This window comes from Salinivibrio sp. IB872, assembly GCF_001995345.1.
Taxonomy (GTDB): domain Bacteria; phylum Pseudomonadota; class Gammaproteobacteria; order Enterobacterales; family Vibrionaceae; genus Salinivibrio; species Salinivibrio proteolyticus.
In genome coordinates this window covers 1-57671 of the sequence record NZ_MUFO01000011.1, presented here as the reverse complement: position 1 = coordinate 57671, position 57671 = coordinate 1, and the positions used below count along the sequence as shown (strand labels likewise).

Sequence of the window (57671 nt, the reverse complement as noted above, 5' to 3'; positions counted from 1 at the left end):
ACCGAGCAGCCAGGCGAAGCGCCGCTGCTGTATATCGACCGTCATTTGGTGCACGAAGTGACCTCACCACAAGCCTTTGATGGCCTGCGTGAAAAAGGGCGTCCGGTACGCCAAGTGAGCAAAACCTTCGCCACCATGGATCACAATGTCTCCACCGAAACCAAAGACATTAACGCGTCAGGGGAAATGGCGCGCATCCAAATGGAAACCTTGGCCAAAAACTGCGAAGAGTTCGGTGTCACCCTGTACGACTTAAACCATCCTTACCAAGGCATTGTGCATGTAATGGGCCCCGAGCTTGGCATTACCCTGCCCGGCACTACCATCGTCTGTGGTGATTCGCACACCGCAACCCACGGTGCCTTCGGCTCCCTCGCCTTTGGTATTGGCACCTCAGAAGTCGAACACGTACTGGCCACCCAAACACTCAAGCAATCCCGCGCCCGCACAATGAAAATTGAAGTCACGGGCAAAACTGCCCCCGGGATCACCGCCAAAGATATTGTCCTAGCGATTATCGGCCAAGTCGGTCATGCCGGCGGCACCGGACACGTGGTGGAATTTTGCGGTGACGCCATTACCGACTTGTCGATGGAAGGGCGAATGACGGTCTGCAACATGGCCATCGAATTAGGCGCAAAAGCTGGCCTGATCGCGCCAGATGACACCACCTTTGCCTACCTAAAAGACAAGAAGTTTGCCCCTAAAGGCGAGCAATGGCAGCAAGCCGTTGCGTATTGGCAAACCTTGCACTCGGATGCCGATGCGCACTTTGATCGCGTGGTCACTCTCGATGGCAGTCAAATCCATCATCAAGTCACATGGGGCACCAACCCCGGCCAAGTGGTCAGTGTGCATGATAGCGTGCCTGCTCCAGAGAGCATGACCGACCCAATAGAGCGTCACTCGGCTGAGCGAGCCTTAAAGTACATGGGACTGACGGCAGGCCAAGCCATTACAGATATCCACATCGATAAAGTCTTTATTGGCTCTTGCACCAACTCACGGATTGAAGACATGCGCGCAGCCGCCGCGGTCGCCAAAGGACGGCGCGTGGCAAAGGGTGTACATGCCATGGTGGTGCCAGGCTCCGAGCAGGTGCGCGCCCAAGCAGAGCAAGAAGGGCTGGACGTCATTTTCCGCGAAGCGGGCTTTGAGTGGCGCTTGCCCGGCTGCTCAATGTGTTTGGCAATGAACAACGATCGCTTAGGCCCCAAAGAGCGCTGTGCGTCCACCAGCAACCGTAACTTTGAAGGCCGCCAAGGCCGTGAAGGCCGCACCCACTTGGTCAGCCCTGCGATGGCCGCCGCCGCTGCTATTGCCGGTCATTTTATTGACGTTAACCAATTATAAGGAGGCCTTATGTCAGGCATACACACTCATACCGGCATTGTTGCCCCATTGGATGCGGCGAACGTCGATACCGATGCGATCATCCCTAAACAGTTTTTGCAAAAAGTCACCCGCACTGGCTTTGGTCAGCACCTGTTTCACGATTGGCGCTTTTTAGACGATGCGGGTAAACAGCCGAACCCCGAGTTTGTGCTCAATCAAGCGCGCTACCAAGGGGCGAGCGTGTTACTCACCCGCGAAAACTTTGGCTGTGGCTCGTCACGCGAACATGCTCCTTGGGCGCTGGATGATTACGGTTTTAAAGTGATTATCGCCCCCAGTTTTGCCGATATTTTCTATGGCAACTGCATTAATAACCAAATGGTGCCAGTGACCCTTGAAGAAGGCCAAATCGATGCTCTATTTACGTATGTGGCCGAAAATGAAGGCGCGACGGTAACGCTAGATTTGCCCGCCCAAACCATCCGTGCCGGTGAACACTGCTTTAGCTTCCAGATGGATGATTTTCGCCGTCATTGCTTGTTGGAAGGATTAGATAGCATTGGCCTCACGCTTCAGCACGACGCTGAGATCTCGCGCTTTGAGCAAAACATTCCCGCCTTTTTGGCATAAGAAAACACTTTAACCACTAAAACGCTGCTCAAGCAGCGTTTTTTTATGGCCATGAAAGCAAACATGGCGCAAGCTGGTCTAGGATATAAACAAGATACGCTCGCGATTGAGGAAGCGGTATGCGAACACGGATCACGCTCATTTTTTGGTTACTCGTTGCTTTTCCAGCTTTGGCCGCCCCGAAAGCCGATTATTGGGCAATGTGGGATACGCACAACCCCGCCAGCCAAGCCACATTTACTCATCACAGCTGGCAAGTATTACTCGATAAGTATTTACAGCCTCAAGGACAGCACACCTTATTTAACTACGCAGCCGTCACCGAGGCCGATAAAGCGACCCTCGATCATTACATTGGCATGCTCACCGCGCGCGACCCGCGTACCCTGACCAAAGACGAACAATACGCGTATTGGGTTAATCTCTACAACTCAGTCACCGTAAAGCTAATTTTGGACGCATATCCAGTCCGTTCAATCACCAAACTCGGTGGCCTGTTTAGCTTTGGACCTTGGGATGATGAGGTGATCACGGTGGCAGGTGAACCCCTTACCTTGAATGATATTGAGCACCGCATTCTGCGCCCGCTATGGCAAGATCCGCGTACCCACTATGCGGTCAATTGTGCCAGCCTTGGCTGTCCGAACCTGCAGCCACAAGCCTTTCAAGCCGACACCTTGGAGGCACAATTAGAACAAGCCGCCTACACCTTTATTAACAGTGATAAAGGCGTCAGTCAGCAAGGCGAACAGTGGCAGCTTTCTTCTATCTATGAGTGGTTTAAGGCCGATTTTGGCGGCAGTGAACAAGGGGTGATCGCCCATATCAATCAATACCGCGATATCAAGCTTCCCGAGGATGCACGCTTAGACTATGACTACGACTGGGCGCTTAACCGAACCGCTGACTAAAAGGCTTGGTTAACCCGAAACCAATCAGTACAATGGCTTGGTACTCATTGGGGAGCCTCTTGGCTGAGATTGCGCGCCGCGCTAAACCCATCGAACCTGATCCAGCTAACACTGGCGTAGGGATTGAGACTTGATGATGTCATCAACCAGCCTCAACACCCACGCCCAACTTAGGAGCGTGCTGTGAAAGTCATTACGTCTGTTTTAACCGTACTTTCTTTGTCTCTGTTATCGCTTGGCGCCCGCGCCGCTGACCCGCTGACTGTCTATACCTACGACTCGTTTATCGCCGATTGGGGCGCAGGGCCAAAAATCAAAACCGCCTTCGAAAAACGCTGTAACTGTGAGGTCGAGTTTGTGTCCCTTGAAGACGGCGCAGCCTTGCTCAACCGCATGCGGATTGAAGGCAGTACCACCAGCGCCGATATCGTGCTGGGTATGGMCACCAATTTAATGAAAGAAGCGGAGCGGAGCGGCATTGTCGCCGAGCACGCAGTGAATACAGAGCGCCTACAGGTACCCGGCGGTTGGGATAATCCCTACTTTATCCCCTACGATTACGGCTACTTTGCCTTCGTGTATGACACCACGCGCCTGCTCGATCCGCCCAAGAGCTTGAAAGCCTTGATTGAAGATCGTGATGACATCAGTGTGATTTACCAAGATCCCCGTGTCTCCACCGTTGGCCAAGGCTTAATGCTGTGGATCCAGAAAGTATACGGCGATCAAAGCCAGCAAGCATGGCGTGATCTCGCGGAGAACACCATTACCGTGACCAAAGGCTGGACCGAAGCGTACAATATGTTCCTGAACAAGGAAGCGGACATGGTGCTCTCTTACACCACATCACCGGCTTACCATTTGGTTGCCGATGATGATGACCGCTTTGCCGCCGCGACGTTTGAAGAAGGCCATTATATGCAGATTGAAGTGGCCGCGAAATCAGCCTACACCGACCAGCCAGAACTGGCGGATGCGTTTTTGCAGTTTATGATTAGCGATGAAGCGCAGTCGATCATTCCCCTTACGCAATGGATGTATCCTGTTACTGATATCACGTTACCAGATGCCTTCTATACCTTGAATCAACCCAAGAAGAGCCTGATTTATCAACCCGATGAAGTGATGGGCAACCGTCAACAATGGGTGCGTGACTGGCAAACAGCGTTGGTTGAATAGTCGTCATGCTCAATCCTTCACGCACCTGGCCGGGCAGTCTCGCGGCCAGTCTCGTCGTGCTTTTAATTGGCAGCGCCTTATGGGCGCTGTTCTCTCACAGCCAAGATCTTAACCTTGAGGCACTATGGCAAGATGCCTACCTTCGTCACGTCACCGTATTTAGCTTCAAGCAAGCCACTTTATCAGTGATCCTCAGCGTGGGATTAGCGATTCCTGTTGCCCACGCCCTGTCGCGTCGCGAGTTTGCCGGTAAACGTTGGTTGTTGAAACTGTTTGCCATGACCTTAGTGCTGCCTGTGCTGATCGGGGTATTTGGCTTGGTGGCCATTTTTGGTCGCAGCGGCTTGATCGCCGACACCCTACAACATTTTGATCTTTCCATGCCGTTTTCCATTTATGGATTGAGCGGCATTTTGCTGGCACACGTGTTTTTCAACTTACCATTTTCCGCCCAGATCATGGTGCAAGCGCTCGAGGGGATCCCCGCCGATCAACGCCGCTTAGCGACGCAATTAGGCTTAGGTGGCTGGCAGCGTTTTCGTCACCTTGAATGGCCTTATCTTCGCCAAAGTTTGCCCCATATCGTCGGACTGGTGTTTATGCTCTGCTTTACCAGTTTTGCTACCGTCATGGCGCTTGGCGGCGGCCCCAAAGCCACCACCATAGAGCTGGCCATTTACCAAGCCATTCGCTTTGACTTTGACTTGCAAACCGGCGCGGCATTAGCGCTGTGGCAGATGATGCTGTGCGGCACTATTGCGTTTGTGGTGCAAACATTCACACGCGCGGTGCCGAATACACCCAGTGAAGTATTACCATTGCCGCATGCCCTCGATAGCCGAGCGGCGAAATGCTGGGATCTGCTCTGGATAACCTTGGTCTTGCTTCTCGTATTGCCGCCACTGGGTGTAGTGCTGTATCGCGGGCTCAACCCTAGTGCGCTCACTGTCCTTGCCGATGCAGCGTTATGGCAAGCCACCATGCACTCATTGTGGGTGGCCACCGGCGCGAGCGCCATTGCATTTGTGTTGGCAATTGCAGTGATCTTAGCCAGTCGTCACTGGCGATTTCATGGTCAAAAAAGACGAGCCGATGGTATTGAAACGCTGGGGGCCATGATTCTGGTCGTGCCCAGTATCGTATTGAGCACAGGACTGTTTTTGCTGTTTCGCCAATTTAGCGATGTCTTTAGCCTCGCCTTGTGGTTGGTGATGGGAGTCAATGCCCTGATGGCGTTACCTTATTTGATTAAGGTGCTCAGTGCCCCTGCCTATCAAGTGGCGCAATCTTATCATGCACTCTGTGCCACCTTAGGCGTGCGTGGGATCACCCGCTTGCGCTTAATTGAATGGCAATGCTTACGCCGCCCGATAGCGCGTGGCCTCGCGGTCAGCTTTGTCCTATCGATGGGCGATCTCAGCGCCATCTCTTTATTTGGTAGCCAACACTTTCAAACACTGCCTTTGTATCTATTTCGTCTGATGGGCAGTTATCAAATGGATGCGGGCGCCGCGGCGGCCATGCTGTTATTAGCGACCAGTTTAGGCAGCTACGCTCTGATCATCCGCCTCGTCCAATGGAGACACGCATGCTAACCCTTTCCAATATCACGTATCGCTACCAGCAAGCGTGGATGCACTTCGACGCCCACATTGCGCCGGGGGAGATTGTTGCTGTACTCGGCCCAAGCGGCGCCGGGAAAAGTACCTTACTCTCTCTGATTGCAGGATTAATTGCTCCTAATAATGGCGAGATTTTGATTGCAGGTAAGCCAGTCACTACCGCGCCGGCTCACCAGCGCCCACTCTCCATCCTGTTTCAAGAGCATAATGTCTTCACCCACTTATCGGTGTTTGACAACATGGCGATTGGACTTTCGCCCTCACTCAAGCTCAGTCAYGCTCAAAAAGAGAGCGTGAGAAGCGCCGCGGACGCTGTGGGGCTGACACCTTATTTAGATCGTTTACCCGGCGCATTGTCCGGCGGGCAGCGCCAGCGGATTGCACTCGGACGAAGTATTGCGCGTCAACAGCCTCTGTTATTACTTGATGAGCCTTTTTCAGCCCTTGACCCTGCGTTGAAAAAAGACATGTTAGCCTTAGTGAAACAGACCGCCCACGCGCAAGGTACAACCGTTTTGATGGTGACCCATCACCCCGACGATGCGAAAGCCATTGCCTCTCGTTTTCTTTACGTCGATGAGGGACAGGTTGCCTTATCTCGCCCCGTGGCGGATCTGAATGCGCCTCCACCGGCCATGCATCGTTATATGGGCATGATGGAATCCCCCTAATCGATGGCGCCTCCTCGATTGGCTTCTATACTGACAACAGGAATAGACCCTTTTAAGGAGGCGCTTTGTGCCCGCCAGTAGCATTCAGATACTCGACTCTATCGTCGATTTCACGGCCAAAACTGAAGTTGATGCGATTACCAAGAGCCTACTGACGTCGATCCTTGAGCTAACGCCTGTCAGTGAAGTAGTGTTACTCGATTACTGCTCTGGACTTAACCCCCCTTTTACGGTGCTGGGTACCAATGACAACAGCGCCTTTCAGCAAGAAAATATCGAACGAGTGGATGCGCTGCTGGAAGACTGCCTCGAGATCCAAAAGGTTACCGTGCATCAGGCGCACGATCACACCTTGGTTGCAGTCCCTATCTATTACGAAAAAGACGAGGACATTCGCGGTGTCTTATGTGGCCGCGCCGAGCAATTAAACGAGGAACAGCTCGCTCTGGTGTCTGGCCTCATTCACATCTATGAGAACTATCAACAAATCATTATGGCCAGCGAGCGAGACAGCTTTACCGGTCTATTCAATCGCAAGGTGCTGACCAAGAAATTGGACCTGATTAGTGATCGCTTAGCGCAAGCACCAACGGCAATAGACAGCGACCTTGATCAAGCCAGCTTTCCTTGGATTTGTATTTTTGATGTCGACCATTTCAAGCAAATTAATGATAACTTTGGCCATGTATTTGGCGATGAAGTCATTTTGTTGCTCGCGTCTTTAATGCGACAAACCTTTTCTATCGAAGACACCCTGTTTCGCTACGGCGGGGACGAATTTTTGGTGTTACTTCACCCTTGCACACGCGCTATGGCTGAGCAAAAAGCCAATACCTTTATTGCCAATGTCAACGCACGCGACTTTGGCGCAGCGGAAACCGTGACCATTTCCATGGGCGCAACGCGTATCGATAAAGCGCATCAGAGCACCAGTACCTTATTGGGCAATGCGGATCAGGCGCTTTATCACGCCAAGCAAAACGGTCGCAATCAAGTGGCTTTCTACGAAAGATTGCTGGAAAGCGGCATCATCAAAACCTTTGTTGCCGCCGACGATGTCGAGCTGTTTTAACGCAAGGAAAACACGGCGGCTGAGCCGCCGGTTCGGTTAAAGGTTTTCTTCGGCAAACTCGGCAAGACGACTGCGTACTACCCCATTGAGGTATACGCACGCACTGCCCTCGAAATTTTTAAATCGCTCGACAATGTAAGTCAGCCCTGAGGTGACCGGCGTGAGGTAGGGGGAGTCAATTTGCGCTAAGTTGCCTGAGCAAACCAGCTTAGTCCCTTCACCACAGCGGGTGATAATGGTCTTCAGTTGCGAGGCAGTCAGGTTCTGGCACTCATCCAAGATCACAAACGCGTTTTGAATCGAGCGACCACGCATAAAGTTAATCGACTTAAACTGTAAGTTGGCTTTCTCCATGATGTAACGCATCGAGCCATCCGTGCATTCATCATTCATGTGCAGTGCTTCTAACGTATCGGTCACCGCTCCCAGCCAAGGCAGCATTTTTTCCTCTTCCGTGCCCGGCAAATAACCGATCGATTCACCAATATCTGGAGTGTTGCGGGTAACAATGATCTTGTCATACATTCCCTTTTCCACCACCTGTTCTAGCGCGGCGGCCATCGCCAGAATGGTTTTCCCGCACCCTGCCGGCCCGGTCAAAATGGTTAGATCAATGGTCGGGTCCAGTAACGCGTCCATCGCCATGCCTTGGTAGATATTTTTCGGCTTTACATCCCAAGCACTGCGGTGCATCAGTCGCTCGCGACTAAGGTCTTTAATGATCGCTTTTTCACCATTGATGGCTTGAATGCGTGCCGCGAAATCGTCGCTTTCATCCAACAAGTACTGGTTAACGAACGGCGTTTCCAATAATTCAGACGGTAAGGTGTGGAGGGTATCTGAGCCATACGCTTGGCTATCACATTCCCCGACTTTGTCCCAAAAACTGCCCTCAAAGGTATGAAACCCTTTGGTCAGCAATCGCACATCGTCAATCAATTGATCCGTGCGATAGTCTTCCACATACATCACTCCCGCGCCTTTAGCGCGCAGTCGCATATTAATATCTTTGGTCACCAATACGACTTTGCGTGGTGAGCGTTTGGTTTGTAGATATAGCACCGCATTTAAAATTCGGTTATCGCCAGCCTTGTCAGCAAAGGCGTGTACCGTTTCTTTAATTTCAAAGTCGGCCAGTATCGAAACGGTGCCCGTCGCATCCCCTTTACCGACGGCAATACCCTCGMCGATTTCATCGGGGGTCGCTTCTTTAAAGATATCTTCCAACGCTCGAATCGCGACACGCGCATCTCGTGAGACATCACGCTTGCTGTCTTTGATGCGGTCAAGCTCTTCGAGGACGGTCATGGGGATCACAACATCGTGTTCTTGGAAGGAGTAAATAGCGAAGGGTTCGTGGAGGAGAATATTGGTATCCAATACAAACAGCTTCCGGTCGGCGTCGCCCATAGGCACCTCCTGTGTCGGCAGTTCACTGTCGGTGACAGCGCTTAAGTTAAGCGTAGACCTGGCATTGGGAATTCCCAATCTATTTCGCTGCGCCACGTCACGCTTTTATCTTTGCCGCGCGACAGTGACGTTTGTGTGTCAGCGTGACCTTTGAGGGGATTCGTTGAGTTTCATCGTGACGCTCCTCACAAGTTCGAGTACTATTGGCGGCCAATTTTTTCAGTGCCACACTGAATAGCACAGTATTTAAACGGCGCCGCTGTCGCGGGGCTGCGTCTTCGACAATCGAGTTAATTCAGAGGTTTTCCCCTATGTCATTTGCGCTTGGACAACGTTGGATCAGTGATACGGAGCATGATCTAGGACTGGGCACCGTGGTGTCTGTTGACGGCCGTACCGTGACCCTAATGTTTCCTGCTAGTGATGAAACACGGCTGTATGCCAGCCACGATGCACCCGTTACCCGAGTGATGTTCAACCCGGGCGATGAGGTGGAAAGCCATGAAGGCTGGACCATGACAGTCTCGCGTGTTGAGGAAAACGACGGGGTATTAACCTATATCGGTACACGCAATGATACTGGCGAAGACGAAGTGTCTCTGCGCGAAATCTTGCTCAGTCACCAGATTCGTTTTAACAAACCGCAAGACAAGCTGTTTGCTGGCCAACTTGATCGCATGGATCGTTTTGCCCTGCGTTATCGTGCGCTGACCAATCAACACCAGCAACTGCGCAGCCCATTACGCGGTTTAACTGGCATGCGTGCTGGTCTGATCCCTCATCAGCTTTACATTGCTCATGAAGTCGGTCGCCGTCATGCGCCACGCGTATTGCTTGCCGATGAAGTTGGCTTGGGTAAAACCATTGAAGCGGGCATGATCATCCACCAGCAGGTGCTGGCAGGTCGCGCAGAGCGAGTCTTGATTGTGGTGCCCGAAACCTTGCAGCACCAATGGTTGGTCGAGATGATGCGCCGCTTTAATCTGCACTTCTCAATTTTTGATGAAGAGCGCTGTGTTGAGGCCCTAGCGGATGCCTACAACCCCTTTGATACCCAACAGTTGGTCCTGTGTTCGCTGGAGTTTTTGCGTAAAAGTCGCCGTCGTGTCGAACAAGTCTGTGAGACCCACTGGGATCTGCTAGTCGTCGATGAGGCGCATCACCTGTCATGGGCACCGGATGCCCCCAGCCGTGAATACCAAATCATTGAGAGCATCGCCGAACATACACCGGGTGTGTTGCTACTCACTGCCACACCGGAGCAACTTGGCCAACAAAGCCACTTTGCCCGCCTGCGTCTGCTCGACCCAGATCGCTTCTACGATTACGACGCCTTTGTGGAAGAGGCAGCGCAATACGCGCCAGTAGCAGAAGCGGTTGAAGCTTTGCTTGCCGATGCGCCCCTGAGTGATGCGGCACAACATAGCATCCGCACCTTGCTCCAAAGCGACGATTTGGAGCAGCGCTTGGCCCTCATCCACAGTGATGATGAGTCGACTCAGCGCGATGCTCGCCAACAGTTAATTGACGATCTCATGGACCGCCACGGGACCGGCCGTGTTCTCTTCCGTAATACTCGTGCAGCAATCAGCGGCTTTCCAACCAGAAAGCTGCACATGCATGCGCTTGCTTTACCCAAACAGTATCAAACGGCCATGCGCGTTGCCGAGATGATGGGCGGCCGTCTCGCAGGGGAACAAAAGGCGGTACAAAACCTTTATCCTGAAGACATTTATCAACAGTTCGAAGGCGACAGTGCCAGCTGGTGGGGCTTTGATCCGCGTATCGATTGGTTGCTCGATTACCTGAAAACGCACCGTAACGATAAAGTCCTGATCATTTGTTCACGGGCGCAAACCGCCTTGACCTTAGAGCAGGCGCTGCGTGAGCGCGAAGGGATCCGTGGCACTGTGTTCCACGAAGGCATGTCGATYGTCGAGCGAGACAAAGCCGCGGCTTACTTTGCCCAAGAGGAAGGGGGCGCGCAGGTGTTGATCTGCTCGGAGATCGGCTCTGAAGGCCGGAACTTCCAGTTTGCGCATCAGTTGGTGATGTTCGACTTACCCATGAACCCAGACCTTTTGGAGCAGCGTATCGGTCGTCTTGACCGTATCGGCCAGCAACAAGATATTGCCATTCACGTCCCCTATCTTGAAGGCACCGCGCAAACTATTTTGGCGCGCTGGTATCACGAAGGTCTCGACGCGTTTGAAGATACCTGCCCAACCGGTCGTGCGGTGTTCGAACAATACGGCGAGACCTTACTGACCCTGCTGGCCGCGAACCAACAAGACGACGCCCTCAGCACGCTGATCGAAGACAGCGCTGCCATGAACCAGCGCCTCAAAGCGGAAATGGAGCAAGGTCGCGATAAACTGTTAGAAATGCATTCACATGGTGGGGACGCGGCGAAACAGTTAGCGCAGACGATTGCCGACCAAGATGGCGATACCGGCTTGGTCACCTTTACCTTGGGGCTATTTGATACCATCGGCGTCAACCAAGATGACAAAGGGGAAAATGCGCTGGTAGTCACACCATCAGAACATATGATGGTTCCGAGTTACCCGGGTCTCCCCACCGATGGCTGCACCATCACCTTTGATCGCGATACAGCGCTCAGTCGCGAAGACGTCCAGTTTGTCTCGTGGGAGCACCCTATCGTGCGTGGCGGTATCGACTTGCTACTGAGCGAAAACATCGGCACCACCGCAGTCTCTTTGCTCAAAAACAAAGCGCTGCCGGTGGGCACCTTGTTCCTTGAACTCATCTATGTGGTGGATGCCCAAGCGCCGAAATCAAGCGGGATTCATCGCTTCTTACCGCAAACACCGGTACGTGTCTTGCTAGATGCGAATGGCAACGATTTATCCGCCAATGTGGAGTTTGAGGGTTTCCATCGCCAGTTAAGCCCCGTCAATCGCCATTTGGGCAGCAAAATGGTTAACTCGGTACAAAGCCAAGTTCACCGTTTGATTGAAAAAAGTGAGCCTTTAGCTGAAAAAGCACTGGGGGAGATTCAAACCCGTGCTCACCAAGAAATGGAAAGCGAGCTGACCCAAGCCTTGGCGCGTTTAGAGGCACTCAAAACCGTCAACCCCAATATCCGTGATGATGAGTTGGATGCCCTACGCGAGCAAATCAGCACCCTTTCACATCACATTCAACACGCGCAGATTGAATTGGACGCCTTGCGTCTGATTGTGGTCAGTCATCAATAATTAAGCGTTAGGCGGGGCCAGCCGGCCCCGATATATCCTATGGCAATGACAGAATACCATCCCCCCACCGAACCTTGGCTTGATATTCTCTATCAAGATGCGGATTTGGTGGTGATCAATAAACCCAGCGGTTTACTGGCCAATCCTGGCCGCGATCCTGCCCACTACGATAGTGCGTGGTCACGGGTGAAAGACGCCTTTCCCGCAGCGGAGCTGGTCCATCGCTTAGATATGTCGACGTCTGGTGTGATGGCCTTTGCCGCCCACAAAGAGGCTGAGCGAAACCTTAAGGCCCAGTTCCGAGATCGTATTCCGACCAAACTTTACTACGCCGAAGTCTGGGGGCATCCTGCTGATCATGAAGGGCACATTGATTTGCCGCTGATTTGTGATTGGCCTAACCGCCCGCGCCAAAAGGTCTGCTTTGAACATGGGAAGCCATCGCAGACACACTATCGCTGCTTACACACCTTCCCTAAGACCAGTTTGATGGCCTTGTACCCGCTGACAGGGCGCTCGCACCAGCTTCGTGTGCACATGCAATCGTTGGGACATAGCATCGTTGGCGATGAGTTTTACGCCTCTCCAGAGGCACTCGACTATGCCTCTCGCCTTCATTTGCACGCGGCCGAGCTGAGTTTATTACACCCGACAACCGGCGACGTCATGCATTTTCACGCCCCCTGTGAGTTTTACCCCACAATGCCCACCAATCGCCTTGCCGATGAGTATCAGTTGGCCTCACCCAGCGCGACCTAGCACCCCGAATTGCCCTCGCGTTCGCTGAAACAATTGCACAATGTGACGATATTTCGCACCCTAGAGCCATGGATTGAGACACGGAGATCAACATGGCTCAGCGTACCCCCACCAATATCGTCTTTCTCGACCGTAACACCATTCCAGCCCATATTGTGCTGCCCACACCTCGCTCGCCCCATCGCTGGCAAGCCTATGGTGAAACACAGCCTGATGAGGTCGTGACGCGTTTGCAAGAGGCCGAGGTCGCCATCACCAATAAAGTGGTCATCGATGAGACGGTGCTCGCCGCCTGTCCTCAACTCAAACTGATTGCGGTCGCCGCGACTGGCGTCAACAATGTGGATTTGGCTGCATGCCGCGCGCGCGGTGTGCAAGTCTGTAACGTCCAAGGTTATGCCACTCAATCGGTACCTGAACACGTCATCGCCCTGATCTTTGCACTTAAACGTCAATTGCTCGGCTACCACCTCGACGTCCAACATGGCGCATGGCAAAAACATGGTCAGTTTTGCTTTTTTACTCATCCAATCGGCAGCGTAGCCAGCAGTAAACTAGGGATTATCGGTAAAGGGGTTTTAGGCGAAGCCGTTGCACGTTTAGCACGCGCAGTCGGCATGACAGTCATGTTTGCTGAGCACCGCGGAGCCACCCATTGCCGGGAGGGTTATGTACCCTTTGATGAGGTGATCAGCCGCGCCGATATCCTCTCGTTACACTATCCGTTAAATCCGAACACAGAAGCCTTAATTAACCGTGATGTCCTCGCCTGCATGCCAAACCATGCCTTATTGATCAATACAGGGCGTGGCGGGTTAGTTGATGAACACGCGCTCCTCGACGCCCTAACAACCGGTCAAATTGGTGGCGCCGGACTAGATGTGCTGAGTGAAGAGCCAGCCCCTGATGATCACCCGCTTATCACCGCATCACTGCCGAATTTAATCGTTACTCCTCACATTGCATGGGGAGCAGATGAAGCGGTGAATCGGCTCAGCCAGCAACTGATGGATAACATTGATGGCTATCTGCAAGGCACACCACAGCACACCTTAATTAACACGGCCGCCCGCTAAATATCGCGGGCTTTTTTAATCACATCGTAAGCTTTTTGAATTTCTTGCGCTTTTTCTTTCGCCAATTCCATCATCTCAGGAGGTAACCCTTTGGCCATCAGCTTGTCAGGATGATGTTCATTCATCAACTTACGGTAAGCTTTCTTCAACTCCTGAGCAGAGGCGGAGGCATCCACGCCGAGTACTTCATAGGCATCATCCACCTCACGTTGACGCGGTGGCGCTCCCGCCCCGCCCGCGTGCTGGTGCCAATCCCCTTGGTAACCTTGGCTAAAGCGAAACGCGGCTTCTTGCATGCGTAGACGTTGCTCAAGTTGCTGCGCGGAAAAACCCAACCCCTCAGCAATGATATACAGTAACTCACGCTCTTTCGGATGCAGCTCTCCATCCGCAAATGCCGCTTGTACCTGCACTTCAAGGAAAAAGCTAAGCAGATCCCGCCGCCCTTGGCTTAACGCTCGGATCCCATTTAGAGTCTCTTGCAACGGGAAATCACTGCCTTTTCCTTCACGAAAGGCGTCTTGCGCGGATTGCCTCGCCGCCCCATGCAATTGCATGCGATCCATAATTAAGCTGGCTAGACGAATCTCTTCCTGTGTGACCTGCCCCTTAGCCTTTGCCACATGTCCCATCACGGCAAAGGTGCCATGAAAAAAGACGCGCTGCGCCTCGGCACCTTGAGCACCGAAACCGCCACCAAAACCGCCCAGTGAGGCGCGTTGCTTGGCTTTATCAAACTGATGACCTAAGAACAGGCCAAGAAAAAAACCGAATGGGCCTCCCAGCAAAATGCCGAGAAAAGCGCCAATTACCTTGCCATATAGTTGCATGCCATGGTCTCATTGCTGGTTTCACACCCTGCACATTTACAGGTGATGCTGGGCGTAAATTGATTTATGATAATCGCATTTTGCAGCCAAAGCATACTGATGCGTTGCCTTCGTGTACACCACGCTATCAGATAAAACAGGAATGTCTTCTTCAATGTCACCGACTGCACGCAGCTTTTTAGCCACCATGATTAGCCTGGCGCTCTATGGCCCAGCGCTTGCTTTTGCCAATGCGGACTCCGCCGACACACCTTGCCCGGACAGCGAGGCGCGGTGTATTCCACCCAGTGAACAAACGCAAGATGTGAACAACGCCCCGATTCGCGTTGTGGCTGATCGCGCCGAAGCCCAATCCAACGAAAAAGCCATTTACAGCGGCAACGTTGAGGTTACCCAAGGGCATCGTAAAATGACCGCGGATACCGCTACGCTGCGCGACCCTGAGCGTATTGTCACCGCTCAAGGCGATGTGGTCTTCAATGATGGGCAGATGATGGTGACCTCGGATTACCTGCAGGCCAATCTTGATACGGAAGACACCACACTCAATAACGCACAGTACAAAATGCTGTGTACACCGGGGCGCGGTGAAGCCAAACGGGTATTTAAAAACGGCACCACCTTCTATGAAATGGAAGACGGTACCTTTACCACCTGTCCGGATGAAGATAAAAGCTGGCGCTTTTCGGCTTCCAAAATCGAAAAAGAAGAAGACAGCCTGTTTGCCGACTTGTATCACCCCAAATTTGAGGTGATGAATGTGCCTGTTTTTTACCTGCCTTATTTGCGTGTACCGGTCGAGGATGGGCGCTTAACGGGTTTCCTCTATCCATCGGTGTCGTGGAGTGATCGCGACGGGGTTGAGCTAGAAACCCCATTTTATTGGAATATTCACCCACAACTTGATGCCACTATCACGCCGAAATACATGTCGGAGCGTGGCGTTCAGCTTAACACCAATATTCGTTATTTAGCGCCATTCGGATACGGCTCGTTATATTCCGAGTACCTCCCTGACGACCAGCTCAATCCTGAATTGGATGAGCGTTGGGGCTTTAACTGGAAACACAGTGGCGTCCAAGGTCACTGGCGCTATGAGGCCGATTACAGCAAAGTCAGCGATATTGCTTACTTTCAGAATATCGACTCCGATGTGGGTAAACGGGAAGACAACACCTTGCTACAAACCGGCGAAATCAGCTATCGCGGGTTAGATTGGAATAGCACGGTACGTGTCCGAGATTTCCAAGCACTGACTGAGAATACCAGCGTCTATCGCCTCATGCCGCAGGTGGATCTCAATTACTATGCGCCGCAAACCTTGGGCTGGGCGGATATTAGCTTGCCCGCACAATTGAGCGTGTTTGCCAGTGATGACCCGAACAAACCCGAGGCCACCCGGACCCATTTGGCGCCGACCTTGAGCATTCCCTTCACGCGTCCTTGGTTTAGCGCCACCGCCGAAGCGAGCATGCTCTACACCCATTATGATCAGCGCTTTGATAACGCCTCACCGGATGCGGAGTCGACCGCCAAACTGAGTAAGTCAGTCGAGCGGAAGATCCCCACATTGCGGTTACACTCAGGGCTGGTGCTTGAGCGTAATTTCTGGGCGATGGGGAGCAACTTTAGTCAAACCCTTGAGCCACAAGTGCAGTACTTGTATATCAAGGATGTCAACCAAAGTGATATCTACAACCCGGTGAACTACAACGGGGGCGGCTATGATACTGCGCGCTTACAAACCGACTACTATGGCCTGTTCCGCGGTAATCAGTTCAGTAGTATCGACTTTATCAACCCCGCTAACCAGCTTACCTACGGGGCAACCACGCGCTTTTATGACAGCGGTTATAAAGAGCGCTTTAACCTGTCGTTTGGTCAGATCTATTATTTTGATCGTTCTTCGGATGAGGATGTAGATGCGTTCGACTATTCCGCCTGGGCGCTCGAGGGGGAAGCCAATTTTAACGACAACTTCTTTGTTCGCGGCTCCATGCAGTACGACAGCAACTTAAGTGAGTTGCAATTCGGTAATGCGATTGCGGAATACCGTCAGGATGGCTTTTACGCGCAAACCAGCTATCGTTACGTGGCGCAGGAGTACATAGTATCGACCTTGCCAAACCGAGATATCAGCAAGCTAACGGACGATGGATTGTCGCAAGCAGGTGTCGTGACAGGCTTCCCACTTTGGAACGGGCTGAGCTTTAAAGGGCAATACTGGCGCGATCTGACCCAAGATGTCATGCTGGAAAACCAGTTTAGCCTGACTTACCGTTCTGACTGCTGGGTCATTGGGCTGAGCTACAATGAGTACTTGCTCTCGCGCTCTAACATCAACAGCGATCCTGAATACGACAACAACGTCACCCTCTCGTTTAGTCTGCTGGGTCTCGGCGCACAAAGCGGTTTCAACTTCAGTACAGACTCAGGAAACGCCCTTGGCTACCGCGATCCTTTTGCGCTGAAGAACTAACACGGCACACTGTGGTCTGGACAGTAGAACGATTTTTAAAGAAGTGGACAAAGCATGAACAAATGGAGTCACGCCCTCATCACTGGCGTTTTAGTGTTGCTTACACCTTTTTCCCACGCAGCACCCAAAGAGCTGGATCGCGTGGTCGCTGTGGTTAACGACGGGGTCGTGCTGAACAGTGATATGGAAGCCATGCGTCGTACCGTGACGCTAAACGCACAACAAAATGAGCGTCAACTGCCACCAGCCTCCGTGTTGGAAGAGCAAATGCGCGAACGCTTAATTGTCGAAGAACTGCAATTACAAGAAGCGAAGCGTTTAGGTATTCAAATTGACGATAGCCAGCTACAACAGGCAATTACTAATATCGCCAAAGAACAGTCGCTGAGCCTCGATGAGCTGCGCAAACAAGTTAGCGCGCAAGGCACCTCTTGGGCACAATACCGCGAACAAGTGCGCCGCGAGCTGACCATTTCAGAAGCACGCAATGCCCAAGTGCGTCGTCGGATCAGCATTTTGCCTCAAGAAGTCGAATCCTTGGCCAAGCAGCTGAACGAACAGCAACTGCAAAAAGTGCGCTACAAGCTGTCTCACATCCAACTAAAGCTGGATGATGACGCGGATAAAGCCACGCGCGAAGCCGTGAAAAAGCAAGCATTTGAGCTTGTCGACAAACTGCGCCACGGTGGAAAAGTTGCCGATTTGGCCATGGCATACTCGAAAGGGCCGAAAGCGCTCGACGGGGGAGATTGGGGCTGGCTACGTTTAGAGGAAATGCCGACCATCTTTGCCGACCAGATCAGTAACCAAGGGAAAGGTGCCATTATTGGCCCCTTCCGCAGTGGTGTGGGCTACCATATTCTTAAAATCACCGATGTAGAAGGACTCGAGACCGTCGCGGTGACTGAGGTTAAAGCGCGTCATATTTTGATTAAGCCATCAATCGTCCTTAGTGACAAAGGTGCGCAAAAAGAGCTGAATGACATCATCGCCCAGATCAAACGGGGTGATCAGAGTTTTGCCGATTTAGCCAAACAGTACAGTGATGACCCAGGCTCGGCCGTCAATGGGGGTGACTTAGGCTGGTCAACCACAGATGTCTATGTCCCTGCCTTTAAAGCCAAAGTGGATGCCCTTCCACAAGGCCAGATCAGCGAGCCATTCAAAACGGTACATGGCTGGCATATTGTTGAAGTTACCGACCGTCGCGAAGTGGATAAAACCGATGCAGCGGTGAAAAACCGAGCCTATCGTATGCTGTTTAACCGCAAGTTTAACGAAGAAGCACAAGCATGGTTGCAAGAGTTACGCGCCGGTGCGTACGTTGAGGTACTCGGCGATGACCGTTAAGCGTATTGCCATCACCCCGGGAGAGCCTGCGGGGATTGGCCCTGATTTAATTTTAGCGATGGCACAACATCCTTGGCCACACCAACTGGTGGTGGTGGCCAATCGAGACATGTTGGTAGAACGCGCCAAGACACTTGGTCTATCAGTGACGCTTGAGCACTACGACGCCACGCAGCCAGCCACGCCACACCAAGCCGGTACGCTGATTGTTGAAGATATACCGCTCGGCGCGCCTGTGGTAGCGGGCCACTTAGATGAAGCCAATGGCCGCTACGTGCTTGAAACACTGACACGCGCCGCTGAAGGGAATCTCAACGGTGAATTTGCTGCCATTGTCACTGGCCCCGTTCATAAAGGCATTATCAACCGTGCTGGTGTTTCATTTAGCGGTCATACTGAGTTTTTTGCTCAACACGCGAACGTCAATCAGGTCGTGATGATGCTGGCCACTGAAGGCTTGCGTGTCGCACTCGTGACTACCCATATCCCGCTCGCCTGCGTCGCCAAAGCGATCACCCGAGAGCGTCTGCATGATGTGATTGCGATTTTGCATCAAGACTTGCAAGAGAAATTCGCCATCAAGCAGCCACGTATTTATATCTGTGGTCTCAACCCGCACGCTGGGGAAGACGGCTGTCTGGGTCGCGAAGAAATTGACATCATTGAACCTGCGCTCGACGAGTTACGCGAGCAAGGGATGGACTTGGTCGGACCGCTCCCTGCTGATACGCTTTTCCAAGAGAAATATCTGCAAGATGCCGATGCTGTACTGGCGATGTATCACGACCAGGGCTTACCTGTGTTAAAATTCAAAGGATTTGGGCGCTCAGTGAATATCACCTTGGGTCTCCCTTTTATCAGAACATCAGTAGATCATGGTACCGCACTGGATTTAGCAGGTACTGGTACGGCGGATACAGGAAGCCTGCGGACGGCCATCTCCCACGCCATTGAATTAGTAGATAGCAAAGCATGAGCGATAAAGTCCACCAAGGCCACCGCGCCAGAAAACGTTTCGGACAAAACTTCCTAAACGACCCTTACATCATTGACGGCATTGTTTCGGCCATCAATCCTCAATCCGGTGAAAATCTGGTTGAGATTGGTCCGGGACTGGGCGCGTTGACTGAGCCTGTCACCGAGCAAGTGGATCATTTAAACGTGGTCGAGCTTGACCGCGATCTGGCCGCCCGCCTGCGTAGCCACCCATTTATGGCCAGCAAGTTAACCGTTCACGAAGCGGATGCGATGCAGTTTGATTTTGCCGAACTTGCCAAGCAAGGGCCTTTGCGGATTTTCGGTAATCTGCCTTACAACGTCTCGACCCCTTTGATGTTCCATCTGTTTTCATTTGCAGGCCATGTGCAAGACATGCACTTTATGTTGCAAAAGGAAGTGGTAAACCGCTTGGCGGCGGGTCCAGGAACCAAAGCGTACGGTCGATTAACCGTTATGGCGCAATATTACTGTCAGGTCATTCCGGTACTAGAAGTCCCACCCAGCGCGTTTAAACCTGCGCCTAAAGTGGACTCGGCTGTGGTTCGCCTCATCCCACACAAAACGCTGCCGCACCCAGCAACGAGCATGCAATGGTTAGAGCGCGTTTGTCGAGAGGGCTTCAACCAACGCCGTAAAACCATACGTAACGGTTTCAAATCCTTGGTGAGTGTGGACACACTGACCGAGCTCGGTATTGACCCTAGTTTGCGACCGGAGCATTTGACGCTGGAGCAGTTTGTCAACTTGGCAAACTGGCTGGACGCCAACCATCAACAATAAACAGGAGCCTTGACTTGCAAGCCACCGATAACCCGCAATTCGAGATTAATATCGCGACCCAATACGTCGAAGATCAATCCGAGCCGGACAACGAGCGCTTTGTGTTTTCTTACACCGTCACCATTAAAAACCAAGGTGATGCGCCCGCACAGTTGATGCGACGCAAGTGGTTAATCACAGATGCCAACGGTAAAGAGATCGAGATTGAGGGCGAAGGCGTGGTGGGAGAGCAACCCAGTATTGCCGCGGGAGAAAAGTATACCTATACCAGTGGCACCATCATTGAAACGCCTGTGGGCGTGATGCAGGGTTTCTATACCATGCAAGATCAAGCCGATAACCAGTTTAAAGTGGAAATTGAGCCGTTCCGCCTCGCGCTCCCTAACATTCTTCACTAACGTCCCTCAAGGAGGCCACACATGGCTACCTATCTTATCGGGGATATTCAAGGTTGTTACCAAGAACTACGCGCGCTGTTGGCGCGCGTTGATTTCTCCCCCGCTCACGATACCCTCTATGTCGCGGGTGATTTGGTCGCTCGCGGGCCGGACTCCTTATCCGTATTGCGCTATCTTCATGCGCTCGGCGCGTCAGCCAAGATAGTCCTTGGCAACCACGACCTGCATCTATTAGCCGTTGCACACGGGATTAAACCGGCCAAGCCAAAAGACCGTACCCAGCCGATCCTCGACGCGCCAGACCGAGAAACATTGCTTCAATGGTTAGCGGCTCAGCCTCTGTTAATCGACGAATCAGCGCGAGACGACGGTGGCTTTTTGCTGACCCACGCGGGGATTAGCCCACAATGGGATAAAGCGACGGCTGTCGCCTGCGCGCGTGAAGTCGAATCCATACTGCACAGCAATGAGCAAGCGTGGTTATTACGACATATGTATGCGGATCAACCCGATCACTGGGAGGAAACGTTGGAAGGCCTGCCTCGCTACCGCTATATCATTAATAGTTTGACCCGGATGCGATTTTGCTGGCCCGATGGTCGCCTCGATATGCAATGCAAGCTACCTCCCGCGAAAGCGGCAGATACTGGTCTCATCCCTTGGTTTAAGGTGGCGCGCCAACAACCACTGGGACACGCGATTGTGTTTGGCCATTGGGCGGCTTTAGGGGGAGCCATCCAGCCCGGCTTATACGGGCTGGATACAGGCTGTGTTTGGGGCGGTGAGTTAACCTTGCTGCGTTGGGAAGACAAGGTTTGCTTTACCCAACCAGCGCTCAATGGCGGTGCTTAACCACGCTCCCAAACCGTAAAAGTCAGTGGGTGGGCGTTTTTCTCGTCCGGTGCATGAGTTTCACTGGCCACTTGCGTCCACCCTTCACCCCAGTCGGGGAAACGAGTATCGCCTTCAACATGGGTGTCGATAAAGGTGAGATACAAGCGATCCGCGCGCGGCAAAAACGCGTCATAAATGGTCCCACCGCCAATCACCATCACCTCAGCCACATCGCCCACCGCGGCCAGCGCCTGCTCAGGCGAAGCGACCACGGTCACGCCGTCTGGTTGATAGTCAGGATCGCGGCTGATCACAATATTGGTACGCTTTGGTAAAGGGCGGCCAATCGACTCAAAGGTTTTACGCCCCATCACCACAGGATGCCCTAGGGTGGTGCGCTTAAACCACGCTAAATCAGCCGGCAAATGCCAAGGCATCTGGTTATCTTTTCCAATTACTCGGTCTTTTGCCATTGCGGCAATTAAGCTGACTCGCATTACGCAGGCCTCATTGAATTAAATCACAGGTCGGCGACGATAAAATAATAACCCCGGCATCGCAAGGCCAATGGCTAATGCGGCTAAGATAAACCCAGCGCTAATCAAATTCTCCATCAAGCTGGCCCACAAGGCCGGCGTGTATCCTTGGTTATTGATAGTCACCAAGGCGATCATCGCTTTAAACGCGTAAACGCCGGGGATCATGGGAATAATGGCGGCGACGGTAAATACCTTAGGATGGGCCAGAAAGCGCTGAGACCAATACACCCCTAAAAACCCGATGGTGGTGGCGCCCGCGAGCGTCGCCCACTCGATAGCCATACCCGACTCCATCAACACAAACCTTAGCCCATGACCAATCGCGCCGCCGTAAGCGCAGTATTTGAGCGCCTTGGCTGGCACATTGAAGACCAAGGCAAACCCCACCGCGGGGATCATGGCAAAAAACATATCTTCCAATAGGGCAAGCAGCAAACTCATAACCACCCCCATGCACCGACAAGATTCATCGCCCCGACAATACCGAGCGCGGTGGCGAGGGTCAGTAACGACGCCATGGTCCAGCGTGCAATCCCCATATCGACAAACCCTTTCACCATGTCAGAGACCGCGTTAATGAGCGGATAACCCGGCACCAACATCAACACCGACGATGCCATGATCAGAAAAGGTTCATTGCCCCAATTCATCACCGTCCCCACGCTTGAAATTAAGGTGGTCACCATGGCGGTAAGCGCAAAAGTGAGCAAAGGATTAAACTGACGGTGGGCAAGTAGTTGGCGCACACGCATGCCGCACGCCGATGCGACAAAGGTTAAGGCAAAGATAACCGCATCACCACCGGCCAACCGGCTAAACGCGGCACAGGAAAGCCCTATCATGCCCACCACTAGCCAAGGGGGATAACGATGAGGCTTGATGCGGGTGAGACGCTTACGCACCGCTGGCGCGTCGAGAATACCCTTTTCCGCAAGGATCACCGTGCGCTGAATATCCGTTACCACCTGCATATTGATCCCGCGGTCGGGGCACTGTCTCGCAGTGGTAATGCAATGGCCGCGGTTCAAGGTGGTGACCACCAATGAACTGGCTGATAGCGCGAGCTCAACACTGTCTAGCCCCAACGCTTTGCCCAAGCGAATGCTGACATCGCTCACCAGTTTACTCTCTGCACCATGTTGCAAAAGTCGCTGCCCGACTTCTATGACCAAACGTGAAATCGCACGCTGTTCTGGTTCGGTTAACCGTCTCGTCACCCGCTATCCCTCTCGCCTTTATCTACTGTCGCAGTATTGATGAATAACTGCTTAAAATCTTTGATGCAAATAAAACACCTCCGATTTCCTTGTCGGAATTGGGCAGCGTACCTTTTTCTGCGCTCAGCCAATACAGCGGCGATCAAACATGGCGACGATAGGCATAAAAAAACCGCTGCTCGTGAGCAGCGGTTGTCAGGTTAAGGCTTGTAGATGATTTCGACGTCGTAGTCGTCTTCATCCCAATCGTCCCAATCATCGTCGTCATCGTCCGATTGATTGAGCTTCTTCTCGTGGTAATCATCCCACTTGAAGGCCACCGTTTCATCCTCTGGTTCAACCTCTGGCGTCGGTGCCGGTAAGGTATCAATAAAGCCCATCAGATCGTAAATCAGTGGCTGGACGTTCGCCTTGTTGATCGCAGAGATCGCGTAATATTTATCATCCCACGCGAGCGCCTCTAACACACGATCGATTTGCTCTTGCGCCTGCTCTTCTGGCATGAGGTCGACTTTGTTAAAGACCAACCAACGCGGCTTATCTGCCAGCTTCTCACTGTATTGGTTTAACTCATCAATGATGGTAAACGCGTTGTCGACCGGATCGGTACCATCCACAGGCATCAGATCAATCATGTGCAACAAGACACGGCAGCGCTCAAGGTGTTTCAAGAAGCGAATACCCAGTCCCGCGCCATCGGCAGCCCCTTCAATCAGGCCCGGAATATCCGCCACGACAAAGCTTTTATCGGCAGCGACACGGACCACGCCAAGGCTTGGCACCAAGGTGGTAAAGGGGTAATCAGCGACCTTTGGCTTAGCGGCCGACACCGCGCGAATAAAGGTTGATTTACCCGCATTCGGCAAGCCTAACATGCCCACATCGGCGAGGAGCAACAGCTCTAGGCGCAGCTGACGGACTTCCCCTTTAGTCCCCATGGTTTTTTGGCGTGGCGCGCGGTTGACGGATGATTTGAATCGGGTATTACCCAACCCATGGAAGCCGCCTTTTGCCACCATGACTTTCATGCCATGTTGGGTCAAATCGGCAATCACTTCACCGGTATCTTCATCGACAGCACGGGTACCAACAGGCACATTCAGCACCAAATCATCACCGCGTTTGCCGGTACAGTTACCACCGCGACCATTTTCACCACGCCCTGCGGCATGAAAGCGCTCGAATTGGTAATCAATCAGGGTGTTAAGGTTCTCGTCGGCGAGCAGGTATACATCACCGCCATCGCCACCGTCGCCGCCATCTGGGCCCCCTTTGGGCACATACTTTTCACGTCGGAAGCTGACGGTACCATTGCCGCCGTCACCCGCGTCTACGCGAATTATCGCTTCATCTACAAACTTCATGCTAACTTCTCCGCACCAGCGGCCAGAAACATCTCGTTCCCGGGCTGCTAGCCTTATCCCAGATTGGTGTGTGGCGATCTTATCGATCTTAGGATCAATTTTCAGCCTTGGCTGACTTTCTGCTTACCGTGGATTGGCGGCGGCTCGACGAGGGATCACCAGACACAATAAAAAGCCCCGCCAAGTGGCAGGGCTTCAAAATTCGCTTGGCGTTGAAACTTATTCAGCTTCGATAGTAACGAATTTACGGTTCTGAGGACCTTTAGTCTCGAACTTCACTTTACCGTCGGTCAAAGCGAATAGAGTGTGGTCTTTACCGCAACCTACGTTAGTACCTGCGTGGAATTTAGTACCACGCTGACGCACGATGATGTTACCTGCTAGAACAGACTCACCACCGAAACGCTTAACACCTAGACGTTTACTTTCTGAATCGCGGCCGTTTTTAGTAGAACCGCCAGCTTTTTTGTGTGCCATCTCTTCTCTCTCCTAACTCTTAAGCGCTGATGCCAGTGATTTTCACTTCAGTGAACCACTGACGGTGGCCCATTTGCTTGCGAGAATGTTTACGACGACGGAATTTGACGACTTTCACTTTATCGCCACGACCGTGGGTAACAACTTCCGCTGTTACTTTACCGCCACTAACAAATGGCGCGCCAACTTTAACGTCTTCGCCGTTTGCTACTAGCAGCACGTTGTCAAATTCAACACTTTCGCCAGTTTCAACGTCTAGCTTTTCCAAGCGAATAGTCTGGCCTTCGCTTACTCGGTGTTGCTTACCACCACTTTGGAAAACTGCGTACATGGTTTACTCCGCATTTCCGCACGGCCTACTGCGTTTAATATTTGAGCAGTAAGGGGTGCGCATATAATTCATCAATAGGGCGCGAATTCTACGGTAGAAATTGATTTGAGGCAAGAGGGGATCGTAAGAAAATTGGTGAAAAGCTGCTCAGCATAGATTCCCACACTTTTTGCAGGCCTGAGAGCTATCTCGTCGCACGTGATTTGGTGTACCATTGATACCTTAAACACCCGCGCTAGCGCCGATACTGACCCTGAAAGTACGCCAACGCTGATACGTCATGCGTCTTTCATCCATCACGTCGTAGAAACGTGCAGTTTTGTGGCGGCAAGCAAGCAACTAGGACAAAGCCCGGATTTTATTCATGGATTTCAAATCAATCCAAGCCTTGATCAGTGATGACATGGCGCAGGTCGATCAAAAAATACTGGCTCAACTCAATTCTGACGTCGCGCTTATTAACCAACTTGGCTTTTACATCGTAAACAGCGGGGGTAAGCGCTTACGCCCTATGTTGGCGGTTCTTGCGGCGAGAGCCCTTGGGTATCAAGGTGAAAAACACACCACAGCGGCCGCGTTTATTGAGTTTATTCATACCGCTACCTTGCTTCATGATGATGTGGTCGATGAATCGGATTTGCGCCGTGGCAATGCAACGGCCAATGCCATGTTCGGTAATGCCGCCAGTGTGCTGGTCGGCGACTACATCTACACCCGCTCATTCCAAATGATGACCAGTTTGCGCTCATTGAAGATATTGGATCTGATGAGTGAGGCCACCAATGTGATTGCCGAAGGGGAAGTGCTGCAGTTAATGAACTGTAACGACCCGAATACCACCGAAGCGAGCTACATGCAGGTGATCTACTCTAAAACCGCACGTCTTTTTGAGGCAGCGACCCAGGTCGGGGCCATTCTCAACGACGCGGATCCAGAGACAGAAAAAGCCTTCCAAGATTATGGCCGCTATTTGGGAACGGCGTTTCAGCTGATTGATGATGTCATGGATTACACCAGCGCGGATGACGAAATGGGCAAGCATGCCGGCGATGATCTAGCTGAAGGGAAACCGACGCTCCCCTTGTTGCATGCGATGCAACACGGCACTGAGCATCAATCGGCTATGATCCGCGAAGCCATTGAGAAAGGGAATGGACGGGACAAACTCGAGACGATTTTGGCCTGCATGGACCAATGTGGCTCCTTGTCCTATACCCGTGAGCGTGCAGAGCAAGAATCAGAAAAGGCGATTCGCGCCCTAGATGGTTTAGCGGATTCGGATTACAAGGCCGCCTTAGTCGCGTTGGCAAAATTGGCGGTTAACCGGAATAAGTAACCACACGCGTCTATCGCTATTTAGCGACAAGCAAGCATAAAAAACGGCGCATATCGCGCCGTTTTTTCATCGATGAAGGGGCTATTTCGCCGCGAATTCTTCACCCATTTGAATGTCTTTACGCAAGGTGTCGAGCATATCGTCCATCGCTTTTTGCTCAAACGCGCTCAGCTCACCGATGCTCAAGATTTCTTCCACACCGTTTTTACCCAGACGCACCGGTTGGGCAAAGAAGCGCGCGTGCTGACCATCGCCTTCCACGTAGGCACACTCCACTACATTTGACTCACCTTGTAGCGCGCGCACTAGAGATAGGCCGAAACGACACGCTGCTTGCCCCATCGACAAGGTCGCAGAGCCACCACCTGCTTTGGCTTCGACAACTTCTGTGCCCGCATTTTGGATACGTGGCGTAAGTGCTGCGACTTCTTCGTCAGTAAAGCTCACTCCTTTCACCTGAGACAGCAAAGGCAAAATGGTAACGCCTGAGTGACCGCCGATCACCGGAATGGAAACCTCACGAGGATCCATGCCTTTTAGCTCACCAATAAAGGTTTCAGAGCGAATCACATCCAAGGTGGTGACGCCGAACAATTTGTTTTTATCGTAGACGCCTTTGGCTTTGAGGACATCCGCTGCAATCGCCACTGTCGTGTTCACTGGGTTGGTGATAATACCGACACACGCTTTCGGGCAAACATCGGCAATTTTTTCCGCCAAGGACTTAACAATACCGGCGTTTACGTTGAACAGATCTGAGCGGTCCATGCCAGGCTTACGGGCGACGCCAGCAGAAATCAAGACCACGTCCGCGCCTTCAAGCGCTGGGGTTGGGTCTTCACCGCTGTAGCCTTTAATAGAAACCGGGGTTGGGATATGGCTTAAATCCACAGCTACCCCGGGGGTAACCGGTGCGATATCGTACAGAGCCAAGTCGGAACCCGCTGGCAGGTTATTTTTTAGCAGTAGGGCTAACGCCTGACCAATGCCTCCCGCGGCGCCAATCACAGCAACTTTCATGTCGTTCTCCTTTCGATATTTCTTATAGTCCGGATCCGGTCCGGCTTCTGTTCGGGCACAAATCGCCACGTAATGGTGCGAACTGTGGGCTCATCATATGCCCGCCTATGCGTGCACTCAAGCGTCAAGCGGTGATGATCAGCCAAAGCTCTCATTTTTCTTTTTGCTGCGTTGAAATCGCGTGAATCGAGTTAGGAACAGTGATGCTGTCGCCAATTTGTGGGGTCAGCAATTGCCCTTCGGTGAATGTATATGCAAAATAGCCACTCGTTTGTCATTGCGAGTCAGCCGTCATGCGTAACTCAGAAAAACAAGACCAATTGGTTCGGGCGTTTAAAGCCATCCTCAAAGAAGAAAAGTTCAGTTCTCAGGGCGAGATCGTGGAAGCCTTACGTGCTCAAGGATTTGAGGGCATTAACCAGTCGAAAGTGTCGCGCATGTTGACCAAGTTCGGCGCTGTGCGTACCCGAAATGCCAAGATGGAGATGGTGTACTGCCTTCCTATCGAATTGGGCGTGCCGACCACGGGCAGCGCATTGCGCGAGCTGGTGATGGAAATCGACTATAACGAAGCGGTTGTCGTCATTCACACTGGTCCAGGCGCGGCACAATTAATTGCCCGTTTACTGGACTCTCTTGGCAAGGCAGAAGGGATTTTGGGCGCCGTCGCTGGGGATGACACCATCTTTATCACACCAACCCGTGGCACCACCACAGAGGCACTTTTTGAAGCCGTCTGTGATCTGTTTGAATACCACTACTAATCTTTTTATCAGGCAGCGTGATCCCGCTGCCTGTCTGTCTTTTCCCCTCTTTGCTACACACCTTTCCACACAAAAGCGATAACATCCTTTTAATTTTTCTTTATCGCTCTGTTACTATCGGCGTTTGACCGCCAACAAACGATTAACGCATTGGCCACCCATCGGCCCATTATAATTAACGGTTAGGTACTCATCGTTGACACTGATGTCATTGTCTACAGGCTATGCTTTGTGACAGAGAGTACCCTTTTCTCGGGACATTGCTGCCGCTCTCGCGGTGCAAATGATAATAAGGACAAACTGCATGACGAAGACAAGTCAATCGTCTCCTGATGTGCAAGACATGGTCGCGCAAGCGGATACAGGTGCGCGCTCACCTCATGGACTGCCGGGACGCATTTTATGGCTGGTACCACTTTTTTGGTCACTGTTTCAGCTATGGTATGCCTCACCTCTCCCCTTCATACTCGATTTTGGTGTCCTCAATGACACCGAAGCACGCGCCGTTCACCTCGCTTTCGCGATGTTCTTGGCCTACACCGCTTATCCTGCATTAAAAACCTCTCCCCGCGATCGTATCCTCCTACTCGACTGGGTATTCGCCTTAGCGGGAAGCTTTGCCGCAGGGTATTTATTCTTATTTTATAACGATCTAGCTGGGCGTGCCGGCGCTTATACCGACGTGGATATCACGGTCGCTGCCATTGGTATGGTGTTGATGCTTGAGGCGACCCGCCGTGCACTTGGCCCGCCATTGATGGTGGTCGCCGGTGTATTCTTGCTCTACACCTTCGCCGGTCCCTACATGCCGGATGTGATCGCACACAAAGGGGCGAGCTTAAATAAAGCCATGTCGCATCTGTGGCTCACCACCGAAGGGGTTTTCGGGGTGGCGCTGGGCGTCTCTACCTCGTTTGTATTCCTGTTTGTCCTATTCGGGGCATTACTCGATCGTGCCGGTGCTGGCGGCTACTTCATTAAAGTGGCCTTCTCGCTACTCGGTCACATGCGCGGTGGCCCCGCCAAAGCCGCAGTGGTCGCGTCCGGCCTGTCCGGTTTGGTCTCGGGTTCATCAATTGCCAACGTAGTGACTACCGGGACCTTTACCATTCCCTTGATGAAACGTGTGGGTTTCCCAAGCCATAAAGCCGGCGCGGTTGAGGTAGCCGCCTCGACCAATGGCCAGCTGACCCCACCTATTATGGGAGCAGCAGCATTCTTGATGGTGGAATACGTGGGGATTTCCTACGTCGAGGTGATTAAAGCCGCACTGCTTCCTGCACTGATCTCTTACATTGCCCTAATTTACATCGTGCATTTAGAAGCGTGTAAGGCTGGGATGCAGGGCCTACCGCGCCGCCACACCAGCACCTTGCTACAAAAACTGTTCTCATTTATGACCGTGTTTGTGGGCTTACTGGTCCTCAGCGCAGCGGTCTATTACGGTATCGGTTGGACCAAAGATGTGTTCGGTGCCATGGCAACCGTTATCATTGGCCTGCTGACACTAATCGCTTATGTGCTGTTGGTGCGCTATTCCGCCCAGTACAAATCCGAAGCGGCAGAAGACCCTGCTGCCGCCGATTTGTCTGAGGTACCAGAGCCGGGCCCAACCGTGCGTTCTGGCTTGTACTATTTGTTGCCTATTGGCGTATTGGTTTGGTGTTTGACCGTCGAACGCTTCTCACCGGGTTTGTCCGCATTTTGGGCGACGGTGTTTATGATCTTTATCATTCTCACCCAGCGCCCGCTGATTGCTTACTTCAATCAACGGACCAACTTTAAAGAAGAAATCCGCGACGGTGTGGTCGATCTGGCCGAAGCCTTTGTGACCGGTGCGCGTAACATGATTGGTATCGGCGTTGCCACTGCGGCTGCGGGGATTGTGGTGGGTACCGTCACCCTCACTGGCATCGGTCTAGTGATGACGGACTTTGTCGAGTTTATCTCCGGCGGCAACATCTTCTTGATGCTGCTGTTTACCGCGGTCATCAGCTTGCTATTGGGGATGGGTCTACCGACTACCGCCAACTATATCGTGGTCTCCACGCTGATGGCGCCCGTGATTGTTACCTTAGGCGCACAACAAGGGCTGATCATTCCCTTGATCGCGGTACACTTGTTCGTGTTCTACTTTGGTATCCTTGCCGATGACACGCCACCGGTCGGCTTGGCTGCCTTTGCCGCGGCGGCCATTGCTAAATCCGATCCGATACGTACCGGTGTGCAGGGCTTTACCTACGACATCCGTACCGCCATCCTGCCGTTTATGTTTATCTTCAACACCCAGTTGTTGTTGCTAGACCTAGAGGGCCCTATTCACCTGATCTTAACCGTGGTGTCGGCAACCATCGCAATGCTGGCTTTTTCCGCCGCAACACAAGGGTGGTGGCTCACTAAGAATAAATGGTGGGAAACCGCACTGCTTCTAGTGATCACCTTCTCGCTCTTCCGTCCTGGCTTTTGGTGGGACGAAGTATACCCACCGACCACCAGCTATCCGGGCACTGAATTAGTACGTATCGCAGGCACCTTGCCTGAAGGCGAGCCGTTACAGCTTGAAGTGGAAGGGGAAAACTTCTTTGGAGAGCAGATAGCGAAACATGTCGTGCTCCCCATCGATCACAGCTTGGAAAGCGGCGAAGCACGCGTCAGTGAAACAGGCCTCATGCTCCGTGAAGAAGATGGCAAACTTTTGGTAGATATGATTCAGTTTGGCAGTGATGCAGACAAAGCAGGTATCGATTTTGATTGGCAAATCAAAGCCGTGACTGTCGACAATGTCCGCCCATGGAAAGAATGGGTCTTCGTGCCAACTTTGTTGCTCTTGGCATTACTCGGCTGGAATCAACGCCGTCGCATTCGTCAAGCCTAGTGTTAAGGGCACGTGTTTTACCGCGTGCCCTTTTCTTTTTTAGACCGTAAAGGATATCGCTATGTATAAACACATCTTGGTTCCGCTTGACCTCAATGATGAGAGCTTTGCTGACAAGGCCGTCGATCATGCCGTCTGGCTGGCCAGCCAATCTGGCGCAAAAATACACCTACTGACTGTACTGCCGGGCATTCATAATTCGATGGTGGCCTCTTATTTCCCGGAAGACGCCGCCAACAAAATGAAACGCGATATGAAGCGAAACTTACAAGGCTTTGCGGATAAATACGTGCCAAAAACTATCGCCTGTGAGGTGTCGATCGCGGAAGGAAAGCCTTACAAGGGGATCATTAAAACCGCCGAGCGTATTGGCTGCGATCTCATCGTGATGCCAAGCCACAAACGTTCACGTGTCAATAAGATGATGCTCGGCTCCGTCGCCGCCAAAGTGCTCGAAGGGGCGACAGTGCACGTGATGGTACTCAAACCTTAGCCGATATCTGGCTGCTCATTTAGGGCCACCCTCGTAAAGTGAAGGTTCAGGCCTTGCCTGAACCTGATTGACTATGCTTTATCGCGAGGGCGTTGATCATACCCCCAGCGCGGCACCAAGGTTTGCGCCGCGCCTAAGTGGTCGAGAATGCGCGCCACCATAAAATCGACCAAGTCGTCAATAGACTGGGGTTGGTGATAAAAACCCGGCGCAGCAGGCATAATGGTGACGCCCATCTGCGATAGCTTGTGCATGTTTTCTAAATGCAGCGTTGAAAACGGCGTCTCGCGAACGACCAGTAACAATTGCCCCCGTTCTTTGAGCACCACATCCGCCGCCCGTTCAATCAAGTTATCGGACAAGCCATGCGCAATCGACGCCAATGAACCGGCGGAGCAAGGGCATACCACCATTTGCTTCGGTGCCGCTGACCCTGAGGCAACTGGCGAAAACCAATCCTCTTTGCCACACACCACTAGCTTATCCGTGTTGCACTGTAAATGTTCCACCAATACCTTTTTGGCCGCGTCAGGCCCGGCAGGCAATTTCAGGCCATGTTCGGTGGCTAACACCACACGTGCTGCCGATGAGATCAATAAGAAAACCTGATAATCCTGTGCAAGCAGGCATTCGAGCAAACGTAGCCCGTATGGCGCGCCAGATGCACCTGTCCATGCCAGAGTGATGCGTTTATCCGCCATGCTTTTCCCCTTTATCGCCGAGCGCGTTAAGCAGCTTGTCGTGAATACCACCAAAGCCACCATTACTCATCACCAACACGGTATCGCCTGCTTGGGCTTGCTCACATAAAGCGGTCACCAACCCATCAATATCGGCATGAATGTGCGCCGGCTGCTCGCAGCTATCCACCACCGCTTCAAGCGACCAATCCAGCCCTTGGGGTTGGAACAAGAACACTTGGTCAGCACGAGCCAATGACGCCGCCAAGGTGTCTTTGTGAACCCCTTGCTTCATGGTATTGGAACGAGGCTCTAACACCGCCAGAATACGGCCATTACCGACTTTCGCACGTAACCCCTCAAGGGTCAGTCGAATCGCCGTCGGGTGATGAGCAAAGTCATCATACACAGTGACACCGGCTTGCTCGCCGCGCCACTCAAGACGTCGCTTGGTATTGATAAAGGTCTCGAGCGACTGACAGGCTAAGTCAGGCGTCACGCCCACATGACGCGCTGCCGCAATGGCCATTAACGCGTTACGTACATTGTGATCGCCAACCAAGTCCCAGTTCACATCCCCAACATGCTCGCCGGCAAAATACACCGAAAAATGATTGCCGGCTGGATCTTTTTTCACCGTCTGCCATTGTCCATCTGGTCCTGCATAAACGCATTCACTCCAGCACCCCATGGCAAGCGTCTCTGCGACATTGGCATCGTCCGAGGGCGCAATGATTTGCCCAATCCCCGGCAAAGTTCGCACCACATGGTGGAATTGCTTTTGAATCGCGGCCAAATCATCAAATATGTCGGCATGGTCGAACTCAAGGTTGTTGATCACCAAGGTTTTCGGTTGGTAATGAACAAACTTGGAGCGTTTATCAAAAAACGCGCTGTCATATTCATCGGCTTCTACCACAAAAAATGGGCTATCGCCCAATCGTGCCGAGCCATTAAAATTCCCCGCGACACCGCCAATCAAGAAACCGGGCGCGTAGCCGCAATCTTCTAAGATCCATGCCAACATGCTAGCGGTAGTGGTTTTACCATGTGTGCCAGAAACCGCCAGCACCCAGCGGTCTCGTAATAAGAAATCATGCAACCATTGCGGGCCTGACGTATACGGTAAGCCTTGGTTTAGTACCGCCTCAACACAGGGATTGCCACGACTCATTGCATTACCAATCACCACAAGGTCCGGAACGGGGGCAAGCTGAGCCGGATCATAACCTTCGATAATCTCAATACCCTGAGATTCGAGTAACGTACTCATCGGGGGGTAAACATGGCTATCAGAGCCGGTCACCCTGTGCCCCAATTGTTTTGCGAGCATCGCGGCGCCACCCATAAAGGTGCCGCAGATGCCGAGAATATGAATATGCATAGCTTTCACTGTGTTGTATTGGTTACTCAGCCATCCGGCATAAGGCTGTCATTATGCCTTGGATTGGCGCTTGGGTCTTATCGCTTGCGTACATCTGACATGGTTTTTATGTGGCGATCACACTTCCCTTGCTCTATGTATTTCTTCAGTACGATTAAAAAGTCGCTGGCGCTAGAATATCCGTGATTTTAAGAGGCAGCTGACTGCCCATGTATCCGATTGCATCAGAAAGAAAGTTCATCATCATTAAGGATTGAGAATGCCCGACATTAAGACCCTCGGCGAGTATATTGTTGAGAAACAGCACGCCTTCCCGCACGCCAGCGGTGATTTATCTTCTCTTCTCGCCTCCATCCGTCTGGCCGCCAAAATTGTTAACCGTGAAGTCAACAAAGCCGGTCTGGTCGATATTGCCGGCGCGATTGGCACAGAAAACGCACAAGGCGAAGAGCAGCAAAAGCTCGATGTCTACGCCAACGAAAAGTTTAAAGCCGCCATGGAAGCCCGCGACCACGTCTGTGGTGTCGCCAGTGAAGAAGAAGACGAAGCGGTTATTTTCAACAAGCAACTCAACCGCAATGCCAAGTATGTGGTCCTCATCGATCCACTGGATGGCTCCTCTAACATTGATGTTAATGTGTCTGTTGGCACCATTTTCTCTATCTACCACCGCGTATCGCCGGTGGGTACTCCCCCCACCGAGGAAGACTTCTTACAGCCCGGCCACCGCCAAGTGGCTGCCGGTTACGTCATTTACGGCTCATCAACCATGTTGGTTTACACCACAGGCGATGGCGTGCACGGTTTTACCTATGACCCGTCGCTTGGGCTATTCTGCTTGTCGCATGAAAACATGACCATCCCTCAAGACGGTAACATCTACTCGATTAACGAAGGGAACTACATCAAATTCCCACAAGGCGTCAAAAAATATATCAAGTACTGTCAAGAAAACGTCCCTAATGAGAAGCGTCCCTACACCTCACGCTATATTGGCTCTTTGGTCGCGGACTTTCACCGCAACCTGCTAAAAGGCGGTATTTACTTATACCCCAGCACACTTGCATATCCCAACGGCAAGCTACGCTTGCTTTACGAGTGCAACCCCATGGCGTTTATTATTGAGCAAGCTGGTGGTAAAGCGACCGATGGTACCCAGCGCATCATGGATATCGATCCGAAAGAGCTGCACCAACGCGTGCCTTTCTTTGTCGGCTYAAGCAATATGGTGGACAAAGTCGGTGAATTCCTCGAACGCTACCCCGATCACGACGATAACTAAGTGCAGTAAGACGGTGAGATTTCATCGCAAATCATGATTAAGAGGCGACCACGGCGGTCGCCTCTGTTATTTTCACGCTCGGTGGTTATAATTGGCACACACTTTTTTGATAAACAAAAGGACATCCCATGAGCCTGAACCAGGTCCCAGCGGGCAAAGATCTGCCTGAAGATATTTATGTGGTGATTGAAATTCCTGCCAACGCCGATCCAATCAAGTACGAAGTCGACAAAGACAGCGGCGCCGTATTCGTTGATCGCTTCATGGCAACGCCTATGTTCTACCCATGTAACTATGGCTATGTAAACCACACCTTGTCTTTGGACGGCGACCCAGTTGATGTGCTGGTTCCAACCCCATTCCCATTGGTACCCGGCTCAGTGATCCGCTGTCGCCCTGTTGGTGTGCTAAAAATGACCGACGAGTCTGGTGAAGATGCCAAAGTGATCGCGGTACCGCACAGCAAGCTGACCAAAGAGTACGATCACGTGAAAGACGTGAACGACCTGCCTGAACTGCTAAAAGCACAAATCACGCACTTCTTCGAGCGCTATAAAGAGCTAGAAGCCGGCAAGTGGGTGAAAGTAGACGGTTGGGAAGATGCCCAGGCGGCAAAAGACGAAATCCTGTCTTCATTTGAGCGCGCGCAAAAATAATCGTGTCATCGCCATGAAGCTAGAAGCCCGCGTCAACACGCGGGCTTTTTTCTATTTGATCTCAAACTGATAGAGCAGATCCACCGCCTGATCGACACCGGATACCGCTTCAAGATATAGATCTTTCATCAATCGATAGCGTACCGTGAACACCCCTATCGCATCAAAGATCCCCACCCCATACTTCACTTCCAAGTCAGGCAGAATATATCCCGAGACCTCGACTTTTTGCTCATCGCCGGCGCCAGAGGTATCGAGAGTGAGATCCTCGACCCCAAACGCCTGACCAATTTCGCCCACCAGTTTGCCACTTTGCGCCAAGCCCAAGCCAATCAGCATCGAGGTCATATTGGCATCACCGGCGCCAGCATCAAGCGCGCGGCCGCGTAACAAGTATGACAAGGCATTGGCCTGTGAACCGGCCGGATCCATAAATACAGTCGCCACCGGCTCATCGGCAGGCCCTGTGAGTCGGATCCCCGCGACCACATCGCCCTCAGTGCGCTCGGGATTACGAATCGCTTCGACTTGCAAATACGGCTGATCCGCGGGGCCATTAAATAAGATCTCCCCTTTACGGATAATCAAATCTTGTCCAAATGAGCGATAGGTCCCTTCCAGCAAGCTCACGTTGCCGACAATCAAGGCGCCCTTGCGGTTGTTCTTAATGTTGAGTTCACCTGCCAAACGCGACTTCAAGCCAAACGCTGCCAGCCGTACTTCATCGCCAAGCACTAAGCGCATATCGGTGACCAAATTAAAGGGAACCGCGTCTTTTTGTTCCGCGTCTTCAGGCTCATAATTTTGATTGAGGATCACCGTATCATCCGACACAGTAACGGCTGATTCCGGCAAATGTTCCACTTCAATCCTTCCCCATGGCACCTCAATATCGCCGCGAATCGCCACTTGTTCCGGGGTTGCTGAAACCGTTAAGTCAGGCGCGACATCAAGACGGACCATCGGAGGCACATTCACCCGCAATGCATCGCCCGCGACATTCAGATTAAACAACCAATCTCTCACGGTCGGCCATCGCCCCTCGCCTTTGAGGCGCAAGGTGCCATCGGGTGTAATCAGCTGGCCGGTTAACTGTCCTTGCTGACCATCCAGGTTGACCGTCACCTGACCGTCATTAACATCAACCGGCGATGATAGCCCTTTCACACGTAATGCGCTGATATCCAGCTCGCCAAAGACTTGCGGCAGTGTAATCGGGCCTTTAACGCGTAAGTTAGCATTCACTTCGCCATTAACATCGGCTTGTTTGTCGCCGCCGAGTAAGGGTTCCAGTTTGGCAAGTTGCACCGCATTCATGTGCACATTCCCATCAATCGTACGTGTCGACGCTAACAGATCATTCAAGGTAAAGGCTGATGCCAGTGTGCCGCCCTCAGACAAGGTTAGTGCCAGCGCACCTTGCAGTGCATCTTGATGCCAACGCGCATTGAGGTTGGCATGCTGCCAGCCAATTACCAGTGGTGTGTCGGCCTGCTGGCGCAGATTGCCATCCGCGATATCAATCGAGGCTTGCACATCCGGCGAGGCATCAGGCTGCCAGCGTGCATGCACCGCGGCATTGGCACGTGTATTAAGTTGCCATTCCGGCGGTAAGAAGGCAGCGATTTGCGCCGCTTCAAAGCCTTCAATTTTAGCGACGACATCACCTTGCTCGCCGATTGTCGCCGGTTGCGATAAGCACAAAGACGTTGATTGCCACTGCCAACAATGTTCGCCAACCTCGGTTTGCATATCAGCGAAACTAAACGCAATGGGTGCCGCACTTTGCTGCACAATATCGCCAAGATCTTCCACGTTCACTGATGTATTAAGCAATCGCCCTTTCCAGCCTGTCTCTCGCGCTAGCGCGCCTTCAATACGTAACGCGCCAGACGCCGGTGCCCCTTGCCAGCGCAAATCTAGCTGATGGGCCGCTTCATCACCGCGCACAGTTAAATCGAGGTTATCCAAGCGCGCGGTTTGATAGCGTCCGCCCAATACCGACACCGTCAAATCACCACCCAAGCGATCTTTTACGGCCAGATCACCGTCTACCGTTAGCTGATTAATGCGCACATCTTGCCAACGCAATTGCTTAGCATGAATCGCCAACTTTGCGGTTGGCTGCGCAAACGGCCCGCTTAGTTTCGCATCGCCGCGGATCACACCAGTGAACATCGGCAAGGATTGCGATAAGTCGGCAATATCGACCGACAGTCCCATTTGCCACTCATCACGCACTTGTCCTTGCGCCGTCACTTGGTTGGGGCCGTGTGACAGCGTCAATCCCGGTGTTGACACGCTCGGTTGACCATCGCCATCACGATCATGCGCGTTAAGCGCGCCCGCGACCGCTAGCGGCAGTTTTTGCAACTCCCCATGCACCACCAACGTAGGCACAGATACCTCCCACCCGCCTTGGGCCGTTAAGCGGCCACGATGGCTGATTGCGCCGGTTAGATCTCCTGTGACCTCCGGCCATTGCTGCTGAGGTTGGATGTTGGCAAAGCCTAATTCAGCTTGCCAAAAAGGTACGCTGGACCAATCCACGCTGGCACGACCGGCCACCTTACCTCCAAGCGTATTAGCTTCAAGCTGCGAGAGAGTCAGCGCCGTCAGGCTGCCTCTTCCGGCAAGATCTAGCTGGGTGGTTGGCACGTCAGGGCCATCAACCTCAGTGTGTAAGCCAAGCTGATAGTCAGATAGATCGCCATCGGCGTGAAAGTGTAGCTCGCGTAATGCCGCGATCGCTTCCCCCGTCAGCGGCCACGCCAATGCCTCGCTCTCCAATTGCAACGCAAAAGGTAAGTTCGGCGCCAGCACGTTTGCTTCTCCCTCAAGCGTCGCCGTCACCGGGCCGCGCGCATTCGCGTTTAGCTTAAGCGCGGCAAGACTTCCTGAGGCCGACAGCGATAGGGCTTGGTCTTGAAGGGGAGCAAGGTTATTGGTCAACTGCGCTTGCAAGGTCAGTGGGTACTCACCTTCAAGTGTAATATCACCTGCAAGGCTCGCCGTGCCTTGGGGGGCGGTCACCGAGAAATTATCAATAGTCACCGCACTGCCTCGAACGCTACCCGCCAAAGATAACGCTGAGAGAGTTTGTACTGTGCCCGTGTCAATCCGCGCATCTTGCAGATGGAGCTGCTCCACCTCGATAGCCAGCGGCAACGCTACCGTGGGTAATTCCAGCCCCGGATAATGCCATGGCGGGCTTGCCACCGCGCTATCCGGTTTACCGACCGCTTGGTCGGTGTTTTCTTGAGGTTCAGTGTTGCTCGGCAGGCTCACCACCAACTGCTGCCAATCGGTCGGCGATAGGGTTAAGGTATCGCCAACAAAATGCACGCCCCCTTGCAATTGGCGCCAACTCACCGACTGCTCGGCAACCTGAATCGCCACATCCTTAAAGGCAAAGGCATTGATGTGAATAGGCAGCGGCGCTTGGATAGCCGACGTGGATACGTCTTGCGACGATGTATCCTCCTCACTCGCGGGCAAGTCAATATCGAGCGTGACCCCCTTGGCGGCCAATTGATCAATACAAAGCGCAGGCGTCAGTAAGCACTTACCATGGATAACAAGCTTTAGTTGCTCGGCATTCAGTTGCAGCTGGGCATCATCATAGCGCACCCCTTGCAGCACAAAGCCGGTAAGTAGGCTGCCGTCGGCCTCATCGACTGATAACGCAGGTAGTGCTTTCTGCGCGCCCCAAAGCCCAAGCTGCAAGCCCACTGGTGTAAAAAGTGCGGCCGCTACCAGCCCCACCACAGAAAAAAGACTGATTAACGCAATAAACGTTAGCCTGACCAACCAACGACTCATAACTCAGGCCCTAGCGTAAGGTGTATACGAAAATCATCATCGTCATTATCAAAACCACGCGCAACATCAAGACGAATCGGGCCGACCGGCGATGACCAGCGAATACCGGTACCAGCCGCACGCTTCCACGATAAATTGTGGGTCCACGCGTCACCACCATCAGCAAATAATGCCCACCACCAGTTGCCTCCCAGACGATACTGATATTCCAACGTACCGGTTAACATGTAACGGGCGCCACTGAGCTGACCGTTATCATCGACAGGCGACACGGTCTCGTAGCCATAACCGCGAATACTGTTATCGCCCCCGGCGAAAAAACGTAACGATGGCGGCGCTTCACTAAACTGTTCAGAAATCAGGGCGCCACCATCAACGCGGAGTAAGCCACGATGATTCTTATTTAAACTGCGAATCCAAACACTACGACCTTGAAGTCGCAGCAAGCTAATATCCGACAGCCACGCAGGGTCGGCAGCCTCCAGCGTCAGTGATTGCTTGTCTCCCCAATGCGGCATCAGACCACCACGCACACGCGTTCGGGTAACGTTGACGCCCGGCAGCACCACGCTGACGATATCTTCATCTTGCCCTTGGCTATAGTTTTCGTACAGCCAGCGTAACGAGACACTGCGCTGCCAGCCGGTATCATAAAGCCAGTGCCGGGAGACAGAAGTCGTCGCTTCAAAACTGGTAGTATCGCGTTGGTCTGTATTTTTTAACCCCAGCTGAACTTGGTAATATTCCCGTGAAACATCGTCAAGCGGCACTTTATAGGTAGAAGTAAGGGTTTGCTCTGGCTTAGAAACCGCCAATGATGTGCTCAGGCTATGCCCCCTTGAATTATACCAAGGCTTACGCCAATTAAGCTTAAGACGTGGCCCAATGTCGGTGGAATACCCAATCCCCGTTTCAAACTTGTTGCGCGCTTCCGGGGTCAAGGTCACCTTGATGGGGACTTCATTATCTTCCGCTTGCTCCATGTCCGCTTGCACCAAGGCACTGGAGAACCAACCGGTATTCGCGAGGGCTTGGTTAAACTCACCCAATGCCGAGACCTGATACGGATCGCCCGGTGAAAAACCACGTAAGGTATCAAGACGCTGCAACTGAATTTGTGAGCCTTGGTAACGAATCGCGCCAAAGTGGTAACGCTTGCCACTGGCAAAGTGCAAACGAATAAACGCTTGTTGGCGGGTGGGAGAGACTTCGAGACGTGTTTGCGTAAAACGACCGTCAAAGTATCCCTTTTTCACCGCCAAGCTTCGGATTTGGCTTTTCAGGGACTCATAGTCTCCGTGGTTAAGAATCGCGCCCGGCTGCGGCCCGTCAGCCTTGAGAGCATGAAAATCGTCATCCATGCCCGCCTCACCGCTAAACACCACATCCACTTGTGCCAAGCGAACAGGTTTGCTCGGATCAACCTTGACCTCCAGCGTAGCGTCTCCGTCCATTCGCGTAGTGATCTTAGGTTGATAGAAACCCACCGCTTGCAGCGCTTTGCGCACATCTTTTTCGACGCGAGCAATAAACCGGTAGGAGCCATCCCGCTCTTCTGGAGCAATCGCGGCTAAATAGGTCTCGACGTTGTCTTGTGCAATACCATCGAGCCCTTCAATATCAATGTCGACTTCCGCATGGGCGATGCTAGACATCACGCTGATAGCGATCGCGAATAGGGGGAATAGCCGTATATTCATGCAGTGAGATCCAATACCCGGGTGTCGCCCGGCTAAATTGATGATATCTTGCCATATTACGTGTTGAGCGGGGCAGGATGCCAGCATCATGTCGATGACAAGGTGCGGAATCCATGCCTGTACGCCAACCCACTGACGCGCACAGCAGTCCGCTTTGCGCTTTTACACCACAGCAGTCAAAGGATGCCTATGTCGATGCAATCTTCCTTTACCCAACCCGAGAATGCGATAGCCGATCGCACCGACCCGATTGTTCCAGCCGAACCGCACGCGGTATTTAATCAGCCTATCACGGCCACCCCCGCGGCCGGTCAAAAACAGGTTATTTTTGGCATGGGCTGTTTTTGGGGTGCCGAACGTAAATGGTGGCAACAGCCGGGTGTCGTGATGACCTCGGTCGGATACAGTGGCGGCGTCACCCAACATCCGCGTTATCAAGACGTATGCACGGGACAAACCGGCCATGCCGAAGTGGTCAATGTGATTTTCGACCCGTCCGTGGTGAGTTTAGACACCCTACTGGCGGTGTTCTGGGAAAACCACGATCCGACCCAAGGCATGCGTCAAGGCAATGACATTGGCCCGCAATATCGTTCGGCGATTTACTATTGTGATCCGGCGGACCAAGCCAGCGTCGAGGCAAGTCTGGCAACCTATCAAGCGGCATTGAGAGAGGCCGGCAAGCCCGATGCAGTCACCACTGAGATCGCAACGGCTGGCGCTTACTACTTCGCAGAAACTGACCACCAGCAGTACCTGCACAAAAATCCACAAGGCTACTGCGGCTTGGGTGGCACAGGTGTGTGTTTCCCACCACAATAAGCCTTTGGCAATTAACCACTGCTAAATGGCTAGGCATAAAAAAACACGTCCGTTTGGACGTGTTTTTCAGTGTGGCGATGTTTATGCGGTAATGGCCATGGCTTTAATTTCTTTATTCACCTCAGTCATCACCGACAGTGCACGTCTATCACTATGCCCGGGCGGCAGTAAACGTCCACCATCAAATTCAAACGCGCCTACACCTTCAATATAGAGTCGGCCCTTAAAAAATCGTTTCACATACCGCGCAATCTGGGTTGGCCGATATTGACGAAAGATTCTAAGCATAAGGATCCCTTTCTTGTTCTCAAAGTCTGTCTAAGCAGACCGAAACGGCAATTCATTTCTTTCACAGCCACGATGACCGTATGATATTGCCACCTTGGAGCGCCGCATATTATCTGGCAATCTCCGCGTATAAAGCTAAGCAAGCAAAGTGCCACCTCAATAAGATGGCAATCACAGCATTAGAGCCTGCTAGCGAACAGAAGTTCCCGATTTAGATAAATACGTTTTGCAGCGTAAGTTCGATCGACGCAGAAAAGTCCGATCTTGCGCACGGATTAACCTTTGCCACTTGGCACAACTCACCGTCTGGCGTAACCATAGATAACTTGGCACCTGATGCCAAATAATGACCACAGACATGGATGATAAAGAATGAAAAAGACCACCCTACTTGCTCTCACCTTTGCGCTATTCACAGGCACCAGTTGGGCGCATACGATCCAAAATGGTGCACCTTTACCTTCAGCCAAAGTCGCCGAGCACGGCGAGCTGACCTTGAATGGCGACGATATTGTTTATCAAGCTTGGCAAACCGAACAACTGCCGGGCAAAGTACGCGTGATCCAAGCCATCGCCGGACGCAGCAGCGCCAAAGAAATGAATGCCCCCTTGATGGAAGCCATCACCGCCGCAGACTTTGACGATGCTCGCTACCAAACCACCACCATCATTAATCAAGATGATGCGATTTGGGGCACAGGCGGTTTTGTCAAATCTTCAGCAGAAGACAGTAAGCGAGATTTTAGTTGGTCCTCAATTGTGCTCGACGAAAACGGCAGTGTCGCAAAGGCGTGGCGCTTAAAAGAAGAAAGCTCGCTGATCGCGGTACTCGACGACCAAGGCACGGTGCGTTTTGTCAAAGAAGGCAAATTAAGTCCCGACGAAGTGAACCAAGTGATTAGCTTAGTGACTCAACTGGTCAATCAATAGTGCCATGCGCGGGCAAAGCCCGCGTTTTTCAACACTTGGCGTCGATGGTTATAATTGTTATGTTATTACATTACTTTTGAAGGTGTGGATGCCTGCATGACTCGGCCATTGATCGTCCATTTGCTGTTGATTGTCATACTCAGCCAATCTGGGCTGTGGGCGTGTCATCACCTCGATACCTTCACGCCCACACATCACAGCGAACATTGCAGCCTCTGTCATTTGGCGCCTCCCGCACTGATCGCGTATGCGACCTCAGCGCCTGCCCCCACTTATGTCGTCAACGAGATTATTGCACTCTCAAAGCCAGCTCAGGCTTACCACATCGCCATTGCCTTTTCGGCACGCGACCCTCCTCGTCGAATAAATACCGTAATGATTTAACCCATTTATTCACTAGGAGAACCCAATGAAAACGCGTTTTTTACCCAATGTTATCGCCATGGCTATCGCAACCGCGTCCACAGCCACATTTGCTGACGAAGCCAACTATCAGTCGTTCGATGCCCATGTGCACGGTGAAGTCACCGCAAGTCTTGCCCAAGACGGTGAGCGCGTGCTGATTGAATTGACCGCGCCCGGCCATGATGTGGTTGGGTTTGAGCACCACCCTAAAAACGCCAAGGATCAGCAAACGCTCGAAGATGCTTATGCACTACTGCGTGATGGCGGGAAACGCTTCCAGCTTGCTGAAGCGGCGAATTGCCAGCTGGTCGACGTCAAGGTAACGAGCAGCTTTGAAGACCATGACCACAAGCATGAGCATGAGCATGAGCATGAGCATGAGCACAATAGCATTCACGGTGAAGATGGCGAAGATGGCCACGCCCATCGGGACGGTCGCGATGGCCGAGACGGCAAAGATGCTCATCATGAGGATCATGGTGACCACAATGATCACAGCCACCATGCGCATGAGGGCCATCATGATCACGACAAGCATGGTGATCACCATGACGATCATCATGGGCATGATCACGGTAACCACAACACCTTATCGGCAAACTACCAATTCGTTTGCCAAAACCCGCAAGCTTTCACCGAATTGCAAACTGATTGGTTTAGCCTATTCCCCAACACAGAAACCATCAAAATTCAGGCCTTTACTGATGACAAGGTCTGGGTCGAAACCTTGAATCGTGCCAAGTCGCACATCCAGTGGTAGTGAACAAGGAGGCGGGGCGCATCCAGCGCCCCTGTCAGGCATGATAACCATCGAACAACTACGTTTTACGTGGCCAGCTCAGCCGCAACCGATCTTAGATATCGATAGCTTTGCGGTCGGTGAGGGCGAGCATGTATTTTTAAAAGGCCCTAGTGGCAGCGGGAAATCCACGCTACTGAGCCTGATTGCAGGTATTCATACCCCGCAATCGGGAACACTGACGGTCAATCATCAAGCGCTAACCGCACTGAATGATCGCCAACGGGATCAATTCCGTGCTAATCATATTGGTTATATTTTTCAGCAATTTAATCTGCTGCCCTATTTATCGGTGATTGATAATGTCACCGTCCCGCTGCGCTTTTCTCACACGCGGCGTCAGGCACTTAGCCAACCGGCACACCAAGAGGCCGCCTATTTACTCGATAAGCTTGGTCTTCCCGCACACTGTTACCATCAGCCGGTGACTGCGCTGAGTATCGGCCAGCAACAGCGGGTCGCCGCGGCACGGGCATTAATTGGGGCACCGGCGTTAATTATCGCTGACGAGCCGACCTCTGCGCTCGATGCGGACACCCGCAATACCTTTATTCAGTTGCTTCAAGACCGCTGCCGGGAAGCCAACAGCAGCTTATTGTTTGTCAGCCATGACAGCCAATTGGCGCCCTTATTTGACCGCGATGTCTCGCTTCCTGCGCTTAATCGTGCCATACATCGCGAGGAGGCTAACCAATGATTTCACTGTTAGGATTGGCAGGGCAAAGCCTCAAGAATCGCCGCGCCACCGCACTGCTTTCTTTGCTGACCGTCACCATTGCCGTGGTGCTCTTGCTCGGGGTGGAAAAGGTGCGCACCCAAGCCAAAGCCAGCTTTGCCAATACCATCTCCAACACCGATTTAATTGTCGGCGCCCGCTCCGGCCCCATCAATTTACTGCTCTATTCCGTGTTTCGAATCGGTAACGCCACCAACAATATCGGTTGGGACAGTTACCAGCGCCTTGGTGAGCATCCGGATGTGAGTTGGACCATCCCTATTTCACTGGGGGACTCTCATCGAGGTTTTCGCGTGGTTGGTACCACCAATGATTACTTTGACCATTACCAGTATGGTCAAAAGCAGCCACTGGCCTTTCGCCAGGGTGGCCCATTTTCCGGCTTATTTGATACCGTGATTGGCGCCCAAGTGGCGAAAGAGCTGGGATACAAGATGGGCGATAGTCTGGTCATTGCCCATGGACTAGCCGACAAAGGCTTTAATCAGCATGACAACCTGCCCTTTACGGTCACTGGGATCTTGGCCCCCACAGGCACTCCCGTCGACCGTAGCGTGCATGTGTCGCTTGAAGCCATCGAAGCGATTCATGTCGGCTGGGAAAGTGGCGCACGACTCGGCCAAGGCCTGACCCAAGCGCAAGCGCAACAACGCGAGCTGCAACCGGAGCAACTCACCGCGGTGATGGTGGGCTTGAAAAGCAAAATCAAAACCTTCGCTGTCCAACGTTGGGTCAACACCTATCCACGCGAACCGTTAACCGCCATCATGCCTGGCATTGCCTTGCACGAGCTATGGAGCATGATGCGAGTTGGCGAACAAGCCCTGCTGGTGATCTCTGGCTTTGTGGCCGTCGCGGGGCTGTTGGGTATGCTCTCAAGCCTGCTCACTAGCTTGAACGAACGTCGACGAGAAATGGCAATCTTACGTGCGATGGGCGCGCGCCCTTTGCATATTATTTTGCTTTTGGTCAGTGAGGCGGTTGCGATCACCCTTGCGGGTATCGTCGTTGGCGTGCTCCTACTTTATGGTGGACTCGCGTTGACACAACCCTATATTCTCAGTGAATTTGGCTTGTTCTTGCCACTCGACTGGCCGTCTTCTTACGAGCTATCACTGATGGCCGGTGTATTGGTCGCTGGCTTTATCGTGGGATTAATTCCGGCTTGGCGCGCCTACCGACAGGCGCTCGCCGATGGCATGACAATTAAGGTATAACAGATGAAAAAACGAATAATGCTCGGGCTTATTGCCTTACTGAGCGGTGTGTTGAGCTCGCCTTCGTGGGCGAGCAATGAACCACTCAAACTGGATTGGATTGATTTGGTTCCTGAGCACGAACGTGCTCAATTCGATAGTCGGGGTATGCCAGAAATCAATCACGACGGTGAAAACCCGCAAAGCTTGGTTGGCTCGGTTCGCCCAGAGCTCAATAACAGCCAAGTCAAAATTCCCGGCTTTGTGATCCCACTGGAAGGCGACGATAAAGTAGTCACGGAATTCCTAATGGTGCCCTTTCTTGGCGCCTGTATTCATGTTCCACCCCCACCCCCGAATCAGATAATTTATGTAAAGTTTGCTGGCGGTGCGCCGATTCAACAGTTATGGGATGTGGTTTATGTCGAAGGCACGCTGAAAACCGAACATGTCAGCCATGACTTGGCAGAAGTGGGTTATGTGCTACAAGGCACACAATTAACTGACTACGACGACGAATAAATCCCTATCAATCAGTGAGCCCGATCGGCGCACACGATGTTGTCAGACAATATAATGAGACAAGRTCGCCAGTGCGCCAATGTACACGGCAATCAACAGCAGATTGATGGGGTTGAGTTTTTGCTTACGCACACGCATCCCTACACTTGATTGTTAACGCTCATAATGTTAACAAATTTAATCTTTAATTAACATATTTGCCAGCATTAAATTTTGCTGACAATCAGTGTGAGACGCGCATGGCAGAGCAAGACAAACCCGTAGTCATCGATGCCCATCCCGATAAACGGCAACATCAGGAACATAATTGTAAAGAAGACGCTGACCTACGTGGCAGTAAAGGGCGGCTAAAAGCGATTGCCAGTGAGTATCACGTCGATGCGCGCCTGCAAGAGGTCGAACAAGAAGATCTCGCTCATCGCAGTGCCAACCGACAACGCCATGTGATGCAAAAGCAGCAAGCGAATCTCGAAGCCATCATCGCGCTCACCTACGATCAATGTCACAGCGAAACCGCCCACACTCCCGACCCTGATTGGCTGGTTCGCTTTTTCGATTTAGCCCGTAATATTCACGGCCACGCGATGCAGCAATTGTGGGCGAAAATCCTCAAACAAGAAATGCTCCGCCCCGGCAGCACCTCGATTAAAGCCCTGACCATTCTCGAAACCATGACGCAACGTGAAGCRCAAGCACTGCAACGCGCTTGTGCTTTATCCAGCACGTTTGGGCAAGACAGCACTAAAAAGCTAGTCACCGGTTTTCGCCGTCGCCAAGGTTTGGTACAACTGCTACGCCCAGAGCCGCCCCATAAGCTTTCGCTGGGTCACTATCAACTGTCTTATACCGACTTAATGCTATTGATGGACTTGGGGCTGATCCTGCGCACTGAGCTCGAATCCGGTGTGATTGAAATGCAACCAGCGATGCCGTTTAAATTGCAAGACACCCAATACATGCTCACCCCACTCCACAAAGGGATGCGTCTTTATTACTACCGCTTTAGTCCCACCGGCCATGAGCTGGCAAAACTGGTCGGTAAACGCGTGCATCCCGATTACCACCACGCCATTTGTGAGTTGCTCGCCGAAGGCTTTGAGATGCACAGCGATGTGGGTGATACGGTCAACACTCACGCTTAATCTGACGGGCGCAACACCCCGCGCTCACGCAGTACGTGAAAACAGGTCGCCACATGCTCGGCGACGCTGTGATCACCGCTTAAATGGATAGCCGGTGTTTGCGGTGGTTCATAATCTGACGATATGCCGGTAAACGCAGGGATCTCGCCAGCGCGCGCTTTTTTGTACAGCCCTTTTGGATCGCGCTGCTCGCACACCGCCAGCGGCGTATCGACAAAGACTTCGATAAACTGCCCCTTTGGCAAACGCTCGCGCACCATCTCTCGCTCCGCGCGGAATGGTGAGATAAAAGCACTGAGGACAATCAGGCCCGCATCGGTCATCAACTTGGCCACTTCACCAATCCGGCGAATATTCTCGGCTCTGTCCTGATCGGAAAAACCCAGATCGCGACACAATCCATGGCGAATATTATCGCCATCCAGCAAATAGGTATGGTGCCCTTCGGCTACCAAGGCGGCCTCCAACGCACCAGCGATGGTCGATTTGCCCGAGCCAGACAAGCCAGTAAACCAAAGCACGACAGGTTGCTGCTGTTTTTGTTCGCTGCGCTGAGCTTGGTCAACATGATGTTGATGCCAGATCACATTGGGATCGGTTGGCTCAGATACAGTGTCAGTCATGAAAGTCTCCGCTATTTCGTTGGCCACGCCATGATTAAGGGGCCACCGACGTTAAAGGAAAAACAATCGGTAACAGGGTGAGCACCACTGCGGAATACACCACAGATAATGGCAGCCCCAGACGCAAATAATCACGTAGCTGGTAATTGCCCACGCTGTATACCAATAAATTGGTTTGATACCCATAAGGGGAAATAAAACTGGCACTGGCGCCAAACAGCACTGCCATCACAAAGGGCATAGGGTCAACCCCATACCCTAGCGCCAAGCTATAGCCCAGCGGGAAAGCCAGCGCCGCCGCGGCATTGTTGGTGATAAGCTCGGTCAGTAACAAGGTCAGCAAGTACACAGCCACCAGCGCCCCTATCGCGCCTCCTGCGCTAAAGGTCGCCATAAACCAATCACTAAAGCGTGCCGACAGCCCTGACGCCAACATCAGTTGTGCCAATGTCAGCGCCGCGCCGACAATCACCACCACTTCAACCGGAAAGCGGCGTTGTAAATCGTGCAAAGAGATAATGCCGGTGACCAGCAACACCACCAAGTACGCCGCTAAACCATTCAGCAGTGGCATCGGGGTGAGCAAGGCGGCGCCAATCACCGCGACAAATCCCGCCAGTACCGCAACGCTTTTACGCTCGGAAAGACGGGTACTGGCTTCCAAACCATTAAAGAGCACGAATTCACGCCGTAACGCTTGGCTGTCTTGGCGAAAGGTTTTGCCCGGCACCAACACCAGCGTATCGCCGGCATGCAAAGGAATATTGCCCAACCCACCGTCGAGTTTTTCATGGCCGCGGCGAATGGCGACCACCACGGCATCAAAGGTCTCTCGAAATCGGGCGGCTTTGAGGGTTTTGCCACAAATACTGGCGCTGTGGCTCACCACCACCTCAATCAAGTTTTGTCCATCAATGTGATGCTGGCCGAACAAGGTCAAGCCTGGGATCTCTTGCAAGGTTGCGACACTTTCCACATCGCCGGCAAACTGCAACTTGTCACCGGCCAATAACGGCGTATCCGGACACACAGGCGCAATAACGCCGTCTTGACGATGAATTTCGGCCAAGTACAAGCGGCGTAGTGCCCGCAAGCCATTGTCTGCGACACTGCGACCGCATAAGGGGGAGTCGGCGGCCAACCGTGCTTCGAGCACATAGGGCAAGCTCTCTTCTTGTTCACCATCATGGCGTGGCAACCGATAGCTAAACGGGATTAATACCAATAGCCCTGCCACCAATGCAGCAGCACCAATGATCGTTGGGGTAAAAAAGCCCAAACTGGGTAACCCCGCCCGCTCAACAAAGCTGTTCACAATGAGATTGGTGGACGTGCCAATCAGCGTTAGGGTGCCGCCGAGAATGGCGCTGTATGACAATGGGATCAATAGCTGTGAGGGTGAGTGACGTCGGTTGCGCTTGATCGCGCCAATCATGGACACCACTACCGCTGTGTTATTGACCAGCGCCGATAGCAGCGCACTTGAGATACCTAATTTCGCAATCACGGTGGGTAGCGCGCCGTGAGACGCCTGCTGCGCAACCCAGCTGGTCAAATGGGTTTTCTCTAGCGCACAAGAAACCAAAATCAGCAATACTAAGGTCAGCAGTGATGGCGCGGTAAAATTAGCCGTCAGTGCTTCAACCGAGGTGAGCCCGGTTTGGAACGCCACAAACGCAGCCCCCGCAAACAAGAGAACAGGCTTTATTCGAGTGAGCACCAAGCCGGCGACAATCGCCACCAGCAAGGTGAGTACCGTGGTTTCCTGCCAACTCATCGTTTATCCCAGTTGACGCAGATCCCGCGCTTGCCAATGCGGAAAGTGCTTGCGGATCAGCTGGTTTAACTCAAGCTCAAACGCTGAGAACGACGAGGTGGTTTGCGGCTGCGCCTCGGCCACATGACGGATCATGCCCGCGCCGACCGTCACATTGGTGAGACGATCAATCAGGATAAAGCCACCGGTATTCGGGCTATCGTGATAGGTATCCAGCGGCACCGCTTCGCTCAGGGTCAAGGTGCAACGACCTATGCCATTGAGCGGCAAGGTGTCTGCGTCATGAGTATTAAGCGTATTAACATCGACCCCATAGGACAGTGCCTCAACCTGCGCCGAGGTTTTCTTGCTGGCCAACTTAATGTCGTATTCGCGCCCCGGTGCCAGTGGAGTTTGCGTCATCCACACCACGTCGGCGTCAAACCGTTGACCCACCGCCACGTCATCATCCGCTCGCACCAAGAGATCGCCACGCGAGATATCAATTTCTCTATCTAAAGTGAGGGTGACCGCTTGACCGCTAAAGGCAAATTCACGATCACCGTCAAAGGTGACGATGCGCGCGACCTTCGCGGTAAGCCCAGAGGGGAGTACCTTAACCTCATCACCCACATGCAACTCGCCACTGGCAAGGGTGCCCGCGTAACCGCGAAAGTTCAGATCTGGTCGATTGACATACTGCACCGGAAAACGGAACGCGCCCGTCCCGCGCGATTTTTCAATGTCGATGGCTTCTAGCTGGCTGAGCAGCGGCTCGCCTTGATACCACGCCATCGCGTCACTGACATTGACCACATTGTCGCCTTCCAGTGCCGACAAGGGCACCATAGACACCGACAAGCCGGGGTTGAGCTGATCGGCAAACGCCAGATACTGCTCTTGAATTTCATCAAACCGAGCTTGGCTATATGCCACCAAGTCCATCTTGTTCACCGCTACCACAAAATGCTGAATACCCAGCAAGTTAGCGATATACGAGTGGCGACGAGTCTGATCCAAGATGCCGTGGCGCGCGTCGATTAAGATCACCGCCACATCACAGGTCGACGCACCGGTGGCCATATTACGGGTGTACTGCTCATGGCCGGGGGTATCGGCGATGATAAACTTGCGCTTGGAGGTGGAGAAATAGCGATACGCCACATCAATGGTGATCCCCTGCTCGCGCTCGGCTTGTAGGCCGTCTACCAATAGCGCCAGATCCGGTTTCTCGCCCGTGGTGCCAACACGCTGGCTATCGGCATGAACAGCAGCCAGCTGATCTTCATAGATCTGCTGCGAGTCATGCAGCAAGCGGCCAATCAAAGTCGACTTACCATCATCGACAGAGCCACAGGTCAAAAAGCGCAATAAACTTTTGTGTTGATGCTGTTGCAGATAACCCTCAATACCCAGATCGGCCACCTGTTGTTGAATTGCTGGATTCATGACTGCTCCTTAGAAATAACCCTGACGCTTTTTGCGCTCCATGGATCCGGACTGATCGTGGTCGATCGCCCGTCCTTGGCGTTCACTTGAGGTAGCGACCAACATCTCTTCGATGATCTCTGGCAAGGTGGTCGCGGTAGATTCAATCGCCCCGGTAAGCGGGTAACAGCCTAGGGTGCGAAAACGCACCGACTTATGAGTCACGGTTTCCTCAGGCCCAATCGGCATCCGCGCATCATCCACCATGTACAAGGTGCCATCGCGTTCTACCACTGGGCGCTCGGCCGCCAAGTAAAGCGGGACAATATCGATATTTTCCAGATAGATGTATTGCCATATATCGAGCTCAGTCCAGTTGGAGAGCGGAAACACGCGAATACTCTCGCCCGGATTCACTTGACCGTTATAGTTGCGCCACAGCTCTGGCCGTTGGTTTTTCGGATCCCAGCGATGGTTCTTATCGCGGAACGAATAGACACGCTCTTTGGCGCGGGATTTTTCTTCATCCCGACGCGCGCCGCCAAATGCCGCATCAAACTTATGCTGATCCAGCGCCTGCTTCAGCGCTTGGGTTTTCATGATATCGGTATGCTTGTCGGAGCCGTGATCAAAAGGGTTTATCCCCTGAGCCATCCCTTCTGGGTTTTTGTGCACAATCAGATCTAGCCCCAGCTCTTTAGCGGTGCGATCGCGAAAGGCAATCATGTCGCGAAACTTCCAGTCGGTATCGACATGCAACAGTGGAAACGGGATCTTTCCAGGGTAAAAAGCTTTGCGCGCCAAATGCAGCATCACTGACGAGTCTTTGCCAATCGAATACAGCATCACGGGGTTATCAAACTCCGCCGCGACTTCCCGCAGTATATGAATGCTCTCGGCTTCTAACTGCTGGAGGTGAGTGAGTGTTTTTGCATCCATCCTAACTATCCTTTAAGCGAAGTTAACCACAGCGGTGGGGGCTTGCGTGGGGTCGGCATCGCTTACCGCGCGCCCCTCGCCAAACCATGTCAGCTGACCGGCGAGTGCCGCCACTTCACCCACCACGATAAGCGCGGGTGATGCGGCTTGCTCTGCCAGCGACGGTAAATTGTTGAGTTGACCGGTAAAGACTTTCTGCTCCGGACGCGTACCGTTTTCAATCACCGCCACGGGGGTGTCCGGCGATCGACCATGGGCAATCAGTTGGTTTTGAATATGGGCCGATTTCATCAAGCCCATATAGATCACCAAGGTCTGACGCGGGCGGGCTAACGTCGCCCACTCCAAGGTGTCTTGTTCTTTTTTCAAATGACCGGTAATAAACAGCGCGGTCTGGGCATGATCGCGATGGGTGAGCGGAATACCGGCATAGGCCGTCGCCCCTGCCGCCGCAGTAATCCCGGGTACCACTTGAAACGAGACACCAGCGTTGGCAAGGGTTTGTAATTCCTCACCACCACGGCCAAACATGAAAGGATCGCCCCCTTTTAAGCGCACCACCCGTTTTCCGGCTTGAGCATGCTCGACCAACAGGCGATTAATGTCGTCTTGGCTAACACTGTGGTAGCTCGCCCGTTTGCCCACACAAATCAGCTCCGCGTCTCGGCGGCACAGTTCCATAATCGGTTCAGCCACCAAGTAGTCGTAAAGCACCACATCGGCTTGCTGCATCAATTGCAACGCACGCAAGGTCAATAACCCAGGATCCCCTGGCCCGGCGCCAATCAACGCCACCTCTCCTTGGGTGGTGATTTGTCCGCTAAGCTGCTCCAGCGCTTGCTCGGCTTGCTGGTGTTTGCCCGCCGCGACTAAATCGGCAAACCGCCCACTAAAAGCGGCCTCCCAGAATTTGCGCCGCCCCGTTAAGGTCGGAATGCGCGCTTTCAGTTTGTCGCGAAATGCACCCGCCATTGCCGCCATCTTGCCAATATGCTGAGGCACCAGGGTTTCAATTTTTTCACGTAGCATCCGCGCCAATACTGGCGCTTTACCGCCCGATGAAATGGCAATAATGATGGGGGAGCGATCAACCAAGGAAGGAACAATAAAGCTGCATTTAGGGGTGTCATCAACGACATTGACCAAGATATTGCGGCTATCAGCGGCGGTGGAGACCAGCTCATTGACGAGGGTATTGTCAGTCGCCGCAATCGCCAGCATCTTTCCGTCCAGATGTTCGGGACGAAACGCCTCACGCAATACCGTCAGCTTTCCTTGCGCTTGCGCCTCCGCAATTTCACGGTCGACGTCAGGGGCAACCACAGTGACGGCCGCGCCCACCTTGAGCAACATGCGCGTTTTGCGCCATGCGACTTCGCCGCCACCTACCACGAGGCAAGGACGATGTTTAAGCTGAGCAAAGAGGGGGAGATAATCCATGATCGCGCATTCCCTTGATGACAATGCAGCCACTATATCGCCCAGCAAATATTACATGAAATTCTATAAATTCATTTTTTATTCTTTTTTGTGATTAAAAGTCGTGTATTTATCCGCTGAAAATCCTCACGTCCATCTACCACGCAATGATGACGGTCTCAAAATGCCGCTTTCATCAACACTCAATTCCGACAAAATGACAGAAGCCGATCAAGGCCACAGCTTTTGTCATAATGTAAGTTGCATAATGGCGCCGCTTGATACCTGACGCACACTTTTTTACTGGAGATTTTATTATGCGTTTGATGCCTTCTGCGGTCGCTTCAGCGGTAGTTGCCGGTCTGCTTGCTGCCTCTGGCAGTGCCTTTGCCGACACCGTTAACCTACGTGTGATTGAAACCACCGACATTCACACCAACGTGATGGACTACGACTACTACAAAAACAAGCCCTCGCAAAAAATCGGCTTGGTCCGCGCCGCCACTGTGGTGAAACAAGCGCGTGATGAGGCACAAAATGCCCTTTTGGTCGATAATGGCGACCTGTTGCAAGGCAGCCCAATGGGCGATTACATGGCCAGCAAAGGTATCAAACCCGGTGAGGTGCACCCTGTATATAAAGCGATGAACTTGCTCGATTATGAAGTGGGTAACATCGGTAACCATGAGTTCAACTACGGCTTAGCGTTCTTAAAAGAGTCGATTAATGACGCCAACTTCCCGTATATCAACGCCAACGTATTTGATGCAGAGACTGGCGAGCATTACTTTGACCCGTATTTAATTAAAGAATACCAACTCAAAGATGAAGACGGTGACAGCCACACCATAAAAGTCGGTTACATTGGCTTTGTCCCGCCTCAGATCATGACGTGGGACAAAGCCAATCTTGAAGGCAAAGTGATTGCCAAAGACATTAAGCAAACCGCTGAAAAGCTTGTTCCAGAGATGAAAGCCAAAGGCGCGGACGTAGTGGTCGCTATTCCACACTCTGGCGTCTCTCAAGCACCCTATAAAGCGATGGCTGAAGACTCGGTCTATTACCTCTCAGAAGTCGATGGCATTGACGCGATTGCCTTTGGTCACTCACACGCGGTATTCCCAAGCGATGATTTTGCCAATATTCCCGGTGCCGATATTGAAAAGGGCACCATCAATGGCGTGGCCAGTGTGATGGCCGGTCGCTGGGGTAGCCATGTCGGCGTGATAGATTTGAAGCTCGAGCAAGTCGATGGTCAGTGGCAAGTGGTGGATAGTGAAGCGCATGCTCGCCCGATCTTTGATCGGACCAGCGGAAAAGCGTTGGTCGATGCCGACAAAACCCTGCTCAACGCCGTTGAAAAAGACCACAATGCCACTCGTGAGTTCGTTAATCAGCCAATTGGCCAAGCCAATGATGTGATGTACTCCTATTTGGCTTTGCTCCAAGACGACCCCACCGTACAGATTGTTAACTTGGCACAGCAAGACTATGTCGAGCGTATGATCCAAGGCGATCCCGACTTAGCAGAGCTGCCGGTACTGTCTGCTGCTGCGCCTTTTAAGGCCGGTGGTCGCAAAAACGATCCGAGCAACTTTACCGAAGTGGAAGCCGGCCAACTGACCTTCCGTAACGCCGCCGATCTTTACCTGTATCCAAATACCTTGGTCGCACTGAAAGTATCTGGCGCCGAACTCACCCAATGGCTGGAGTGCAGCGCTGGCCAATTTAACCAAATCGACCCCAATGCGAAGCAACCTCAGACGCTTGTGAACTGGGACGGATTCCGTACTTACAACTTTGATGTGATTGACGGGGTAGAGTACCAAATTGATATTACTCAACCTGCTCGTTACGACGGCGATTGTAATGAAGTGAATCCAGACGCATCACGCATCGTCAATCTCACCTATCAAGGCAAACCGGTTGACCCCGAGCAAACCTTCTTGGTCGCTACCAACAACTATCGCGCTTATGGGGCGAAGTTCCCGGGCACCGGCAGCGATCATATTGCCTTTGCCGCGCCGGATGAAAACCGCACCGTGGTCGCCAACTACATCAGCCGCGTAAGTGATGAAAAAGGCCAAGTCACGGTGAGTGCTGACAACAACTGGTCCATCGCCCCAATAAAAGGCGATGCCATCGTGCACTTTGAAACCTCACCCAGCGAGAAAGCCGCGCAATTTATTGAGCAAAAAGGCCGCTGGGCGATGACGAAAGCCGGTAAAGATGACGTTGGCTTCGCGGTCTATCGCGTCGATTTAAGCCAACCTCGCCCATAAATAGCCTGCACAATAAATAGTCTTTGAATACCGCAGCTTGTCTGCGGTATTTTTTATCTTTAATCAGGAGGACGTCGTATGGAATGGCAACGGGCAACCTTTGACACACTGGATACTCGCACTTTATTCACATTGATGAAATTGCGTGTCGATGTGTTTGTGGTCGAGCAGGCGTGTGCTTACCCAGAGCTAGACACACATGATACCGCACCAGATACTGTGCATTTACTGGGCTGGCTGAATGGTGAGCTAGCCGCTTATGCCCGTATTCTCGCACCGGGCGCGAGTTACGCTGGAAGCAGCATTGGCCGCGTGATCATTGCCCCCGCACATCGCAGCGGGCGATGGGGGCATCAGCTCATCCGCCAAGCCATTCAAATATGCCAACAGCAATGGCCCGAGCAAGACATCGAAATAGGCGCTCAAGCTCACCTACAACACTTTTACCAAAAGCACGGTTTTGTGGTCTTTTCCGAGCCCTATCTAGAAGATGGGATCCCACATATTGATATGCGTCTTTGCGCCCCATAAAAAAATCCCGCGACAGTGCGCGGGATTTTTTGTCTAGGCAAATAACAAGCGTGTTGAGTTCATCTGTTTCTTTGCAAGCGTCCGTGGCGTTATTTGGTCAAACGGAAGCGCTGCATAGTCGTTTGCAGTGAATGCGCCAACTGGCTGAGCTCGCTACAGGCTTGCGCGGTTTGATCCGCACCACCCGCCACTTCTTGTGACGAATCGTTGATGCGCTCAATGTTGCGGCTTAGCTCATCGGCAACCGAGTCTTGCTCACCACAAGCACTCGCAATCTGCATGCCCATATCGGCAATGTTCTCAACCGATGTTTCGATGCCACGGATCAATTGCTGCGCTTGGCTACCTTGCTCCACA

General features: G+C 52.5%; 51 protein-coding genes, 1 pseudogene and 1 riboswitch (1 of these 53 running past the window's edge). Of the genes and pseudogenes, 32 read left to right on the top strand and 20 right to left on the bottom strand.

From position 1 onward, the window contains the following. From leuC to BZJ18_RS06670, 7 genes are all read left to right on the top strand, one after another. On the top strand, window positions 1-1353 hold the 3' portion of the coding sequence (gene leuC / locus BZJ18_RS06700) for a 3-isopropylmalate dehydratase large subunit (protein ID WP_077455828.1). It extends 69 nt beyond the left edge of the window; 1353 of the gene's 1422 nt are visible here — the last part of the coding sequence; its start codon lies beyond the left edge, outside the window; its stop codon occupies window positions 1351-1353. Window positions 1354-1362: 9 nt separating this feature from the next. Next, complete coding sequence (gene leuD, locus BZJ18_RS06695; protein WP_069590982.1) at window positions 1363-1965, top strand: 3-isopropylmalate dehydratase small subunit; 603 nt, start codon at window positions 1363-1365, stop codon at window positions 1963-1965. 119 nt (window positions 1966-2084) lie between these two features. Beyond that, the gene (locus BZJ18_RS06690) at window positions 2085-2876 is read left to right on the top strand and encodes a DUF547 domain-containing protein (protein WP_077455827.1); all 792 of its coding nucleotides are present in this window, start codon (window positions 2085-2087) and stop codon (window positions 2874-2876) included. 38 nt (window positions 2877-2914) lie between these two features. Beyond that, window positions 2915-3016, top strand: a riboswitch (TPP riboswitch). A 52-nt stretch (window positions 3017-3068) separates the two neighbouring features. Further along, on the top strand, window positions 3069-4055 hold the full coding sequence (gene thiB, locus BZJ18_RS06685) for a thiamine ABC transporter substrate binding subunit (RefSeq protein WP_077455846.1): 987 nt from the start codon (window positions 3069-3071) through the stop codon (window positions 4053-4055). A 5-nt stretch (window positions 4056-4060) separates the two neighbouring features. Next, window positions 4061-5650, top strand: a complete 1590-nt coding sequence (gene thiP / locus BZJ18_RS06680; RefSeq protein ID WP_077455826.1) for a thiamine/thiamine pyrophosphate ABC transporter permease — start codon at window positions 4061-4063, stop codon at window positions 5648-5650. Beyond that, window positions 5644-6348: a thiamine ABC transporter ATP-binding protein gene (gene thiQ, locus BZJ18_RS06675; RefSeq protein ID WP_077455825.1), complete on the top strand. Its 705-nt coding sequence runs from the start codon at window positions 5644-5646 to the stop codon at window positions 6346-6348. Before thiP ends, thiQ begins: the two co-directional genes overlap by 7 nt. 67 nt (window positions 6349-6415) lie before the next feature. Then, window positions 6416-7420: a GGDEF domain-containing protein gene (locus BZJ18_RS06670; RefSeq protein WP_077455824.1), complete on the top strand. Its 1005-nt coding sequence runs from the start codon at window positions 6416-6418 to the stop codon at window positions 7418-7420. 36 nt (window positions 7421-7456) lie between these two features. Here BZJ18_RS06670 and BZJ18_RS06665 read toward each other — a convergent pair whose 3' ends face one another. Then, window positions 7457-8830, bottom strand: coding sequence for a PhoH family protein (locus tag BZJ18_RS06665; protein ID WP_077455823.1), 1374 nt, complete (start codon window positions 8828-8830; stop codon window positions 7457-7459). Window positions 8831-9141: 311 nt separating this feature from the next. Here BZJ18_RS06665 and rapA point away from each other — a divergent pair, with 311 nt between their 5' ends. From rapA to BZJ18_RS06650, 3 genes are all read left to right on the top strand, one after another. After that, a complete protein-coding gene (rapA, locus tag BZJ18_RS06660; RefSeq protein WP_077455822.1) occupies window positions 9142-12051 on the top strand; it encodes an RNA polymerase-associated protein RapA in 2910 nt (969 codons plus the stop codon). Between the two features lie 39 nt (window positions 12052-12090). Then, window positions 12091-12810: a bifunctional tRNA pseudouridine(32) synthase/23S rRNA pseudouridine(746) synthase RluA gene (gene rluA / locus BZJ18_RS06655; protein ID WP_077455821.1), complete on the top strand. Its 720-nt coding sequence runs from the start codon at window positions 12091-12093 to the stop codon at window positions 12808-12810. 92 nt (window positions 12811-12902) lie between these two features. Then, entirely contained in the window at window positions 12903-13886 is a 984-nt protein-coding gene (locus tag BZJ18_RS06650; RefSeq protein WP_077455820.1) for a D-2-hydroxyacid dehydrogenase, read from the top strand. Here BZJ18_RS06650 and djlA read toward each other — a convergent pair. After that, window positions 13883-14716, bottom strand: coding sequence for a co-chaperone DjlA (djlA, locus tag BZJ18_RS06645; RefSeq protein WP_077455819.1), 834 nt, complete (start codon window positions 14714-14716; stop codon window positions 13883-13885). The genes BZJ18_RS06650 and djlA overlap by 4 nt on opposite strands. Before the next feature lie 154 nt (window positions 14717-14870). Here djlA and lptD point away from each other — a divergent pair, with 154 nt between their 5' ends. The 6 genes from lptD to apaH are packed head-to-tail and all read left to right on the top strand — an operon-like array spanning window position 14871 to window position 21574. After that, a complete protein-coding gene (gene lptD, locus BZJ18_RS06640; protein ID WP_077455818.1) occupies window positions 14871-17195 on the top strand; it encodes an LPS assembly protein LptD in 2325 nt (774 codons plus the stop codon). Window positions 17196-17249: 54 nt separating this feature from the next. Further along, window positions 17250-18545 (top strand): peptidylprolyl isomerase SurA, encoded by a 1296-nt coding sequence (gene surA, locus BZJ18_RS06635; protein ID WP_077455817.1) that lies wholly within the window; start codon window positions 17250-17252, stop codon window positions 18543-18545. Continuing rightward, window positions 18535-19521 carry a 4-hydroxythreonine-4-phosphate dehydrogenase PdxA gene (gene pdxA / locus BZJ18_RS06630; RefSeq protein ID WP_077455816.1) on the top strand — a complete coding sequence of 329 codons (987 nt, stop codon included), beginning with the start codon at window positions 18535-18537 and terminating at the stop codon, window positions 19519-19521. Before surA ends, pdxA begins: the two co-directional genes overlap by 11 nt. Continuing rightward, the gene (rsmA, locus tag BZJ18_RS06625; protein WP_069589588.1) at window positions 19518-20324 is read left to right on the top strand and encodes a 16S rRNA (adenine(1518)-N(6)/adenine(1519)-N(6))-dimethyltransferase RsmA; all 807 of its coding nucleotides are present in this window, start codon (window positions 19518-19520) and stop codon (window positions 20322-20324) included. The genes pdxA and rsmA overlap by 4 nt, the downstream gene beginning before the upstream one ends. Window positions 20325-20338: 14 nt before the next feature. After that, window positions 20339-20722 (top strand): Co2+/Mg2+ efflux protein ApaG, encoded by a 384-nt coding sequence (gene apaG / locus BZJ18_RS06620; RefSeq protein ID WP_077455815.1) that lies wholly within the window; start codon window positions 20339-20341, stop codon window positions 20720-20722. 21 nt (window positions 20723-20743) lie between these two features. Then, window positions 20744-21574: a bis(5'-nucleosyl)-tetraphosphatase (symmetrical) ApaH gene (gene apaH, locus BZJ18_RS06615; RefSeq protein WP_077455814.1), complete on the top strand. Its 831-nt coding sequence runs from the start codon at window positions 20744-20746 to the stop codon at window positions 21572-21574. Here the strand turns inward: apaH and folA are convergent. The 6 genes from folA to rplU form a co-directional block, all read right to left on the bottom strand. After that, window positions 21571-22053: a type 3 dihydrofolate reductase gene (folA, locus tag BZJ18_RS06610; RefSeq protein WP_069589594.1), complete on the bottom strand. Its 483-nt coding sequence runs from the start codon at window positions 22051-22053 to the stop codon at window positions 21571-21573. The two genes, apaH and folA, sit on opposite strands and share 4 nt — an antisense overlap. Window positions 22054-22071: 18 nt before the next feature. Continuing rightward, entirely contained in the window at window positions 22072-22536 is a 465-nt protein-coding gene (locus BZJ18_RS06605; RefSeq protein ID WP_077455813.1) for a threonine/serine exporter family protein, read from the bottom strand. Beyond that, on the bottom strand, window positions 22533-23312 hold the full coding sequence (locus BZJ18_RS06600) for a threonine/serine ThrE exporter family protein (RefSeq protein WP_069589598.1): 780 nt from the start codon (window positions 23310-23312) through the stop codon (window positions 22533-22535). The genes BZJ18_RS06605 and BZJ18_RS06600 overlap by 4 nt, the downstream gene beginning before the upstream one ends. A 200-nt stretch (window positions 23313-23512) precedes the next feature. Beyond that, complete coding sequence (cgtA, locus tag BZJ18_RS06595) at window positions 23513-24676, bottom strand: Obg family GTPase CgtA (protein ID WP_069589601.1); 1164 nt, start codon at window positions 24674-24676, stop codon at window positions 23513-23515. A 219-nt stretch (window positions 24677-24895) separates the two neighbouring features. Then, on the bottom strand, window positions 24896-25153 hold the full coding sequence (rpmA, locus tag BZJ18_RS06590) for a 50S ribosomal protein L27 (protein WP_069589603.1): 258 nt from the start codon (window positions 25151-25153) through the stop codon (window positions 24896-24898). Window positions 25154-25172: 19 nt separating this feature from the next. Continuing rightward, the gene (rplU, locus tag BZJ18_RS06585; protein ID WP_069589607.1) at window positions 25173-25484 is read right to left on the bottom strand and encodes a 50S ribosomal protein L21; all 312 of its coding nucleotides are present in this window, start codon (window positions 25482-25484) and stop codon (window positions 25173-25175) included. Window positions 25485-25848: 364 nt separating this feature from the next. Here rplU and ispB point away from each other — a divergent pair, with 364 nt between their 5' ends. Next, window positions 25849-26820: an octaprenyl diphosphate synthase gene (ispB, locus tag BZJ18_RS06580; protein WP_069589608.1), complete on the top strand. Its 972-nt coding sequence runs from the start codon at window positions 25849-25851 to the stop codon at window positions 26818-26820. Window positions 26821-26901: 81 nt separating this feature from the next. Here the strand turns inward: ispB and mdh are convergent, their stop codons facing one another. Continuing rightward, window positions 26902-27840 carry a malate dehydrogenase gene (gene mdh / locus BZJ18_RS06575; RefSeq protein WP_069589609.1) on the bottom strand — a complete coding sequence of 313 codons (939 nt, stop codon included), beginning with the start codon at window positions 27838-27840 and terminating at the stop codon, window positions 26902-26904. Window positions 27841-28133: 293 nt separating this feature from the next. On the opposite strand from mdh, the gene argR reads away from it, so the two are divergent. The 3 genes from argR (at window position 28134) to BZJ18_RS06560 (ending at window position 31972) form a co-directional block, all read left to right on the top strand. Further along, window positions 28134-28604: a transcriptional regulator ArgR gene (gene argR, locus BZJ18_RS06570; protein WP_069589610.1), complete on the top strand. Its 471-nt coding sequence runs from the start codon at window positions 28134-28136 to the stop codon at window positions 28602-28604. 304 nt (window positions 28605-28908) lie between these two features. Then, entirely contained in the window at window positions 28909-31479 is a 2571-nt protein-coding gene (locus tag BZJ18_RS06565; protein ID WP_077455812.1) for a TRAP transporter permease, read from the top strand. 61 nt (window positions 31480-31540) lie between these two features. After that, entirely contained in the window at window positions 31541-31972 is a 432-nt protein-coding gene (locus BZJ18_RS06560) for a universal stress protein (RefSeq protein WP_077455811.1), read from the top strand. Between the two features lie 71 nt (window positions 31973-32043). Here the strand turns inward: BZJ18_RS06560 and BZJ18_RS06555 are convergent, their stop codons facing one another. Both BZJ18_RS06555 and mpl read right to left on the bottom strand, forming a co-directional pair. Beyond that, the gene (locus tag BZJ18_RS06555; protein ID WP_077455810.1) at window positions 32044-32673 is read right to left on the bottom strand and encodes a flavin prenyltransferase UbiX; all 630 of its coding nucleotides are present in this window, start codon (window positions 32671-32673) and stop codon (window positions 32044-32046) included. Further along, on the bottom strand, window positions 32663-34036 hold the full coding sequence (gene mpl / locus BZJ18_RS06550) for a UDP-N-acetylmuramate:L-alanyl-gamma-D-glutamyl-meso-diaminopimelate ligase (protein WP_077455809.1): 1374 nt from the start codon (window positions 34034-34036) through the stop codon (window positions 32663-32665). Before mpl ends, BZJ18_RS06555 begins: the two co-directional genes overlap by 11 nt. A gap of 259 nt (window positions 34037-34295) precedes the next feature. Between mpl and fbp the strand changes: the two genes are divergently transcribed. Together fbp and ppa are read left to right on the top strand one after the other, a co-directional pair. Further along, window positions 34296-35318, top strand: coding sequence for a class 1 fructose-bisphosphatase (gene fbp, locus BZJ18_RS06545; protein WP_077455808.1), 1023 nt, complete (start codon window positions 34296-34298; stop codon window positions 35316-35318). 128 nt (window positions 35319-35446) lie between these two features. Continuing rightward, window positions 35447-35974 carry an inorganic diphosphatase gene (gene ppa, locus BZJ18_RS06540; RefSeq protein ID WP_069589628.1) on the top strand — a complete coding sequence of 176 codons (528 nt, stop codon included), beginning with the start codon at window positions 35447-35449 and terminating at the stop codon, window positions 35972-35974. Window positions 35975-36025: 51 nt separating this feature from the next. Here the strand turns inward: ppa and tamB are convergent, their stop codons facing one another. Both tamB and tamA read right to left on the bottom strand, forming a co-directional pair. Continuing rightward, window positions 36026-39796 carry an autotransporter assembly complex protein TamB gene (tamB, locus tag BZJ18_RS06535; protein WP_077455807.1) on the bottom strand — a complete coding sequence of 1257 codons (3771 nt, stop codon included), beginning with the start codon at window positions 39794-39796 and terminating at the stop codon, window positions 36026-36028. Continuing rightward, a complete protein-coding gene (tamA, locus tag BZJ18_RS06530) occupies window positions 39793-41496 on the bottom strand; it encodes an autotransporter assembly complex protein TamA (RefSeq protein WP_108743127.1) in 1704 nt (567 codons plus the stop codon). The genes tamB and tamA overlap by 4 nt, the downstream gene beginning before the upstream one ends. A 183-nt stretch (window positions 41497-41679) precedes the next feature. Between tamA and msrA the strand changes: the two genes are divergently transcribed. Next, window positions 41680-42318, top strand: a complete 639-nt coding sequence (gene msrA / locus BZJ18_RS06525) for a peptide-methionine (S)-S-oxide reductase MsrA (protein ID WP_077455806.1) — start codon at window positions 41680-41682, stop codon at window positions 42316-42318. A gap of 81 nt (window positions 42319-42399) precedes the next feature. On the opposite strand, the gene BZJ18_RS06520 is transcribed toward msrA, so the two are convergent. Then, window positions 42400-42606: a DUF1107 domain-containing protein gene (locus BZJ18_RS06520; protein WP_069589637.1), complete on the bottom strand. Its 207-nt coding sequence runs from the start codon at window positions 42604-42606 to the stop codon at window positions 42400-42402. Window positions 42607-42978: 372 nt separating this feature from the next. Between BZJ18_RS06520 and BZJ18_RS06515 the strand changes: the two genes are divergently transcribed. The 7 genes from BZJ18_RS06515 to BZJ18_RS06490 all read left to right on the top strand — a co-directional run bounded on the left by BZJ18_RS06515 (window position 42979) and on the right by BZJ18_RS06490 (window position 48336). Further along, window positions 42979-43536 carry a YtfJ family protein gene (locus tag BZJ18_RS06515; RefSeq protein WP_077455805.1) on the top strand — a complete coding sequence of 186 codons (558 nt, stop codon included), beginning with the start codon at window positions 42979-42981 and terminating at the stop codon, window positions 43534-43536. Window positions 43537-43632: 96 nt separating this feature from the next. Continuing rightward, window positions 43633-43920 carry a DUF2607 family protein gene (locus BZJ18_RS17060; protein ID WP_108743126.1) on the top strand — a complete coding sequence of 96 codons (288 nt, stop codon included), beginning with the start codon at window positions 43633-43635 and terminating at the stop codon, window positions 43918-43920. 25 nt (window positions 43921-43945) lie between these two features. Beyond that, entirely contained in the window at window positions 43946-44701 is a 756-nt protein-coding gene (locus tag BZJ18_RS06510; RefSeq protein WP_077455804.1) for a ZrgA family zinc uptake protein, read from the top strand. Between the two features lie 40 nt (window positions 44702-44741). After that, window positions 44742-45437 (top strand): ABC transporter ATP-binding protein, encoded by a 696-nt coding sequence (locus BZJ18_RS06505; protein ID WP_077455803.1) that lies wholly within the window; start codon window positions 44742-44744, stop codon window positions 45435-45437. Continuing rightward, window positions 45434-46693 carry an ABC transporter permease gene (locus BZJ18_RS06500; RefSeq protein WP_077455802.1) on the top strand — a complete coding sequence of 420 codons (1260 nt, stop codon included), beginning with the start codon at window positions 45434-45436 and terminating at the stop codon, window positions 46691-46693. Before BZJ18_RS06505 ends, BZJ18_RS06500 begins: the two co-directional genes overlap by 4 nt. A gap of 3 nt (window positions 46694-46696) precedes the next feature. After that, window positions 46697-47194, top strand: a complete 498-nt coding sequence (locus BZJ18_RS06495; protein ID WP_077455801.1) for a DUF3299 domain-containing protein — start codon at window positions 46697-46699, stop codon at window positions 47192-47194. Window positions 47195-47433: 239 nt separating this feature from the next. Beyond that, the gene (locus tag BZJ18_RS06490; protein WP_077455800.1) at window positions 47434-48336 is read left to right on the top strand and encodes a TIGR03899 family protein; all 903 of its coding nucleotides are present in this window, start codon (window positions 47434-47436) and stop codon (window positions 48334-48336) included. On the opposite strand, the gene cysC is transcribed toward BZJ18_RS06490, so the two are convergent. From cysC to cysG, 5 genes are read right to left on the bottom strand one after another with little or no spacing between them, the layout of a single operon-like run. Further along, window positions 48333-48959 carry an adenylyl-sulfate kinase gene (gene cysC / locus BZJ18_RS06485; protein WP_077455799.1) on the bottom strand — a complete coding sequence of 209 codons (627 nt, stop codon included), beginning with the start codon at window positions 48957-48959 and terminating at the stop codon, window positions 48333-48335. The genes BZJ18_RS06490 and cysC overlap by 4 nt on opposite strands. A 34-nt stretch (window positions 48960-48993) precedes the next feature. Next, window positions 48994-50736, bottom strand: coding sequence for an SLC13 family permease (locus BZJ18_RS06480; protein WP_077455798.1), 1743 nt, complete (start codon window positions 50734-50736; stop codon window positions 48994-48996). 3 nt (window positions 50737-50739) lie between these two features. Next, window positions 50740-52164, bottom strand: coding sequence for a sulfate adenylyltransferase subunit CysN (gene cysN / locus BZJ18_RS06475; protein ID WP_077455797.1), 1425 nt, complete (start codon window positions 52162-52164; stop codon window positions 50740-50742). Window positions 52165-52173: 9 nt separating this feature from the next. Further along, a complete protein-coding gene (gene cysD, locus BZJ18_RS06470) occupies window positions 52174-53082 on the bottom strand; it encodes a sulfate adenylyltransferase subunit CysD (RefSeq protein ID WP_077455796.1) in 909 nt (302 codons plus the stop codon). A gap of 12 nt (window positions 53083-53094) precedes the next feature. Continuing rightward, window positions 53095-54522: a siroheme synthase CysG gene (gene cysG, locus BZJ18_RS06465; RefSeq protein WP_077455795.1), complete on the bottom strand. Its 1428-nt coding sequence runs from the start codon at window positions 54520-54522 to the stop codon at window positions 53095-53097. 296 nt (window positions 54523-54818) lie between these two features. Between cysG and BZJ18_RS06460 the strand changes: the two genes are divergently transcribed. Both BZJ18_RS06460 and BZJ18_RS17355 read left to right on the top strand, forming a co-directional pair. Continuing rightward, entirely contained in the window at window positions 54819-56783 is a 1965-nt protein-coding gene (locus tag BZJ18_RS06460; protein ID WP_077455794.1) for a bifunctional 2',3'-cyclic-nucleotide 2'-phosphodiesterase/3'-nucleotidase, read from the top strand. A 78-nt stretch (window positions 56784-56861) separates the two neighbouring features. Then, window positions 56862-57314 (top strand): GNAT family N-acetyltransferase, encoded by a 453-nt coding sequence (locus tag BZJ18_RS17355; RefSeq protein ID WP_077455793.1) that lies wholly within the window; start codon window positions 56862-56864, stop codon window positions 57312-57314. A gap of 89 nt (window positions 57315-57403) precedes the next feature. Here the strand turns inward: BZJ18_RS17355 and BZJ18_RS06450 are convergent. Next, window positions 57404-57671: pseudogene (locus tag BZJ18_RS06450) on the bottom strand (methyl-accepting chemotaxis protein); the annotation flags it as partial.

What these genes read in the sequence shown, in the direction of transcription:
- leuD (WP_069590982.1), top strand. Translation starts at nt 1,363, where the DNA reads ATGTCAGGCATACACACTCATACCGGCATTGTTGCCCCATTGGATGCG.
- BZJ18_RS06690 (WP_077455827.1), top strand. Translation starts at nt 2,085, where the DNA reads ATGCGAACACGGATCACGCTCATTTTTTGGTTACTCGTTGCTTTTCCA.
- thiP (WP_077455826.1), top strand. Translation starts at nt 4,061, where the DNA reads ATGCTCAATCCTTCACGCACCTGGCCGGGCAGTCTCGCGGCCAGTCTC.
- rluA (WP_077455821.1), top strand. Translation starts at nt 12,091, where the DNA reads ATGGCAATGACAGAATACCATCCCCCCACCGAACCTTGGCTTGATATT.
- BZJ18_RS06650 (WP_077455820.1), top strand. Translation starts at nt 12,903, where the DNA reads ATGGCTCAGCGTACCCCCACCAATATCGTCTTTCTCGACCGTAACACC.
- djlA (WP_077455819.1), bottom strand. Translation starts at nt 14,716, where the DNA reads ATGCAACTATATGGCAAGGTAATTGGCGCTTTTCTCGGCATTTTGCTG.
- lptD (WP_077455818.1), top strand. Translation starts at nt 14,871, where the DNA reads ATGTCACCGACTGCACGCAGCTTTTTAGCCACCATGATTAGCCTGGCG.
- surA (WP_077455817.1), top strand. Translation starts at nt 17,250, where the DNA reads ATGAACAAATGGAGTCACGCCCTCATCACTGGCGTTTTAGTGTTGCTT.
- pdxA (WP_077455816.1), top strand. Translation starts at nt 18,535, where the DNA reads ATGACCGTTAAGCGTATTGCCATCACCCCGGGAGAGCCTGCGGGGATT.
- rsmA (WP_069589588.1), top strand. Translation starts at nt 19,518, where the DNA reads ATGAGCGATAAAGTCCACCAAGGCCACCGCGCCAGAAAACGTTTCGGA.
- apaH (WP_077455814.1), top strand. Translation starts at nt 20,744, where the DNA reads ATGGCTACCTATCTTATCGGGGATATTCAAGGTTGTTACCAAGAACTA.
- folA (WP_069589594.1), bottom strand. Translation starts at nt 22,053, where the DNA reads ATGCGAGTCAGCTTAATTGCCGCAATGGCAAAAGACCGAGTAATTGGA.
- BZJ18_RS06605 (WP_077455813.1), bottom strand. Translation starts at nt 22,536, where the DNA reads ATGAGTTTGCTGCTTGCCCTATTGGAAGATATGTTTTTTGCCATGATC.
- cgtA (WP_069589601.1), bottom strand. Translation starts at nt 24,676, where the DNA reads ATGAAGTTTGTAGATGAAGCGATAATTCGCGTAGACGCGGGTGACGGC.
- rpmA (WP_069589603.1), bottom strand. Translation starts at nt 25,153, where the DNA reads ATGGCACACAAAAAAGCTGGCGGTTCTACTAAAAACGGCCGCGATTCA.
- rplU (WP_069589607.1), bottom strand. Translation starts at nt 25,484, where the DNA reads ATGTACGCAGTTTTCCAAAGTGGTGGTAAGCAACACCGAGTAAGCGAA.
- ispB (WP_069589608.1), top strand. Translation starts at nt 25,849, where the DNA reads ATGGATTTCAAATCAATCCAAGCCTTGATCAGTGATGACATGGCGCAG.
- mdh (WP_069589609.1), bottom strand. Translation starts at nt 27,840, where the DNA reads ATGAAAGTTGCTGTGATTGGCGCCGCGGGAGGCATTGGTCAGGCGTTA.
- argR (WP_069589610.1), top strand. Translation starts at nt 28,134, where the DNA reads ATGCGTAACTCAGAAAAACAAGACCAATTGGTTCGGGCGTTTAAAGCC.
- BZJ18_RS06565 (WP_077455812.1), top strand. Translation starts at nt 28,909, where the DNA reads ATGACGAAGACAAGTCAATCGTCTCCTGATGTGCAAGACATGGTCGCG.
- BZJ18_RS06560 (WP_077455811.1), top strand. Translation starts at nt 31,541, where the DNA reads ATGTATAAACACATCTTGGTTCCGCTTGACCTCAATGATGAGAGCTTT.
- BZJ18_RS06555 (WP_077455810.1), bottom strand. Translation starts at nt 32,673, where the DNA reads ATGGCGGATAAACGCATCACTCTGGCATGGACAGGTGCATCTGGCGCG.
- mpl (WP_077455809.1), bottom strand. Translation starts at nt 34,036, where the DNA reads ATGCATATTCATATTCTCGGCATCTGCGGCACCTTTATGGGTGGCGCC.
- ppa (WP_069589628.1), top strand. Translation starts at nt 35,447, where the DNA reads ATGAGCCTGAACCAGGTCCCAGCGGGCAAAGATCTGCCTGAAGATATT.
- tamB (WP_077455807.1), bottom strand. Translation starts at nt 39,796, where the DNA reads ATGAGTCGTTGGTTGGTCAGGCTAACGTTTATTGCGTTAATCAGTCTT.
- tamA (WP_108743127.1), bottom strand. Translation starts at nt 41,496, where the DNA reads ATGAATATACGGCTATTCCCCCTATTCGCGATCGCTATCAGCGTGATG.
- msrA (WP_077455806.1), top strand. Translation starts at nt 41,680, where the DNA reads ATGCCTATGTCGATGCAATCTTCCTTTACCCAACCCGAGAATGCGATA.
- BZJ18_RS06520 (WP_069589637.1), bottom strand. Translation starts at nt 42,606, where the DNA reads ATGCTTAGAATCTTTCGTCAATATCGGCCAACCCAGATTGCGCGGTAT.
- BZJ18_RS06515 (WP_077455805.1), top strand. Translation starts at nt 42,979, where the DNA reads ATGAAAAAGACCACCCTACTTGCTCTCACCTTTGCGCTATTCACAGGC.
- BZJ18_RS17060 (WP_108743126.1), top strand. Translation starts at nt 43,633, where the DNA reads ATGACTCGGCCATTGATCGTCCATTTGCTGTTGATTGTCATACTCAGC.
- BZJ18_RS06510 (WP_077455804.1), top strand. Translation starts at nt 43,946, where the DNA reads ATGAAAACGCGTTTTTTACCCAATGTTATCGCCATGGCTATCGCAACC.
- BZJ18_RS06505 (WP_077455803.1), top strand. Translation starts at nt 44,742, where the DNA reads ATGATAACCATCGAACAACTACGTTTTACGTGGCCAGCTCAGCCGCAA.
- BZJ18_RS06500 (WP_077455802.1), top strand. Translation starts at nt 45,434, where the DNA reads ATGATTTCACTGTTAGGATTGGCAGGGCAAAGCCTCAAGAATCGCCGC.
- BZJ18_RS06495 (WP_077455801.1), top strand. Translation starts at nt 46,697, where the DNA reads ATGAAAAAACGAATAATGCTCGGGCTTATTGCCTTACTGAGCGGTGTG.
- cysC (WP_077455799.1), bottom strand. Translation starts at nt 48,959, where the DNA reads ATGACTGACACTGTATCTGAGCCAACCGATCCCAATGTGATCTGGCAT.
- BZJ18_RS06480 (WP_077455798.1), bottom strand. Translation starts at nt 50,736, where the DNA reads ATGAGTTGGCAGGAAACCACGGTACTCACCTTGCTGGTGGCGATTGTC.
- cysN (WP_077455797.1), bottom strand. Translation starts at nt 52,164, where the DNA reads ATGAATCCAGCAATTCAACAACAGGTGGCCGATCTGGGTATTGAGGGT.
- cysD (WP_077455796.1), bottom strand. Translation starts at nt 53,082, where the DNA reads ATGGATGCAAAAACACTCACTCACCTCCAGCAGTTAGAAGCCGAGAGC.
- cysG (WP_077455795.1), bottom strand. Translation starts at nt 54,522, where the DNA reads ATGGATTATCTCCCCCTCTTTGCTCAGCTTAAACATCGTCCTTGCCTC.
- BZJ18_RS06460 (WP_077455794.1), top strand. Translation starts at nt 54,819, where the DNA reads ATGCGTTTGATGCCTTCTGCGGTCGCTTCAGCGGTAGTTGCCGGTCTG.
- BZJ18_RS17355 (WP_077455793.1), top strand. Translation starts at nt 56,862, where the DNA reads ATGGAATGGCAACGGGCAACCTTTGACACACTGGATACTCGCACTTTA.